55 protein-coding genes and 1 tRNA gene (1 of these 56 cut by a window edge) are annotated in these 56,704 nt (G+C 60.8%); 36 read left to right on the forward strand and 20 right to left on the reverse strand.

Going from position 1 to position 56,704, the window contains the following annotated elements; genetic code table 11:
• The 4 genes from BM438_RS01260 to BM438_RS01275 form a co-directional block, all read left to right on the forward strand.
• Positions 1–1,054, forward strand: the 3' portion of a protein-coding gene (locus BM438_RS01260) for a glycosyltransferase family 4 protein (RefSeq protein WP_093632546.1). 53 nt of this gene lie to the left of the window's left edge; only the last 1,054 of its 1,107 coding nucleotides appear in the window; the start codon falls outside the window, past its left edge; its stop codon occupies positions 1,052–1,054.
• A 27-nt stretch (positions 1,055–1,081) separates the two neighbouring features.
• Positions 1,082–2,158, forward strand: a complete 1,077-nt coding sequence (locus tag BM438_RS01265; RefSeq protein ID WP_093632547.1) for a glycosyltransferase — start codon at positions 1,082–1,084, stop codon at positions 2,156–2,158.
• Between the two features lie 178 nt (positions 2,159–2,336).
• The gene (locus tag BM438_RS01270; RefSeq protein ID WP_244179212.1) at positions 2,337–2,993 is read left to right on the forward strand and encodes a hypothetical protein; all 657 of its coding nucleotides are present in this window, start codon (positions 2,337–2,339) and stop codon (positions 2,991–2,993) included.
• A 245-nt stretch (positions 2,994–3,238) separates the two neighbouring features.
• Positions 3,239–4,237 (forward strand): glycosyltransferase family 2 protein, encoded by a 999-nt coding sequence (locus BM438_RS01275; protein WP_167378279.1) that lies wholly within the window; start codon positions 3,239–3,241, stop codon positions 4,235–4,237.
• A gap of 41 nt (positions 4,238–4,278) precedes the next feature.
• Here the strand turns inward: BM438_RS01275 and BM438_RS01280 are convergent, their stop codons facing one another.
• The 4 genes from BM438_RS01280 to BM438_RS01295 form a co-directional block, all read right to left on the reverse strand.
• A complete protein-coding gene (locus tag BM438_RS01280; protein WP_093632549.1) occupies positions 4,279–5,505 on the reverse strand; it encodes an alpha/beta hydrolase family protein in 1,227 nt (408 codons plus the stop codon).
• Between the two features lie 141 nt (positions 5,506–5,646).
• Complete coding sequence (locus tag BM438_RS01285; RefSeq protein WP_093632550.1) at positions 5,647–7,977, reverse strand: condensation domain-containing protein; 2,331 nt, start codon at positions 7,975–7,977, stop codon at positions 5,647–5,649.
• Between the two features lie 3 nt (positions 7,978–7,980).
• Entirely contained in the window at positions 7,981–17,868 is a 9,888-nt protein-coding gene (locus BM438_RS01290; RefSeq protein WP_244179213.1) for a non-ribosomal peptide synthetase/type I polyketide synthase, read from the reverse strand.
• 539 nt (positions 17,869–18,407) lie between these two features.
• Positions 18,408–19,118, reverse strand: coding sequence for a 4'-phosphopantetheinyl transferase family protein (locus BM438_RS01295; RefSeq protein ID WP_093632552.1), 711 nt, complete (start codon positions 19,116–19,118; stop codon positions 18,408–18,410).
• A 127-nt stretch (positions 19,119–19,245) separates the two neighbouring features.
• Here BM438_RS01295 and BM438_RS01300 point away from each other — a divergent pair, with 127 nt between their 5' ends.
• The 3 genes from BM438_RS01300 to BM438_RS46035 all read left to right on the forward strand — a co-directional run bounded on the left by BM438_RS01300 (position 19,246) and on the right by BM438_RS46035 (position 20,827).
• Positions 19,246–19,578: a hypothetical protein gene (locus BM438_RS01300; RefSeq protein ID WP_143131628.1), complete on the forward strand. Its 333-nt coding sequence runs from the start codon at positions 19,246–19,248 to the stop codon at positions 19,576–19,578.
• Positions 19,579–19,778: 200 nt separating this feature from the next.
• Positions 19,779–20,711, forward strand: a complete 933-nt coding sequence (locus tag BM438_RS01305; protein ID WP_093632554.1) for a glycosyltransferase family 2 protein — start codon at positions 19,779–19,781, stop codon at positions 20,709–20,711.
• Between the two features lie 8 nt (positions 20,712–20,719).
• Positions 20,720–20,827: a group II intron maturase-specific domain-containing protein gene (locus tag BM438_RS46035; RefSeq protein WP_266211586.1), complete on the forward strand. Its 108-nt coding sequence runs from the start codon at positions 20,720–20,722 to the stop codon at positions 20,825–20,827.
• A gap of 324 nt (positions 20,828–21,151) precedes the next feature.
• Here the strand turns inward: BM438_RS46035 and BM438_RS01315 are convergent, their stop codons facing one another.
• Both BM438_RS01315 and BM438_RS01320 read right to left on the reverse strand, forming a co-directional pair.
• Positions 21,152–21,886 (reverse strand): Crp/Fnr family transcriptional regulator, encoded by a 735-nt coding sequence (locus tag BM438_RS01315; protein WP_093632556.1) that lies wholly within the window; start codon positions 21,884–21,886, stop codon positions 21,152–21,154.
• Positions 21,887–22,628: 742 nt separating this feature from the next.
• Positions 22,629–22,919 (reverse strand): hypothetical protein, encoded by a 291-nt coding sequence (locus tag BM438_RS01320; RefSeq protein ID WP_143131629.1) that lies wholly within the window; start codon positions 22,917–22,919, stop codon positions 22,629–22,631.
• Positions 22,920–23,052: 133 nt separating this feature from the next.
• Between BM438_RS01320 and BM438_RS01325 the strand changes: the two genes are divergently transcribed.
• From BM438_RS01325 to lepB, 5 genes are all read left to right on the forward strand, one after another.
• Positions 23,053–23,586, forward strand: coding sequence for a GNAT family N-acetyltransferase (locus BM438_RS01325; protein ID WP_093632768.1), 534 nt, complete (start codon positions 23,053–23,055; stop codon positions 23,584–23,586).
• A gap of 304 nt (positions 23,587–23,890) precedes the next feature.
• Entirely contained in the window at positions 23,891–25,462 is a 1,572-nt protein-coding gene (locus BM438_RS01330; protein ID WP_093632558.1) for a mannose-1-phosphate guanylyltransferase/mannose-6-phosphate isomerase, read from the forward strand.
• A gap of 348 nt (positions 25,463–25,810) precedes the next feature.
• Positions 25,811–26,527, forward strand: coding sequence for a FadR/GntR family transcriptional regulator (locus tag BM438_RS01335; RefSeq protein ID WP_093632559.1), 717 nt, complete (start codon positions 25,811–25,813; stop codon positions 26,525–26,527).
• Between the two features lie 142 nt (positions 26,528–26,669).
• A complete protein-coding gene (locus tag BM438_RS01340) occupies positions 26,670–27,668 on the forward strand; it encodes a Gfo/Idh/MocA family protein (protein WP_093632560.1) in 999 nt (332 codons plus the stop codon).
• A 118-nt stretch (positions 27,669–27,786) separates the two neighbouring features.
• Complete coding sequence (gene lepB, locus BM438_RS01345) at positions 27,787–28,485, forward strand: signal peptidase I (RefSeq protein ID WP_093632561.1); 699 nt, start codon at positions 27,787–27,789, stop codon at positions 28,483–28,485.
• A gap of 22 nt (positions 28,486–28,507) precedes the next feature.
• Here the strand turns inward: lepB and BM438_RS01350 are convergent, their stop codons facing one another.
• The 7 genes from BM438_RS01350 to BM438_RS01380 all read right to left on the reverse strand — a co-directional run bounded on the left by BM438_RS01350 (position 28,508) and on the right by BM438_RS01380 (position 33,954).
• Complete coding sequence (locus BM438_RS01350; RefSeq protein ID WP_054034600.1) at positions 28,508–29,167, reverse strand: amino acid ABC transporter permease; 660 nt, start codon at positions 29,165–29,167, stop codon at positions 28,508–28,510.
• A gap of 107 nt (positions 29,168–29,274) precedes the next feature.
• A complete protein-coding gene (locus BM438_RS01355) occupies positions 29,275–30,069 on the reverse strand; it encodes a cystine ABC transporter substrate-binding protein (protein WP_093632562.1) in 795 nt (264 codons plus the stop codon).
• Between the two features lie 115 nt (positions 30,070–30,184).
• Positions 30,185–31,162 carry a quinone-dependent dihydroorotate dehydrogenase gene (locus BM438_RS01360; RefSeq protein ID WP_234486872.1) on the reverse strand — a complete coding sequence of 326 codons (978 nt, stop codon included), beginning with the start codon at positions 31,160–31,162 and terminating at the stop codon, positions 30,185–30,187.
• A gap of 160 nt (positions 31,163–31,322) precedes the next feature.
• A complete protein-coding gene (locus BM438_RS01365; protein ID WP_093632564.1) occupies positions 31,323–32,144 on the reverse strand; it encodes an arginyltransferase in 822 nt (273 codons plus the stop codon).
• A 119-nt stretch (positions 32,145–32,263) separates the two neighbouring features.
• On the reverse strand, positions 32,264–33,001 hold the full coding sequence (gene aat / locus BM438_RS01370) for a leucyl/phenylalanyl-tRNA--protein transferase (RefSeq protein ID WP_054034598.1): 738 nt from the start codon (positions 32,999–33,001) through the stop codon (positions 32,264–32,266).
• A 9-nt stretch (positions 33,002–33,010) separates the two neighbouring features.
• Positions 33,011–33,556 (reverse strand): NUDIX hydrolase, encoded by a 546-nt coding sequence (locus BM438_RS01375; protein WP_093632565.1) that lies wholly within the window; start codon positions 33,554–33,556, stop codon positions 33,011–33,013.
• Positions 33,557–33,877: 321 nt separating this feature from the next.
• Positions 33,878–33,954 (reverse strand) — tRNA-Met (locus BM438_RS01380).
• A 260-nt stretch (positions 33,955–34,214) separates the two neighbouring features.
• Between BM438_RS01380 and BM438_RS01385 the strand changes: the two genes are divergently transcribed.
• Both BM438_RS01385 and BM438_RS01390 read left to right on the forward strand, forming a co-directional pair.
• Entirely contained in the window at positions 34,215–34,712 is a 498-nt protein-coding gene (locus BM438_RS01385; protein WP_093632769.1) for a heme-degrading domain-containing protein, read from the forward strand.
• 10 nt (positions 34,713–34,722) lie between these two features.
• Positions 34,723–35,055: a DMT family transporter gene (locus BM438_RS01390; protein ID WP_372450030.1), complete on the forward strand. Its 333-nt coding sequence runs from the start codon at positions 34,723–34,725 to the stop codon at positions 35,053–35,055.
• 14 nt (positions 35,056–35,069) lie between these two features.
• Here BM438_RS01390 and BM438_RS01395 read toward each other — a convergent pair whose 3' ends face one another.
• Both BM438_RS01395 and BM438_RS01400 read right to left on the reverse strand, forming a co-directional pair.
• Positions 35,070–35,453: a hypothetical protein gene (locus BM438_RS01395; protein ID WP_093632770.1), complete on the reverse strand. Its 384-nt coding sequence runs from the start codon at positions 35,451–35,453 to the stop codon at positions 35,070–35,072.
• Between the two features lie 64 nt (positions 35,454–35,517).
• A complete protein-coding gene (locus BM438_RS01400; RefSeq protein WP_093632567.1) occupies positions 35,518–35,709 on the reverse strand; it encodes a hypothetical protein in 192 nt (63 codons plus the stop codon).
• A 266-nt stretch (positions 35,710–35,975) separates the two neighbouring features.
• On the opposite strand from BM438_RS01400, the gene BM438_RS01405 reads away from it, so the two are divergent.
• On the forward strand, positions 35,976–36,260 hold the full coding sequence (locus BM438_RS01405) for a DUF1488 family protein (protein WP_093632568.1): 285 nt from the start codon (positions 35,976–35,978) through the stop codon (positions 36,258–36,260).
• Between the two features lie 73 nt (positions 36,261–36,333).
• Here the strand turns inward: BM438_RS01405 and BM438_RS01410 are convergent, their stop codons facing one another.
• A complete protein-coding gene (locus tag BM438_RS01410) occupies positions 36,334–37,344 on the reverse strand; it encodes an NAD-dependent epimerase/dehydratase family protein (RefSeq protein ID WP_093632569.1) in 1,011 nt (336 codons plus the stop codon).
• A 135-nt stretch (positions 37,345–37,479) separates the two neighbouring features.
• On the opposite strand from BM438_RS01410, the gene BM438_RS01415 reads away from it, so the two are divergent.
• Together BM438_RS01415 and BM438_RS01420 are read left to right on the forward strand one after the other, a co-directional pair.
• A complete protein-coding gene (locus BM438_RS01415) occupies positions 37,480–38,391 on the forward strand; it encodes a TetR/AcrR family transcriptional regulator (RefSeq protein WP_093632570.1) in 912 nt (303 codons plus the stop codon).
• Positions 38,392–38,437: 46 nt separating this feature from the next.
• A complete protein-coding gene (locus tag BM438_RS01420) occupies positions 38,438–39,574 on the forward strand; it encodes an enoyl-CoA hydratase/isomerase family protein (protein WP_093632571.1) in 1,137 nt (378 codons plus the stop codon).
• Between the two features lie 19 nt (positions 39,575–39,593).
• On the opposite strand, the gene BM438_RS45295 is transcribed toward BM438_RS01420, so the two are convergent.
• On the reverse strand, positions 39,594–40,019 hold the full coding sequence (locus BM438_RS45295) for a hypothetical protein (RefSeq protein WP_093632572.1): 426 nt from the start codon (positions 40,017–40,019) through the stop codon (positions 39,594–39,596).
• Positions 40,020–40,526: 507 nt separating this feature from the next.
• On the opposite strand from BM438_RS45295, the gene ssuD reads away from it, so the two are divergent.
• The 4 genes from ssuD to BM438_RS01445 are packed head-to-tail and all read left to right on the forward strand — an operon-like array spanning position 40,527 to position 43,864.
• Complete coding sequence (ssuD, locus tag BM438_RS01430; RefSeq protein WP_093632771.1) at positions 40,527–41,687, forward strand: FMNH2-dependent alkanesulfonate monooxygenase; 1,161 nt, start codon at positions 40,527–40,529, stop codon at positions 41,685–41,687.
• A 56-nt stretch (positions 41,688–41,743) separates the two neighbouring features.
• Positions 41,744–42,601 carry an aliphatic sulfonate ABC transporter permease SsuC gene (gene ssuC / locus BM438_RS01435; RefSeq protein ID WP_054034591.1) on the forward strand — a complete coding sequence of 286 codons (858 nt, stop codon included), beginning with the start codon at positions 41,744–41,746 and terminating at the stop codon, positions 42,599–42,601.
• A complete protein-coding gene (locus tag BM438_RS01440) occupies positions 42,598–43,599 on the forward strand; it encodes an ATP-binding cassette domain-containing protein (protein ID WP_093632573.1) in 1,002 nt (333 codons plus the stop codon). The genes ssuC and BM438_RS01440 overlap by 4 nt, the downstream gene beginning before the upstream one ends.
• 49 nt (positions 43,600–43,648) lie before the next feature.
• Positions 43,649–43,864 carry a TOBE domain-containing protein gene (locus BM438_RS01445; protein ID WP_054034589.1) on the forward strand — a complete coding sequence of 72 codons (216 nt, stop codon included), beginning with the start codon at positions 43,649–43,651 and terminating at the stop codon, positions 43,862–43,864.
• A 47-nt stretch (positions 43,865–43,911) separates the two neighbouring features.
• On the opposite strand, the gene BM438_RS01450 is transcribed toward BM438_RS01445, so the two are convergent.
• Positions 43,912–44,193 carry a hypothetical protein gene (locus tag BM438_RS01450; protein WP_093632574.1) on the reverse strand — a complete coding sequence of 94 codons (282 nt, stop codon included), beginning with the start codon at positions 44,191–44,193 and terminating at the stop codon, positions 43,912–43,914.
• Between the two features lie 140 nt (positions 44,194–44,333).
• On the opposite strand from BM438_RS01450, the gene BM438_RS01455 reads away from it, so the two are divergent.
• The 3 genes from BM438_RS01455 to BM438_RS01465 all read left to right on the forward strand — a co-directional run bounded on the left by BM438_RS01455 (position 44,334) and on the right by BM438_RS01465 (position 45,339).
• Positions 44,334–44,531 (forward strand): hypothetical protein, encoded by a 198-nt coding sequence (locus BM438_RS01455; protein WP_093632575.1) that lies wholly within the window; start codon positions 44,334–44,336, stop codon positions 44,529–44,531.
• Between the two features lie 107 nt (positions 44,532–44,638).
• Positions 44,639–44,881, forward strand: coding sequence for a DUF6566 family protein (locus tag BM438_RS01460; RefSeq protein ID WP_093632576.1), 243 nt, complete (start codon positions 44,639–44,641; stop codon positions 44,879–44,881).
• A 77-nt stretch (positions 44,882–44,958) separates the two neighbouring features.
• Positions 44,959–45,339, forward strand: coding sequence for a glyoxalase superfamily protein (locus tag BM438_RS01465; RefSeq protein WP_093632577.1), 381 nt, complete (start codon positions 44,959–44,961; stop codon positions 45,337–45,339).
• Between the two features lie 135 nt (positions 45,340–45,474).
• Here BM438_RS01465 and BM438_RS01470 read toward each other — a convergent pair whose 3' ends face one another.
• A complete protein-coding gene (locus BM438_RS01470) occupies positions 45,475–45,744 on the reverse strand; it encodes a hypothetical protein (RefSeq protein WP_093632578.1) in 270 nt (89 codons plus the stop codon).
• A gap of 513 nt (positions 45,745–46,257) precedes the next feature.
• Here BM438_RS01470 and BM438_RS01475 point away from each other — a divergent pair.
• The 11 genes from BM438_RS01475 (at position 46,258) to BM438_RS01515 (ending at position 53,614) form a co-directional block, all read left to right on the forward strand.
• Positions 46,258–46,443 carry a type II toxin-antitoxin system HicA family toxin gene (locus BM438_RS01475; RefSeq protein ID WP_054034691.1) on the forward strand — a complete coding sequence of 62 codons (186 nt, stop codon included), beginning with the start codon at positions 46,258–46,260 and terminating at the stop codon, positions 46,441–46,443.
• 77 nt (positions 46,444–46,520) lie between these two features.
• Positions 46,521–46,940, forward strand: a complete 420-nt coding sequence (locus BM438_RS01480) for a type II toxin-antitoxin system HicB family antitoxin (protein ID WP_054034585.1) — start codon at positions 46,521–46,523, stop codon at positions 46,938–46,940.
• Between the two features lie 339 nt (positions 46,941–47,279).
• Entirely contained in the window at positions 47,280–48,644 is a 1,365-nt protein-coding gene (locus tag BM438_RS01485) for a tyrosine-type recombinase/integrase (protein WP_093632579.1), read from the forward strand.
• A gap of 144 nt (positions 48,645–48,788) precedes the next feature.
• Positions 48,789–49,439 carry a hypothetical protein gene (locus BM438_RS01490; protein WP_093632580.1) on the forward strand — a complete coding sequence of 217 codons (651 nt, stop codon included), beginning with the start codon at positions 48,789–48,791 and terminating at the stop codon, positions 49,437–49,439.
• Between the two features lie 113 nt (positions 49,440–49,552).
• Complete coding sequence (locus BM438_RS01495; protein WP_093632581.1) at positions 49,553–49,765, forward strand: DNA-binding protein; 213 nt, start codon at positions 49,553–49,555, stop codon at positions 49,763–49,765.
• Positions 49,765–50,103: a hypothetical protein gene (locus tag BM438_RS01500; RefSeq protein ID WP_093632582.1), complete on the forward strand. Its 339-nt coding sequence runs from the start codon at positions 49,765–49,767 to the stop codon at positions 50,101–50,103. The genes BM438_RS01495 and BM438_RS01500 overlap by 1 nt, the downstream gene beginning before the upstream one ends.
• Complete coding sequence (locus BM438_RS46040; RefSeq protein WP_244179214.1) at positions 50,097–51,011, forward strand: PriCT-2 domain-containing protein; 915 nt, start codon at positions 50,097–50,099, stop codon at positions 51,009–51,011. The genes BM438_RS01500 and BM438_RS46040 overlap by 7 nt, the downstream gene beginning before the upstream one ends.
• 57 nt (positions 51,012–51,068) lie before the next feature.
• The gene (locus BM438_RS46045; RefSeq protein WP_244179215.1) at positions 51,069–52,088 is read left to right on the forward strand and encodes an AAA family ATPase; all 1,020 of its coding nucleotides are present in this window, start codon (positions 51,069–51,071) and stop codon (positions 52,086–52,088) included.
• Between the two features lie 148 nt (positions 52,089–52,236).
• Entirely contained in the window at positions 52,237–52,638 is a 402-nt protein-coding gene (locus BM438_RS01510; protein WP_093632583.1) for a single-stranded DNA-binding protein, read from the forward strand.
• A 75-nt stretch (positions 52,639–52,713) separates the two neighbouring features.
• Positions 52,714–52,884 carry a hypothetical protein gene (locus BM438_RS45300; RefSeq protein WP_167378280.1) on the forward strand — a complete coding sequence of 57 codons (171 nt, stop codon included), beginning with the start codon at positions 52,714–52,716 and terminating at the stop codon, positions 52,882–52,884.
• A 76-nt stretch (positions 52,885–52,960) separates the two neighbouring features.
• A complete protein-coding gene (locus BM438_RS01515; protein WP_143131630.1) occupies positions 52,961–53,614 on the forward strand; it encodes a hypothetical protein in 654 nt (217 codons plus the stop codon).
• Between the two features lie 349 nt (positions 53,615–53,963).
• Here the strand turns inward: BM438_RS01515 and BM438_RS01520 are convergent, their stop codons facing one another.
• On the reverse strand, positions 53,964–54,887 hold the full coding sequence (locus tag BM438_RS01520) for a phage exclusion protein Lit family protein (RefSeq protein ID WP_093632585.1): 924 nt from the start codon (positions 54,885–54,887) through the stop codon (positions 53,964–53,966).
• 634 nt (positions 54,888–55,521) lie between these two features.
• Between BM438_RS01520 and BM438_RS46050 the strand changes: the two genes are divergently transcribed.
• On the forward strand, positions 55,522–56,694 hold the full coding sequence (locus tag BM438_RS46050; RefSeq protein ID WP_244179216.1) for a hypothetical protein: 1,173 nt from the start codon (positions 55,522–55,524) through the stop codon (positions 56,692–56,694).
• Positions 56,695–56,704 lie beyond the last annotated feature (10 nt).

Genomic DNA, 56,704 nt, shown 5'->3' on the forward strand with positions numbered 1-56,704 from the left:
AGCGCCGACGGGCGTGCACAGGGTTGCCGAGCAACTCGTCGCCGCAACTGATGCCTTGATTGCCGGGCAAGCCGGTAACGACGTTGATTATGCCGTCGTAGTCAGAGACAGCGTCGAGGTCCCGCCTTACCGCAATATTTCGTGCGTTCGCGAGAATCCCTGGGTTCGCAGGATACACAGAATCGCGTGGGAACAATGCTATTTTCCCTTGGCTCGCAGAAAGGACTTTATTCTCAACCTCTGCAATCTCGGCCCGCTGTTGCATCGCGATTCGGCGACGATGATCCACGACGCCCAAGTGTATTCTGCACCCGAATCCTATTCCCTGGGTTTTCGCTTGTGGTACAAGTTTCTCTTCTTTTTCATTGGCAAGCGGCACAAGATCATCTTTACCGTTTCGGAATTCTCCAAAAGAGAACTCGTACGCTATGGCGTTGCCAGTGCCGACAAGATCGTCGTCGTCTACAACGGTTGCGATCATGTTCTGCAGGTTCAACCCGACGAAGGGCAGCTTGCGGCATTGAGCCTCAAACCGCGGCGCTATGTGCTCGCGCTCGCGAACACCCAGAAGCACAAGAACATCGGCGTCCTGTTCAAGGCGTTCGCCGGTGCGGAACTGAATGGCGTCGAGCTCGTGCTATTCGGTGGCGCCACGCAAGCCGATTTCGAAAATCTCGGGCATGTCGTGCCTCCCAATGTGCGATTCGCAGGCCGGATTACCGATCCGGAGCTCGTGGGGCTGATGGCCAATGCCGGCGCGCTTGCCTTTCCTTCGCTAACGGAAGGGTTTGGTTTGCCGCCATTGGAGGCGATGGCACTGGGCTGTCCGGTGATAGCCGCGCCGTTTGGCGCGCTTCCGGAGGTTTGCGGCGAGGCCGCGCTCTATGCGGACCCTTTCAGTCCGGACGCGTGGCGTCTGAATATTCTAACGGCGCTCGACGACGAGGCAACGCGGCAATCGCTGATATCCGCCGGACGTCGGCAGGCTGGCGGCTTCACCTGGAAACGGGCGGCGCGCAACCTGTTCGAGACTGTGAAAGCTGTGACCCGCTAATCTGGAAAAAGATACAGGGGATACGCGATGTCTGTTGATGTTGATTTCTCGCTGGCACTCAATGATCGTACCGGGAAATTCTTTTTGGGAAACGATATTATTTCGTCGCTCGGCAGTCGAGTTGCCAGGGTCCGCTATGGGCGACTTCACGGATTTCCGCGCAGTGATTTCGTGCGCCGTGTCGCGGGTCGCCTGACTCACAACGAAACAATGGCGAGAGTATATTGGTCATGGCTGATTTCGCTTTTCCCGGTCATCCGCGACCCTCGTCCTACGCTGCATCTCGACCCAGTCAGCGTTGTGCGTCATCGGTTAGAGGCACGCGATATTGTGCTCTGCCATGATGTCGGTCCGATCACGCATCCCCAATACTTCGCACCGGGCGTGGATGAGTTGTATCTCCGGGCCTATGATCAGATCCAGCGAATCAAGCCCCACATGGTATTTGTCAGCAAGACGTCTCAGCGGGAATTTCACAGGCTGTACGGTAACGAATATGCCTCCTCCAATGTCATCTACATTCCGACGCGATTGGGCGCGAAGGAAGGTGAGGGGTGTCCGGTGGATGGCATTTCGCGCCCTTTCCTCCTGACGGTGGGGAGTATCGGTGACCGTAAGAATCAAGCCTGTTGTATCGAGGCATTCGCGGCAAGCGGGCTTGCGGAGAAAGGGTGGCAGTATGTCATTGTCGGTGGGGGCGAGCCTGGCGCCAGTACCGCTGTCGAACTCGCGAAGCAGACTCCGGGTGTCGTGTTGCCGGGTTACACGAGTGACGATGAGCTTCGTTGGCTCTACCGTAACGCATCCGGGTTCGTGCTCATGAGTCTTTTGGAAGGGTTCGGGATGCCAGTTATCGAGGCGATAGAGCACGACTTGCCGTGCCTCGTATCCAGTTCCAGCATATTGACGGAAATCGGGGGCAAAGCCATGCTGGACGCCGATCCGCTTGATCGGAAATCCATCGTGACTGGTATGAGGTCGCTAGCCGTAATGTCGGGCGAGGAGCGAAGCCGCCGAATTTCCCAGGCCCACACGCATCTCCGTAAATTTGCCCGTGAACCCATCCTGGCCAGCTGGAGAGAACTGATTGACAGGACTGGCTGAGTCACTCGCTCGTGCTGGCCACGGCGCGTGGCGTGTGTGAGCCTGAAACCGGTCCGGGCGGCAGGCGCAGTTCAGAACGCCATTGTCCGACACAGAGTGAACGTCGAAAGATTGCGTCGCAATGTGCGAGATTACAGGACAGGTGGGGCTGCGACGCGCGGAACCTGGACAGTTCGCAATGCCGCCATGCTTCGAGCGCTCGCTCGATAAGTTCGACAATCGGCAATCGGCCAGGGAGATGGCCAATATCGACGCCGGCCTCGATCTCTTTGACAATGGCTTGCGCAAACTGGCCGCGGCGGATCGCCATGTCTACTTTCTCGACGATCGCGCCTTGTTCAGGAGCCTGTGGGGCGAACGTGACGGCCAAGGTCGTCCGCTTTACAAGACATTGCATCTGTCGCCTGGCTGCGCCGTCACCAATACATCCGGCGACGATCCGCACAACGCTGTCGTTGCCGGCGGTCACTGCGGCGTGGTCTGGAATACCCTTTGGGCACAGCACCTTCACTTCCCTGAATGCCGCATTCGGATTGCATCTCAAACCGATCACGGATGCCGAGGTCATCGGCTTTCTGCAACCCAGCTTCGCTGCAAGCGCGCGATCGGCCCTGGCAATGCCGGCATCCTTATCGAAGTAGCGTGGCATGAGCGACGCCGAACATTCGCCAGGGCGGAGATCGGCAACACTCTACACCAGATGGATGACGTGGCTTGGCTTGTCGAATTACCTCCGCGACCGGATCCCTTGCATAAAAAAGATATTCGACATGGGTGGCAATGTCGGCAATCTTTTTTTATCGCGGGAAATCCCCCAGCTCTGCTGGGGGACTAACACGGTTTGACGTTTCCAGGAGTCGGCTTTTTCCCATGTTTTGTACCGCTTCTCACCCGGGCCACCGTCGGTCGATATTGGAGCCTTTTACCGATGGCGAACAGGCCCCTCTGAGGCGCCAGCCATCGAAAGCCACCGGCTCTGCCGGTGGATCGTTACTTTTGAGGACCGCGAACTGACACTTCGCACTCTCGAGCAAATCTTGGTGCGATGAGATCGTAAGTTATCCATCAGTGGGGGCATCGTTGCAAATCGCCATCGTCATTCCTTGCTACAACGCCTCTGCGTATGTCGACACTACGTTGCAAACTGTAACGTCACAGACGCATGACGAGGTTGAAATCCTGATCGTCGACGACGGCTCATCGGACGATACCGTCTCGAAGGCTCGGGAACACCTCAAGGGTTGCCGCCATCGGTGGACGATTCTCACGCAGCCCAACAAGGGGGTTAGTGCTGCCCGAAACCTGGGATGGCAATCGACGACAGCAGATTGGATTCAGTTTCTGGATGCCGACGATTTCCTGGCTCCTACAAAACTGCAGCTTCAGTCGATCGCCTGCCGGACTGCTGATCCGAGTGTCGCCTATGTGATGTCGCGATGGGAAGAGGTCGTCGTCGAACTCGATGCTGCGCGAAGGGTCCGCCTCGCCGAGTGCTCAGCGTTTTCTTCACAGCCAACCGAACTGGAAATTCTCGCCAAGGGACCTCTAATACATTTAGGTCAGAGCGTATTCAGAAGACGATGGATCGCGGATGTGGCCGGCTTCGACGAGAATCTCAAGGTAGATGAGGACCAGGACTTTCTACTAAAGCTCGCGAGAAAAGGCGCAAAGGTTTTGACGGTCGAGAGCGCAGACCCGCTCTTCGCGTGGAGGCAGCAACGACACCGCCGTCTTGGGCTCCGGGGAGCGCGCTACAACGCCATAGACCTCACAGAACAATATATGGAGAACTTCTTCAGGATCACTGAGGGACACCGGCATTCTTTAGACATGCTTTCAGAGGACGATCAGGAAATGCTCAAGCAACGCCTCTCGTCATACATGCGGCTGTTGTATCGATACGATATCGGGGCGTTCCGGACCCACCTCGCACAACTCGACCAGATGTTCGGACGCTTCCTGCCCTTAAGTCCATCCTATCTCAAGGCATTGTCGCGTTTCGTTGGTTTCGAACGAGCAGAGGATGTCGCCTCAATATACCGGCGTGGCAAAGCCATGGCCGGAGTCGGCGTCGAATAGATCAACTCTGGTCGACTAGACGCGCAAAAACGCGTTGTGATCTAAGGACAGCGGGATTGTGTGGAACCAGTGGCCGATGCCCGGTCTTGTGGCGGCGCCTGGTTCTCCATGAAGGGCCGTATTTCTGCGAACGGGGCTGGCTCCGTCAACAAAGGCTGATTCTCGCCTAGCAAAAAACGGGTGAAGAATGCAACAACGTAGCGATTGATCTCGGACCAGGTCTTCGCCCTGTTGATTGCAGTTTTGTCGAATGCGGCCTTCCATGAGGGCTTCGCGAGCTTGTCCGCGAAATCATCATGTACCGTACCCTTTACCGTGAAGGTCCAGTTGTTCGGGAGCGTGGCCTGGCGAATCTGGTGCGCAACTGACTCGACCGTCAGCACCGAGTTGATCCGCGTGGCGAAGTCACTATGCAGGAGTTCCTCGCAAGTCGGATAGGTCCAACCACTATAGAACATCATGTAAGGCACCTCGACATTGCCGCGTTCAGGGCGCCCATACAAGGAGCCGTCAAAATTCACGACGGCCTTGATGCGTCGATCGTCGCTACTCATCTGCGCTGCCGTCGCGCCTCCGAACGAGAACCCGACGGCACCGAGCTTCGCCATATCCACACGTTGTCCAAACACCGGAATATTCTGAAATGCGTCGATGATGGCAGAGCCCGATTTCGCCGCCAGTTCAGCCCGGAGGGCTGCGACGGGGCGATAAGCCTCGAAGCTTTCCATCGAATCGCCGGGTATCTCCGATGCCTGAGCTTCGCCCTCTCGTCCGGGAAGACGAGGGGCGTGCACGATGTCGTCCACCGTAGCGACGACGAAACCATGGCTCGCCAGGTTTGCGGGCGTAAATGTGCTCTGTTGGCGAACACTGAACCATGATGGAAAGTAAATGATGAGGGGATATTTAGCACGGGCCTCGGACAGCTTTCCATTTGGCGTGAACGGCGGCGAGGTAGGATGTCCGATTGCTGCGATCCACTGCAGAATTGACCGCCCAATGCCATCGCCGGGCGCCTGCGCGGGGTACCAGATATCGACCGGAAGCGAAGGGCCATCGCTCCCCGTTTTCACATCAATACTGGCGAAGCCGACGGCATAGGGCCCCTCCAACCGGGGCCTGTCTGTGTCGAGGAACATCACGGCACGGATCATTTCCTTCGGGTCGACAAGCCCTGCATACCAGCTGACGCCAATCACCGCCGCGGCCACGAGCGCGACAAGACTGGAAGCGGCAAGAGCCCAGGAAGAAGGTGCTCCAGAGATCATGCGGATGCCTCGTCGCTGTTAGGAGCCTAGGGAAAGGGACGTGTCCGTGTCGATTCCAGGGAAGTAACACGCTACGCAAACGCGACATAGTCCAACCGCCTTATCCAATCAGGTCCGAAATGTATGGTGTGCATCGCGGATCTAAGCCTCGGCACGGCTCAGGAATGTTGTCGGACCGTCCTGCTCGTCAGGGCTGGTTTCAACCCCGTTAGCTTCGATTCCGGCCAGACGCTCACGCAGTTGCTTGCCGATGACAGCGGCGCCGGCCGAGCGGAAAATCTGGTCATGCATGCCCGGAATCTCGGTGACAACCAGTTTGCCCGTTATCGCCTGATGCCATCCCAGGTCCCAGGCGAACAGGCGTCCGTTGAGCACCTGGCCGCTGCGGAAGATCTGGACGTCGCCGTCATAGGGAGCCGGACGGTACCGCGCCTGCTGAGCCAGCAGATATTCGATGTACCAGCGATTCTCGGAAACCATATGCTCGGAAGCATCGCCCCTGATCAGGCCGAGTTTGAGAGCAAGGTCTGCAATACCGAGCCAGCGAACGATCCGATACTGCTTGAGGAAGGAGACCATGGATGTCTCGCCCCGCATTGCCTTGCGGAAGTCGCGCGGGATGTTGTCCGCACGCACCTGCATCTTGCGCAACTGCCGGTCGTACCAAGGCATCAACTCGCGATAACCGGGGCACCAGGAATCGTTGAGGATGACGAGCTCCACCGTTTCGCCTTCGCGCCGTAGCTGATGTGCCGCCTCCAGCGCCATCGCGCCCAGCACGCAGTGCCCCATGAGGATATAGGGGCCTCTTGGCCGGGCCAGCCTGATCAGCCGCACGGCGTCCGCGGAGATATCCTGGAAAGCACGCTGCGGGAACTCGCGCGGGGCTCCTTCCGGCACCATAGAGATGTCGACGATCGGCCGATCGGAGCCGATTTGCTGAGCCAGTCCGAAGAGTACCGCCACGTTGTTGAGCGCGATGATGGGCGTTCCAGGCGCATCCTCGTTGAATCGCACGATATTGCGCGCTTTCGCCTCCAGCTCGGCCTGACTCATGAAACCACTAGCACCGACGCCTCCCGCCACGTTCGCCGTCGCTCTCCCGGCAGCAGGCGCCAGCGGCAGGTTCGCCTCGATTTCAACGGCTTCCAGCATTTCGCGCCACTTGGCCAGATGCCGGTCGATCGTCTCGACGTCGTAAAGGTCCGTGTCGCCTTCACAGGAGATGCGCCAGCCTTGCGGGCGCCGCACCATAAAGAAGTTGAGGTCGTAGAGTGCGCCTGCGTTGAAGGAAGGCGAGGTCGTCGCGGCGAAATCCTGCCGGCGAACCTCATCGCCCCCGCCGACGAAGCTTTGCTGCAGGGCGAAATTGACCGAGCATAGCGACGGGCGATCTACATCGGAGACCTCGCCCGCCATCTCCATCATCTCTTCGAACGGCAAGTGGAGATGTTCGATGGCGTCGCTGAGCTTTGCACCGCACTGCGCTGTGACAGAGGCAATGGTGCTGTTTCGAGGAACGTCGAGGCGAAGTATCACCGTGTTGATGAGCGGTCCGACCACCCCCTCGAGTTCCTGCTGATCCCGCACCGACATCTGGGTGCCCATGGCTACACGGATTTGGCCGGTTGCCGTTTGCAGCGCCATCGCGAGGCCGGCGGCCGCAACGCTGAACAGGGTGACGCCTTGGGCCTTGGCAGCCGCAATCAGGCGGTCGCTAAGCGCGCTGGGCAACAGAATGGAGCGAATGACGCCCTGGAAGCGTCGCTCCTGCGACCGGGGACGATCGCCGGGAACATCGAAGCGGCTGAAATCCTGAAGCTCCTGGCGCCAATGGGTGCGCGCGCGATCGAGCGCACCGCTGGCAAGGAACTCTTCCTTCCACAGCGCGTAGTCGCCATGGTGAAGGTCGACATCGGGGAATTCGGGATCATGGCCGGCATGCAATGCGGCGAGTCCTTCCACCAGTTCACGCACGAGGATTGCGAAGGACCAGCCGTCCATGACAAGCGAATGGAAGGTCAGTTGCAATTCACCCTGCGTGGTCGATCTGGGCAACCATACGGCCCGGAAGAAGGAGGGGGACGACAATTCGAAGGGCGTGCGAGCCTGCTCTCCACCGACACGCTCGGCCTCGGCTACGCCGGCCTTTTCCTCCAAACCGGTGAGGTCGACCACTTCGAGCCGAAAAGGAGCATGGCTCCAGACTTGCTGGCGTAGCCCCGCACCCGTCATCACGAAGCGGGTCCGCAATATCTCGTGTCGCGCGACCAGTTCGCCGAGCACCTGTTCGATGCTCGCGGCATCGAGCGGACCCGACAATTGCAGCCGGAAGGCGATGTTGAGGGCGGAGGCCTTTGGCGATGCCTTCTGCTCATGCCAGAACCGTACCTGGCAGGCGGTCGCCGGGAACAGGGCGTAGCCGGCTTCGATCTCGTGAGTCGGGGCGATATTCAAGGCTATCCCGTTCATCGCTCAGGCTCCTTCGGCAATTCTGCGTTTGAAGTTGAGGATCGATGGCCGGGCTACGGCAGGAGCCTCCATCAGTTCGTTCTCCTGCGTGCCGTCAAGGCTCACCGCCAATTCGGCGATCGTAACGTTCTTCATGAGTTGACGGGCATCCACACCCAGTCCGCGCTCGTTCATTCGTGCAACGATGCGGAACAGCTGGAGGCTGTCTGCGCCGAGGCTGAAGAACTGCTGGTCGATGCCGATATGCTGCAAGCCGAGCACTTCCCCCCAGATCGCCGCGATGGTGGCCTGAGTCGGCGTCACGGTTGCTGCTTCGGCCGGCACGGCCGGTAGTTCGATCGGCGTGGCCACTGATCCGGCCGGCATGGACGCCTGCGGAACCACCGTGAGAGCGGCGTGCGGCTGACGGACAGGTGTGGCCACCATGTCCGGTGTCGGCACGGGCAGGGCTTTACGGTCGAGCTTGCCATTGCTGGTCTGCGGCAGCGCGTCGAGCGTCATCCACAGGGTCGGCACCATGTAGGCCGGCAATTGCCCGGCAACATGCGCCGCGATCGCTCCCTGGTCGGTCTTGTCAAAGGCAGTCTCGACGATATAGCCCACGAGGCGAGGACTGTCGTTGACGGTATGCAAGGCGACGGCTGCCGCAGCAACGCCGGGCGCCTTACGCAAGGCTGCCTCGATATCCTCGATCTCGATGCGGAAGCCGCGCAGTTTGATCTGCTGGTCGCGACGGCCGAGGTGTAGCAGCGAGCCATCGGCAAGCCGCTTGGCAAGATCGCCGGTGCGGTAGAGGCGGCGCGGCGCAGCACCCTCGATGGCAACTGGCCTGAAAGCGGCATCGGTGAGATCGGGACGGTTGAAATAGCCCTTTGCCAGGCCTTCGCCGCCAATCCACAGTTCGCCGCTGACACCTTCGGGCGCCAGATGCAGGTCGTCGGTCAGCACATGCAGGTCCGTATTGGCGATGGGGGCGCCGATGACCACGGGCCCGTTCGCAACAACACGCAAGGCAGAAGACCAGATCGTTGTTTCCGTCGGGCCGTAGAGGTTCCACACCTGAGCGCCGGTCGCCAGCAGATCGTCGGCGAGATCGCGCGGCAACGGCTCACCGCCGCAAAGGATCTTGAAGCCCTTCGGTGCCTTGAAGCCGGCCTCGAGCAGCATGCGCCACAGCGATGGCGTGGCCTGGAGAACGGTGGCGGCCTCGTCCTTCAGCCGGGTCACCAACTCGTAGCCGGTGCGCACCTCTGCATGGCCTGCGATGAAGGTCTGCCCACCGACGATGAGCGGCAGGAACAACTCGAGGCCGGAAATATCGAAGGAGAACGTGGTGACCGCGACGACGCGGTCTCTCGCCGTAAAGCCCGGCGCTTGTGCCATCGACAACAGGAAGTTGCTCAGCGCGCGATGGCCGATCTCCACACCCTTGGGCTGGCCCGTCGAGCCCGAAGTGAAGATTACGTAGGCCGAATCTGCATCAGACACGACGGGCAAAGTCACGGCCTCGTCGCCGCTGTCCTCATCGTCGTCGTACTCCTCAAGGAGAGCCTCCAGTTCCAGCACGCGATGTTCACCCGGTTCCAGCACCGTCCGGCTTCCCGCATCGCTGAGGATGGCGGCGATGTCAGCACCATCGAGGATCTGGCGCAGGCGCGCAGGGGGCATCGTCATGTCGAGGGGCACATACGCGCAACCGGCGCGCCACACGCCAATCATGGCAGCCACGGTCATCGCAGTGCGGTCCATCGCGATGGCGACGCGTCCGCGCGGCGCTATACCCGCTGCCACGAGCCTGCGGGCGATCTGGCTGGCGCGTGCATCGAGCTCGCGATAGGCGAGGCTCTCCGCCTCATCCGACACGGCCGTCGTATCGGGGGTTTGGCGGGCCTGCGCGGCGATCATCGCCGGAACCGTCTGCGAGAGATCGTAGTCACGCTGGGACGCATTCAGCTCGTCGCGAAGGTGGTGAATCTCGGTTTCGCTCAACAGAGGCAGTGCCGCAACCGGCGTTGTGGCATCGTGGGCGATCGCCGCGAGCAAGGTTTCGTAGTAGCCGAGCCAACGCCCGACCGTCGACTCGTTATAGACGTCGGTGTTGAAGTCGCAATCCAGACGAAGACCCTGGGGCGATTCGATCACGTTCAGGAACAGATCGAAGTTGCTGTAGGCCTTCGCGTTCGGCGTAAAGTGCGTGGCCACGCCGGCCATGTCGAGCAGTTCGTCGACCTTCTCCAGATTGAACTGCAGATCAGTCAGCGGCAGTCGATTGAAATCACGCTTGATACCGAGATCGCGAACCAGCGCGCCATAGGTGTAGTTCTGCCGGTCTCCAGCGTCGAAGACGTGATCACGCACTGCCTTCATGTGCGCGGCGAATGGCTTGTTGCAGTCGAACCTGACGCGCAATGGCAGGAAATTGACGCAGTGCCCGACCAGAAGTGCCTCGCCGGCTTGAGACTGGCCAGCCATCGGTGCGGCGACGACGACATCGTCATTGCCGGATAGACGGCCAAACAACACCTGGAAGGCGCCCAACAGGGTGGCAAACAGCGAGCAGCCCTGCTTCGACGAAGCGGCTTTTACCTGCTTGAGAAGATTGGCACCCAGCTGGCGTGTCGTCGAGGCGCCGCGGAAGCTCTTGAACTCCGGGCGCGGGCGGTCGCCGGGCAAGTCGAGCTGCGGCGCGGGGTCGCGATGGAGGTTCAGCCAGAAGTCGCGCGTCTCCTTGTCGACACCGGCCTCATCCTGCGCCTTGGCGAAAGCGAGAAAACTCTGCACCTCGTCGAGCTCGGGCTCCTTGCCCGAAATCCCGGCCGCGTAGAGGGCCCCCAGGTCGCGCAGGATGATGTTGATCGACCATCCGTCGCAAACGATGTGATGCGCGGTGAAGACGAAGGCCCACTTCTGGGCTTCCAGACGCACCAGCGCGGCGCTCACCAGCGGAGCACGAGTGAGATCGAAGACCTCACGCGCTTCCGCATCGATGAAGGTCTGAAGTTCTCCGGTCGCATCGGGGTGGCCGGAAAGGTCGATCTTTTCCAGCGGAACGGTCGTCGCAGCATCCGCGAACATCTTGTCGCCGACGCGTGAGAAGCGAGCGCGCAACGCATCGTGGCGGGCAATCGTCGCCGCGAAGGCGCGTTCGAAAGCGGCCTCGTTCAGGTGGCCCGTGAGCTCGAGGGTGAAGGACTCATTGAACGCGAGCGATGCTTCATTGCCCAGTTGAGCCGACATCCAGATTTCTTTCTGAGGCTCGGTGAGCGGAGACTCCACGAGTGGCTGATGTCCGGCCGGCGATGTCAAAGCGAGGGCGTCCTTCGTGCCGCCGAGAATACCTACGCTTTGGAGTGCGGAAATACTTTCGACGAAGGCATCGCCGATCTTGCGGATGTCGTCATCCGAATGGCTGGTCGTCAGGAAGCATGGGAAGCCTTCCATGATGTGGACGCCGAGGTAGCGCATATAGGCATAGAACAGACTGCCCAGGCGGTCTTCGCCTGCAAAACTGATATAGAACCAGCTCGAGAAGGATTCCGCCCGCGTGGCGATGCCGACTTTCTCCAGGTGGGCATTGATGCGTTGGACGAGGCCGTTCATACGGGCGCCAAGCGATTCCTGCAGCGCCGGGCCGGCCTCCTTGAGGTGCAGGAGGACGGCTTTCATCGCGGCCAACACTACGGGATGGCGCACGAAAGTGCCGGCGAAGAAGGTCGGCGGGACTTCGGGAACCGAGGCGTCGCCGAATTGCCACTGGCCGCCGTCGAGCGCATCCATGAACTGGGCGGTGCCGGCGAGCACGCCGACGGGCAGGCCGCCGCCGACCACCTTGCCGTAGGTCGCCATGTCGCCCTTGATACCCCAATAGCCTTGCATGCCGGCCGGATGGACGCGAAAGCCCGTCACGACCTCGTCGACGATAAGGGCGGATTCGTTGGCCGCGGTGACTTCGCGCAATTGCTGCACGAATTCCTTCGGTCGCAGATTCGGATGGCGCGACTGCACAGGCTCGATCAGGACAGCGGCGATATCGTCGATATTGGCTTTGATCCACTCGAGGCTTTCGGACCTGGCGTAGGGCAGCACGACCATGTTGCCCACGGAGCTCTGCGGGATGCCGGGCGCGAGCGGGAAAGCACGCGGGACGCCCGCCTCGCTGCCGGGCTTGACGAGGACTTCGTCGAACTGGCCGTGGTAGTCGCCGTCGAAGCAGACGACCTTCTCCTTGCCTGTCACGGTGCGCGCGAGACGCATCGCTGCCATCACGGCTTCCGAACCGGTATTGCAGAAGGTGACGCGCTCATGCCCGGTCATTTCGGCAAACATTTGGGCGACCTCGCCCGCAAGCGGGGACTGCGGCCCGATGGCAAAGCCTTCCGCCATCTGCGCGTTGACTGCCTCCACCACGAAATCCGGCGTATGGCCAAACGCGGTCTGACCGTAGCCGTTGACTACATCGATATATTCATTGCCGTCGACATCCCAGATCTTCGAGCCCTTGGAGCGCTGGGCGACGATGGGATAGACAAGCTCCTTCCATTCCTCGCGGAAGCCGCTGGCGGTACGCGGATCGGCAAGCACAGAACGGTAGGATTGCGTACGAGATTTGGAGGTGGCAGTCCTCGCCGAGTAGCGAGCCGACAGATCGGCGATGAACGCCGTCTGGGCATCGGTGATCTGCGCCGAGCTCGTAGCGCCGGGCTTGTACGCGTTAAAGCGCGTCGGCCGGTTCTCCTCGAACTTGATCTCGGGGCCGGTGGGCTGCGCGGAAGCCGCGGCCAGTGCGGCCGACGCGGTCGACGCGAGCGCGGCGCTCGGAGCGGGGGCCTGGATTGCCGCTGCAGGCTGCTGGACCGCCAGCGGCGCGCCTTGCAGCACCTCGAGCTGACGCGACATCAGGGACTGCATCGCAGCGAGCTGGTCGCGGAATACCGATTGGATGTCACCCGTGGCCGGGGCAGCGGCCATGATGGGAGCGGCCTGTCCCGCGACGGCGACCGGCGCAGCCGCGATGGGAGCGGCTGATGCGGCAACGGCAACTGGCGAAGCCTCGGCCGCGGCAGGCGCGATTTGCGGTTCCGGATCAGGCGGCAACGCGCCATCGAGGAACTGCGCCAGGGCGGGCAGCGTCGGGTAGTCGCTCATGATCTGCCGGAAGCTGATCGTGACGTCGTAGCGGCGGCGAAGCTGCCGGGAGACTTGTCCCATGAACAGAGAGTCGTAACCGAGATCCCAGAAGGTCACGTCCGGATTGGACGTATCCGGCGCTTCGCCGGACATCTCGGCGAGAAGTGACGCCAGTTCGGCAATGAGACGCGGTTTGCGGTCGATTCGGACGGCTTGGGTCATGGCGGTCTGGGCAATGTGGGTTATGGCGTCGGACGAGACTGGAGCGGCAATCGCCGCCGTGGCCGTCGTCGGGTGGCTTGAAGAGGCAGTTGCAGGTGCGTCAATCCAATGCCGTTCCGGTTCGAACGGATAGGTCGGTAGCGAAACACGGTGGGCGGCTTCGGCCTGGACGGTTTTCCAGTTCGGCGTAACACCGTTCAGCCACAACCGCCCGGTCGCTTCGGCCAGGACGGAAAGTTCCCGGTCGCGCATTGCGAAATCAGGCAGGGAGGCAATCGCGCCCACATATCGGTCCTTGGGCAATCCCTGCATGGCAAACGTCGACAGCGTCCGGCCAGGGCCGATTTCGAGGAGTAGGGGCTTGTCCTGCGCTGTCACCGTGGCCAGCGCGTCACTGAAGCGCACCACGTTGCGGCAATGACTGGCCCAGTAACGTCCGGGCACCGGCTGATCCATCGCCGCCCACTCGCCGGTCACGGTGGACACGTACGGGATCTTCGGCCTGGCGAAAGAAAGGGTGTCCGCAAGCCTGGCAAGATCTTCAACGACGCCGGACATCATGCGCGAGTGGAAGGCATGCGAGGTATGCAGACGTCGATGCTCGATATCGCTTGCCTTCAGCGTGGCCTCGAAAGCCTCGATGGCAGCGAAGGGGCCCGCCACTACGCTGAGCGACGGCGCATTGACTGCGGCGAGGTCGACATCGTCGGGCAGGATGGGCACGAGATCGGCCTCCGACAGACGCACGACCAGCATCGCGCCCGGTTCGGCCGACTGCATGAGCGCGCCACGCCGGGCGATCAGGTACAGCGCATCCTCGAAAGCGATCGCCTCGGCCACGCAGGCTGCGACCAGTTCGCCGACGCTGTGGCCGATCATCGCCGTCGGCTTGATGCCGCGTGAGATCCACAGTTGCGCCAGCGCATATTCGACCAGGAACAGGGCCGGCTGCGCGTAGATCGTCGAACGGATGGGGTGCGGCGTGTCGTCGCCTTCCGGGGCATCGCTGAACAGCAGGGTCCGGATATCGAGTCCGACATGCGGAGCCAGCGCTTCGGCGCCCTTATCGATCCACTGGCGATACACCGGCTCGGTGCGATAGAGCGCTTCGCCCATGCCCGGATACTGGGCGCCCTGGCCGGGAAACATAAAGACCACCGCGGGCGCGGCCTGAGGGGCCTGGGCTTCGATGGCCCCCTTTTGGAGCTTCGCCTGAGCCTGATCGAGACTCTCGGCGATGACCACGGCGCGGTGGGTGAAGGAGCGGCGGCCCGTTTGCAGCGTCGCGGCCACGTCGGCGAGCGAAAGACCGGAATGGGCTGCCAGATGGCTGGCGAGATAGGCCTTGGTGCGTTCGAGCGCTGCCGCGCTCCTCGCCGAGAGCGGCAATATCTGCAGTCCCTCTTGCGGCGCTTCTTGCGACTCACAGGCGGCGTTGGCGCGGCAGGGCGCTTCCTCCAACACCACATGGACGTTCGTACCGCCGACGCCGAAGGAACTCACGCCAGCGCGACGCGGTGCCGGGCCATCGGCCCAGGGACTCGCAGCCGCGTTGAAAAAGAAGGGGCTGTTAGCCGAGTCGATGGCCGGATTGGGCGAACGGAAATGCAGCAGCGGCGGCAAGACACGGTCGCGCAAGGCGAGCGCCGCCGCGATGAAACCCGTCACGCCGGCAGCCGCATCAAGGTGTCCGACATTGGCCTTCGCCGAGCCGAGGGCACAGAATTGACCGCCCTCGACGCCGCCCAGGCGGAATGCCTGCACCAGGCCTGCGAATTCAATGGGGTCTCCAAGCGGCGTCGCCGTACCATGGGCTTCGACATAGCCAATGGAGGCGGGATCGATGCCGGCCTCGGCGTGCGCGATGGCAATGGCGCGAGCCTGCGCATCGACGCTGGGAGCGGTGAAGCCGACCTTGTCGGAACCGTCGTTGTTGATGCCAACACCACGGATCACGGCATAGATCGGATCCTCGTCGGCGATGGCGTCCTCAAGACGTTTCAGCAAGACAACACCGGCGCCGCTACCGAACACCGTGCCGCTGGCCCCGGCATCAAACGGGCGGCAAACCCCATCGGGCGCACCCATTCCGCCTTCCTCATAGAAGTAGCCGCGCTTCTGCGGGAAGGTGACCGACACACCGCCGGCCAGCGCCATGTCACAGCGTCCCGATCGCAGGTTCTCTACGGCCAGGCCAATCGCGGTCATCGAGGTAGAGCATGCCGTCTGTACCGATATGGCCGGCCCCGTGAGGCCGAGCTTGTAGGCGGTGCGGGTAGCGACGAAATCACCGGCCCCCACCAGCTTTTGATACTCGCCGATCTGAAACTGGCTCGTGAACTCGTCGATGACGCCACGATCGGACAGGACATGCTTGAGGAAGTAGGTATTCATCGAGGTGCCGGCGAATACCCCGACGGCGCCGGCGATCGTCGCCGGATCATATCCGGCGTCTTCGAACGCCTCCCAGGCGATCTGGAGGAAAAGGCGCTGCTGCGGGTCGGTCAGTGCCGCTTCGCGCGCTAGCATCCCAAAAAAACCGGCATCAAAGCGGTCGACGTCAGAGAGTATCGGCTTCGCCTTGACATAACGTTCTTCGCGGCGAGCGTTCTCGTCGAAGCTGTCTTCCAGTTCCGTCACGTCGAAATGCGTAATGCAGTCGCGCCCCGCGAGGATGTTGGCCCAAAGCTCGGAGACATTGCGCGCACCTGGAAACCGTCCGGACATGCCGATGACTGCAACGGCCCCGCCTTGCGTGTCCCGGCGCAGCCGGATTGCCTCATCCTTCACCACCCCGAGCGTGGCACGCAGATGCGTGGCCAGCGCCTCGACATTAGGATGGCGAAACAGATCTACCAGCGCAACCTTGGCCGCCACGTCGCGCATGATGATGGCGTGCGCCTTCATCAGATCCAGCGAGCGCAGTCCAAGGTCAAAGAAATTCGAGCGGCGATCGACGGGGTTGCCGAGGAGCCCCTCGAACACAGCCGCCAGCTTTGCGGCGATGTTGTCGTCTATCGGCTCGGGTGCGGCCGGTGCCGCGGCAGGTGTATCGAGCCCCGCAAGCAGGGCTTTGCGGTCGACCTTGCCATTCGGTGTCAGAGGGAAGGCCGGTAGGATTCGCAACTCCGCCGGCATCATGTAGTCGGGCAAAGCAGCCTTGAGATAAGCGCGTATTCCGTCCAGCAAGACAGCGGCGGTCGTCACATCGGCCTTTACGAAGCCGGCGATGGACTTTCCCCTGCGGCTCTCGAACGCTACCGCGACCGCATCGGCTGCGCCGGGAGCCGCACGCAGGGCATGTTCGATTTCATCGAGTTCGATGCGTTTGCCGGCGATCTTGATTTGCCGATCGTTGCGACCCAGGAAATCAATGGCTCCGTCCGGGCGACGGCGGACCAGGTCACCGGTGCGGTAGAGCTTGGCGCCGGGGGTGAAGACGTCGTCGACGAACTTCTCCGCCGTCAGTTCGGGACGGTTGAGGTAGCCGAGCGCAACGCCTTCACCGCCCACGACGAGCTCACCCACTTCTCCCTCGCCGACTGGAACAAACTTGTCGTCCAGAATGTAGACGAGCGTGCCCGCGATGGCGTCGCCGATGGGAATGGCGTCGCCATTTGCCAGGGCCTCGCCGCCGCGCGGAATGCGGTAGCAGCAGGAAAAGGTCGTGTTCTCGGTCGGACCATAGCCGTTGACGATCTGCAGCCCGGGATGGGCCTCCATGACTTTGCGTACGTGGACGGGCGACAGCACATCCCCGCCAGTCAGCACCTCCTTGAGCGGAAGAAAGGCTTCCAGCCGATAGTCGGCGAGCGCGTTGAAGAGGCCGGCCGTGAACCAGGCGCTCGTCACGCCGAGTCGCGCAATCTCGGAGGCGACGGTGTCAAGCGAGGGTTGAACCTCGTTGATGATAGCGGCACAGCCACCGTTCAGTAGCGGCCCCCAGATCTCCAGCGTACTTGCATCGAACGCGAGCGGTGCGAGGTTGAGGAACCGCGTCTGCGACGACAGGTCAGCGAAGTTCTGGCCATGCACCAGGCGCAGAATCGCGCGGTGCGGCACGATCACGCCCTTGGGTTTGCCGGTCGAGCCGGAGGTGTACATGATGTAGGCAGGGTCGTTGCCACCGGAAGCCTGGAGCGCAGCGGGATCGGCAGCCTCCGACGATGCCACGAGATCCGCCAGATCGACCAACGCCCCATTCAGGTCGCCAACGCTGGCGAGAGCAGCCTCTTCTGCGACGATGAGCTTGGGCAAGCAATCGGCAACGATGAAATCGAGCTGCGCCCGGGGATAGGCCGGATCCAGCGGCACATAGACGGCTCCCAGACGCAGGATCGCCAGAATCAAAGCCAGCGTGTCCCGACTGCGCGGAACCATGATGGCGCAGCGGTCGCCTCGCTCCAGTCCCATACGGTACAGGACGGTAGCAAGACGGGCCGAACGTTCGCCGAGCGCGGCATAACTTTCTTCACCCGTCGCGTCGATCGCAGCAAGATGATTGCCAAACGCCGCACATCCGGCATCGAAGCGCTCTGCCACACCAGGTACATGATCCGGCCCGCTCGGCAAGTCGCCTAAATATCCATCTCTGTGTGACATTTGCCGATCTCCAATAATTTAGGTGAAGGCCTTGTACTGAGCTACGCCTGGCGTTAAGCGCGCAGCGAGCGTACTTAGCGGCGGCCAGTCACAGGAGGCGCAAGCAGCACGAGGCCATCCGTGCCAGATCCGCGTCTCAAAACGCGAAATTTGCTGTAAGTGGAAGTTAATCTTCCGCGGCTTGCCTATCCGTACGCCGTCGCACACACGGACGATGCAACAACACATCGCCCCGAAGAGTTCGCGCGCCCAGAGCGTGTCGGGCACTTTCGCTTAAACCTGGAATGTGGCGGGAAGACAGACCGCACGCGATATTCGCGTCACGTTTCGGAAGAAGAATGGAGCTAAGCCGCTCGATATGGCGCAAGTAGATGCGTCGTGGCGCGCTGTGGCGTATACGGCTCTAACTATGCGCGCCAGTGCAGGTTATTGAGGCGCCTTCGCAGGGCGGGCCGTTTCTCTGACGCAGATGCCGTCCGTCAATTCATTTCGACAATCGACCAGTCCGTGCGTCGGGCCGCTACCGCTCCTGCGCAAGTCGGACTGGATGACAGGGTGCAAATGCGCCAATGCGTCGCTTCCTCCGCCTCGCCGCCGACGAAGCGAGGCATCGTGTCGCCACGGATGGAAAGATCGAACTCGAAATGGGCCGGTGGCAGGATAAAGCCGGTGCCGAGAGCTTTCAAGCAGGCCTCTTTGCGCGCCCAGCTTTCAAAGAAGACATTTTGCCGTTCTGTATCGGGCAACGCGGTGAACTCCGCGCGCTCCCGGGTGGAGAATACGTCGAGCGGCATACTCTCCTCGATTGGGCGGAGTTGTTCTACGTCGATGCCGACCTCGAAACCGCTCGAGATTGCGAGAGCTGCTGCGTTCTCGCTGTGACTGAGGTTGAAGCAGATCCTCCACCCAGGAGGCTGGCTCGTGCAGAAAGGTTTGCCATCCGAACCATAAGCTAGGGCGACCTCCCGCGGTGATAGCCCGAGATAGCGGCTGAGGAGCCGCCTGAGTTCGCCGCGTCCTGCCACGAAGCGACGGCGATGCCGTTCGAAGCGGAATTTGTCGGCGCGCTCGCGCTCTTGCGCCGATAGCATTTCCCAGTACTGGTCAACATCACCACTGCAGACATCGAGATCCCACTGCCAGACATGCACTTCTTGCGCAGAGGGCGGTGTAAGGAGAGAAGAGGACATTGAGAGCCTGGATTCGACTGGCGCTGGGGCTTCCTGATTCTACAGGATCAACATCAGCGGGCGGCGTGCCCCCTGATGTTGATCAGTCTTCAACCGCGACCCGTCGATCGCAATTTACGCGGGATTGTTGGGCAACCCACGGAACGTTGCGGGGAGACCGTTTTACGATTCGTCACAGCGTATCGCGCCGCCAGTTGCCGCGATGGCGCTGCACGGCTTGCGTCGCTCGAACGAGCGCAAGTACGTTGCGACAACGAACTCGAATCATGGCTTGCCGGTCGCGCCGAATCTGCTGGCGCGCAACTTCATCGCGATAGACGGGCTACATCACCTACGTGGCGGCGACCGAACGCTGGCTTTCCCTAAGAGCACTTCATTCTTGACGTACCTGGTCGTCGCCATCGACCTGTTCAGCAGGCAGATGATGAGCTGGTCGATGCACTCGCACACGAGGGCTTAATCCGACATTGAACTATGTCAGCACCATGTTGTTCGAGAAGAACGGGGTCGAAACTCAGTATTGGAAAGCGATTTGACAGTATTTATTTTGTAATTCGTAAAATATTGGAATGGCAAGTGTAATTAATCTGCCTGCCAGGTGAAACCGGATATTTTTTATTTGTGTGAGGATTTTTTCGAAATTTAGATTCGAGGTGTGGGATGGGGCGTGATTGTGATGATGTCTATGGTGTTAGTGTGATAATTCCGCACTACAATAGCCCTGATTTGCTTTGGGTGGCTATAGAATCAATATCTAGCCAGACAGTTGTTCCGCGAGAAATTATTGTTATAGATGATGCATCGGGGTTGCAGTTCGAGTTGCCGAGTCATTGTGGAGATGAGATTTCATTGCGTTTGATTCGCGAGCCCGTGAATCGTGGGGCGGCGTGGTGTCGAAACAGAGGCATTGAGGAAGCTACCGGTGATCTGATTGCTTTTGTAGACGCGGATGACCGATGGCTTCCGAACAAGCTTGAACGATGCATCGCGGCGTTCGGCCCCAAGCCTCCTGAGAATGAAGCGAAGGTGTTGTTCAGTAACGTGATGCTAACCGACGGAAACCGGCGCACGGTGGGCAACCGGTCTCCATATCATGGTCAATCGATGCTTGATTTCATTTTATTGGAGGGAGGGTATATTCAAACTTCTTCTATCATGATGTGGCGTCATCAATATCCGTTAATTAGCTTCGATGCATCTTTGCGTCGTCATCAAGATTGGGATTTTGCCATTAACGCTGAAATGGCTGGCTGCGTATTCATATATTTGCACGATCCTCTGGTGGAGTATTCTTTGAGTGGGGGTGCGAATAGAATATCGGGAGCGACTAATTGTGAGCCAAGTCTGGCGTTTTTTGAAAAATATAATAAATTTATGTCAAATGGGCATGTTTCTTCATTGGTGTTTAATGTTCTGATTTACAAGAACCTGAGTATTGTCTTAAGGCTTAATATCGTCGGAAGAATAATATTGAGGGAGATAAGAATTCCGAGCAAGGGGTGGATGTTGTCGTTTGTGCGTTTGGTTATCGGAAGGGGTGGTGTGAATTTAATAAAACAGGTGAGGCGGAAAATTCAGATTCCGAGGTCGTGACCGCTGCCGTGAGGCGCGGCGACGCGATCGCAACGCTGAATCCGGTGCTACGGGGCTGGACCGCGTACTTCCGGCTAACGGAGGTCAAAGGGGTGTTGCAGGATTTGGACGGGTGAATACGACGCAAACTGCGCTGCCTGCGATGGCGGCAACGGACGCGCCCGGCTACCCGAAACAGGACGCTACAGGTTCGCGGGCTGGACTCGCTGCGGTCGTGGAAATCGGCCAACAATGGCCGAGATCCCTGGTGGAACGCTAGCGCGAACCCTATGAACGCGGCCAGTAGGCAGTCACACGTTCATTCCTGCAACGGGTACTCGCCTGATGGCTGCGTCCGGGGACAGGGGCGTCCCCCTGCGAAGCAAGGATATTGAAGTCAATATTCGACAGGCATGATGTCGGCTTCGCTGCGGCGCCTGACGAAAGACGAACTTTACCGCCTAGCTCGCCGTCTCGGCTTGTTGCAGGCGCGGCAGCAGCCGGTCGAACTCGCGCTTCACGAGCCCATAACATTCGCATGCGCGCGATTCCAGCGCCTTGCGGTCGAGCACTTTGATATGGCCGCGGCTGTGATGAATCAGGCCTTCGTCATGCAGCTTGCCCGCTGCTTCGGTGATGCCCTCACGGCGTACGCCAAGCATATCCGCGATCAATTGCTGCGTGACGGTCAACTCGTTTGAGGCGACGCGATCGATCTCGATCAGCAGCCAGCGGCACAACTGCTTGTTCAGCGAATGATGGCGATTGCACGCGGCTGTCTGTGCCACCTGGGTCAACAGCGCATGCATGTAGAGCATCATCAGACGGCGCACCAGGTCGGAGCGTGTGAAATGCAGGCGGAGCGCTTGCGCTGTCATACGGTAAGCGAAACCGGCACTTTGCACCTGCACGCGGTTAGGCATGGTTTCGCCACCCGTCAATACCGGAACGCCTGTCATACCTTCTCGTCCAACCGCAGCAATTTCGACCGAGCTACCGTCTTCCATTGTCGACAACATCGAGATGATCGCGGTGGTCGGAAAATAGACGTGATGGATACGTTGCCCGGAGTCGCACAGGAGTTGCTCAGTGCGCAGATGAACGAGTTCGAGATGAGGGGCCATTGCTTGCCACTCGTAGGAGGGCAGTGCGCCAAGCAAATGATTGCCGTGCAGATCGGATTGAAGTGTGAGCATGATTGGTCCTCGCGCGGAGCCGCGTGAGGCAGCCCCCTGATTTTCTACCCGTCGCTGCGTCCGTGTCGTGCTGCCGCCTGGCGAGCGGCTATGGATACGCAGTGCGGGCCCCGTATGGCCTTTGTGCGCCGACGTTGTTTTGGGTTGTGTACGCTGGCGCTCGTGTTGCGCTTCTCATTTAGCGAGGATTGTGCCAGTGAGGTCGGAATCGAGCACTGGTGCGGCGCAGCGAAGCAAACAATGACGTGTCGCGCTGCAAAATATGCGTTTTTGTTTCAGTTCTGCACCAGGCCCCCGCCTGCCCGGTTCCTCGCCGGAGGTATTTTCCTGGCCCAAGTCATTGATCGGATTGGGATAGCACGTGTCAGACAGGTGGCGGCGCGGCGCGAATCAACGCCTGGACGCTAGCTGGACGGGCATCAAGCCCGGTCGTCCAGGATGGTTCAGAAATGATTCAGATGTGTTCCACGGGTTGAGTGGGCTGACGCACGGAAGCGATTTTTGGCGAGCTATTCGATGTCGACGCAACCTTTTCGGGGTGGCCGGAAAGAAACGTATAGAGCGAGGTTTTATGCGCGTTCCGGGCCAGTTGGGCGGTCCAGCGGATAGCGTCAGCGGTGGAAAAACGGTGCGTCAGTATTGATTCCGCCCACCTCGCGTTCGGGTGCGGCTTCTGTATCGTCCGCTTTAAACGGCGCCCGTGGGATCGTTCCCGGACACATAACGCGCGTTGCTTCGGCGATTAGTTGCCAGCCGCCAGCCGCCAGCCGCCAGCGGTCACTCCGAGCGTCGCCGTGAGGCGGGTGTGGTGGCGTTCAATAGGGCCTTGATTCTGCAGACGGAACGCTTGCGACCAGGTCCGTGCGTTGGCTGGATCGCGAAGTGTCGCAATTGTGACGCCATGCGTGCGCGGGCCGAAGCAGCATGCGTAGGTCAAGTAGAAGAACTGTCTGAGACAGTCGGTGGCGCTGATGCACTGTTTACTGCGCGGCGTGAGGCCGATCGTGCGGGTTGCCGATGCAACCTTGATCAACTCTGTTGCTCTGGCATACGAGCTCACGTTGCGCTCGCGACGGTGCGCTTGCGCACCGAGTTTGACAGGTTGGCCGGCGTACCTTGCGTGCATGGCAACGGCCAGCTTCTGTCGAATCGCTGGGGAAATCGTGATCAACTGGAAAACGCTCGAATTCGAACAGTGCACGGTACGTGAGTTGTATCTGATCATGCGTGCACGTAGCGCGGTATTCGTTATCGAACAGTCACATTTGTGTCTCGATGCCGATGGGCGCGACGAATACGCACTCCATATTTTTGCGGCCGAAGATATATCTCGCCCGATGCCCATCATTGCATACGCACGGGTCCGGCCTGGCGATACAGAGTACCCGCAGGTGGTGCTTGATAAGGTGCTGACAAGTCCGGCGAGGCGCGGCGACGGCACGGCTGAGGTGTTGATCGAGCGAGTTCTACGGGCGACGGCGGAGCGCTGGCCGGGAACCGTTGTACGAGTGAATGCACCAGTCAGCCTGTGTGCCTTCTACGAACAGTTCGGCTTTCGCAAGGTAGAAGGGCCGTTCCTCGACTACGGAGTGCTATCCGTCGGTTTGACATGCAGGGCGCGTAGCGATCGTGCGCCGCTGGCCTGCGGGCGGCGCCAGCGTGGCATATTGCCGGACGTTTGTACGTTCGAGAAACTGTAACTTCGCTGGGTTGGCTCGCATCCGGCGTGCCGTCTGGATACCACCCGTTCACGGCCTGTTCAGTCAGTTAGGAATATTGATTAATTTCAATGTCTGAGCGTAATCCATGGATGAGTGAAAATTGCGTCAAAAATCCTTCAGGGCGTTCCCGTCGATGAACGCTTAGCACGCCAGCGTGGCAGTGTTGGGGTGCGAACAGATATAGGCCGCTGATGCATGCTCCAATCAACATGTAATGCTTGCTGTGCCGGGTTCAATCCTCGTTGCGAGGGGCCCGGAGTCTTCTGCATTGGGAGAGATTTGAATGAACGATTTTGCATTGCCGGTCACGCAGCAGGCGCTGGCACACGAGGCGCTGGCGTACTGCACCGTCCAGCCGGTGATTCTCGCGGGTGGCTCGGGCACGCGGCTATGGCCGCTGTCGCGCGAGCAAAGCCCCAAACAACTGATCAGCCTGTTCGGTGACGAGTCGCTGCTCGAATCGACAGTGCATCGGCTAGACCGTCTGTTTGCGCGGGAGCCCAACACGCACGCTGCACCGCGTTTCGAGCGGGCGGCGCCCATTGTCGTGTGCGGCGCCGAACTGCGCCTCGCGACCGTCGAACGGCTCGAGCGGTGCGACGGTGGGCCTCGCCTCCTGCTTGAACCTTCGCCGCGTAATACCGCGCCCGCGCTGACGCTCGCCGCGCTCGCCGCGCAAGCCGATATGCCGGACGGCCCGGACCCCGTGCTCATCGTGATGCCGGCCGACCACATGATTGCTGATAACGCCGCGTTCGTCGCTGCTCTCGCGCAGGCTGTGTTTCATGCCGCGCAGGGCGCGATTGTGACACTCGGCGTGCCGCCCGAGCGGCCGGAAACGGGCTACGGCTACATCCGCACCGGCGTGCCGGTCGGGCGGCAGGGGGCGCGTGCGATCGATGGCTTCGTCGAGAAACCGGATCGAGAACTGGCCGAGCGATATGTCGCCAGCGGCGAGTACTGGTGGAACAGCGGCATTTTCATTGTGCGTGCTTCGGTGTGGCTAGCTGCGATCGCGCGTTGCTGTCCCTTGATCGCCTCGACATGTGCGGAGTCGTTTGCGCGGGCGTCGCTTGACGGCGCCGGCGCACTTCATCTTGATCGCGCTGCTTTCGATGCATGTCCCTCCGATTCGATCGATTACGCAGTGATGGAGCATCTTGGTTCTGACATGCGGCTGACCGGTGTAGTCGTGCCCCTGGTCGCCGGCTGGTCCGATGTCGGTGCATGGGATGCGGTCTGGCAGTTGTCCGAGAAGGACTCCGATGGCAACGTCGGCCGCGGCCGGGTGGTGTTCGAAGGCTCGACCGACAGCTTCGCGCATTCGGACGGCCGACTGGTCGCATGCGTTGGCGTGACAGGCGTCGTGGTGGTTGAAACGGCCGATGCGGTGCTGGTCGCCGCGAAGGAACGCGTGCAGGAGGTGCGCGCAATTGTCGGCCGTCTGAAAGCGGAGCATGGTGCGGAAGTCCATGAGCACCGCAAGGTCCAGCGGCCCTGGGGCTTTTATGATTCGATCGACCGCGGCGAACGCTTTCAGGTGAAGCGCATTGTGGTGCAACCGGGTGGCCGGCTCTCATTGCAGATGCACTTTCATCGCGCCGAGCACTGGGTGGTGGTGCGCGGCACGGCGCGTGTCACGCGCGGCGAGGAATCCTTTCTGCTGTCGGAGAATCAATCGACCTATATTCCGCTCGGCGTCACGCACCGGCTCGAGAATCCGGGCAAGACGCCGCTGGAAATCATCGAGGTGCAATCAGGCGGCTATCTCGGCGAGGACGACATCGTGCGTTTCGATGATCAGTATGGCCGCGGCCAGGAGACCGGCAAAGCAGGCCCGGGCATTTCCAGCTAGTAACCCACAGAAGTCGGCTGGCGCGCCGGTTGGCCGCCGGCCCATTCCCCACCTCGTGTTGCGGATCAGACAAATCGATTCACTACGTGCGTCTTCGCACTATGCAAATTTTGCAACGCAGGCACGCTTGATACGCAAGCTTTTGGCCCGTCAAAACATGCGGCGTTACATGAACGAAACAATTCTTCAGAGGGATAACCCTCTCAGGACGTTTCCCAACTGGCGCAACCGTTTCGAAGCTAGCAACGTATCGTAAAAGAACAATTACACCTACATAAAACGACACATGAGGGCTGCTTGATCAACAGGCTACGCGGGGGCAAACACCGCTTCGGGGAGAGTATCAAAATGGAACAGGCAAACAAGGATCGATCGCTGGTCAGCAAGGTCATGGATGGACTCGTGACCGGCATCGTGGAAGAGAAGTATGGCGCCATCCTGCCACCGCAGGATGTGCTGTCCAAGGAGTTCGACGTCAGCCGCACCGTCATGCGCGAGGCGCTGTCGATGCTGCTCGCGCGCGACATGCTGGACGTGCGGCCTAAGATCGGCACGCGCATCCGGCCGATGAGCGATTGGCGAATGATCGACGAGGACGTCGTGAACTGGCGTTTTCGCGCGAAGCCCGATCCGCTGTTTCTGCGCGACGTGATCGAGTTCCGCATCCTGATCGAACCGCGCGCCTCGGCGCAGGCGGCCGCGCGGGGTAGTGCGGCCGACATCGCGGCGATTCGCGAGGCCTTCGACGCGTTCCGCGCGATCCGGCCGGGCGAATCCGGCTATCAGGCCGCCGACGAGCTGTTCCATGCGCGCATCGTGGTGGCGAGCGGCAATCAGTTCTTCAAGCAGATGGCGGCCATCATTCGCGGCGCGCTGTCGACCGTCAACCCGATCGTCAATCAGAAGGACGGGATGTGGGAGAAGGCCGTGAGCACGCATCAGCGCGTGGTCGAAGCGATCGAACGGCGCGATCCGAAGGAAGCCGAAATCGCCTCGCTGGCGATGATCGACTACACTGCGGAAGAAATCGGCAGCAGCTTTACGTCGGAACCCCCGGTGCGCTGAGCACGGCCGCTACGGCGGCGACGGAGGTGCTTTCCTGCGAGGGGACCTTGCATAACGAACGGCGCGACAGCATGCCCGCGCATGCGCGCGTGGCTTGCGTCACAATAGCGCCTGTTCTGAACTGCACGGACTCGAAGGAACGATGACAATTGCAACGCAGGAAACCCCCGCGGGTGGCACGATTCGTTGGGGGATCGTCGGGACGGGCCGCATTGCCCGTCGCTTTGCTCAAGGGCTCACTCATGTGCCGCAGGCGTCGCTGAGCGCGCTGTGGTCACGCCGCGCCGAACCGGCCATGGCCTTCGCCGCGGAATTCGGCGGCGACGTGTGCGCGAGTTTCGACGCGCTGCTCGCGAGCGGTATCGACGCGCTTTATATCGCCACCGTCCAGGACAGTCACGCCGATTACGCGATCGCCGCGCTTAAAGCCGGTCTGCACGTACTGTGCGAAAAACCCGCCACCATCAACAAGCCGCAACTCGAGCGTGTGCTCGAGGTCGCGCGCGCCGAGCAACGGCTTTTCATGGAAGCCATGAAGCCGCCGTTTTATCCGCTCTACAGAAAGTTGCGCGCGCATCTGGATGCCGAACCGATCGGCGAGGTGGGTCTCGTGCGCGCCGGCTGTTCGGTGCCGGGCGTGCCGGACGATCATCCGTCGCTGTCGTTCGAGCATGCGGGCGGTGCGCTGCTCGATATCGGCGTCTACGAGATGTTTCTCGCGGTCGACTGGCTCGGTGCCCCGCGTGAGGTGCAGACGCTCGGGCGGCTCGGCTCGACCGGCGTCGATATGTTCGCGAGCCTGAACAGCCAGCATGAACGCGGTATCTCCCAGTTGTTCTGCGGACTCGATCTGCACGGCAAGGGCGACGCGTTGCTGATGGCCACGAGCGGCCATGTCACGATTCATGAACCCTGGTGGAATCCGTCGCGTGCGACGATCCGCTACGGCGACGGTCGTGTGGTCGAGCTCGACGAGCCGTTCGAAGGCGGCGGTCTGAACTACGAGACCGCGCATTTCTGCGAACTGATTCGGGCGGGGCAGATTGAGAGCCCGCTGATGCCGCACAGCAAGTCGCTGCAGATGATCGAAATGGCCGATGCGGCGCGCGCCGCGTTGGGGCTCAAGTTCGCCGGGGAGTGAGAGTCCGTCGCTGCGTTGCGTTCCGCGGCGGTGGTACGATTTGCGCGGGCACGTGGACTCGACAAAAAAGGGCCGCGTACCCTCAGCTTTCGATCACCTTCCACTGGAGCCGCCTGCGATGCGCATGCTTGGAAAACTGTGGCGCGACAACAAGAGCCTCGTCGCCTTTCTGTTCCTGATGGTGCTGTTCCGCAGCGCCGTGGCCGACTGGAACGTCGTGCCGAGCGGCTCGATGTTGCCGACGATTCGCGAAGGCGACCGGATTTTCGTCGACAAGATGGCCTACGATCTGCGCGTGCCGCTCACCCACATCACGATCGCGCATCTGCACGATCCGCAGCGCGGCGACATCGTCACGATCGATTCTTCGGCTGCGCATGAGTTGATCGTCAAGCGTCTGATCGGCTTGCCCGGCGACAGCGTCGCGATGCGCGACAACGTGTTGTACGTGAACGGTGTGCGGGCTGATTATCAGCCGCTCAAACTCAAGCCGCTGCCGGGCGATGGGACATCTCCCGGCGACTATCTGACTGAACGCTTCGACGGCGTGACGCACACGGTGCGGCTCGCGCCTGACGCGCCGAGTCCGCGCAATTCGTTCGGCCCGGTGGTCGTGCCGCAAGGCGAGTATCTGATGCTCGGCGACAATCGCGACAACAGTGCCGACTCGCGTTACTTCGGCTTCTTTCCGCGCAAGGAACTGATGGGCCGCACGCGTCATGTCGCGTATTCGCTCGACCCGGACCACTTCTACAAACCGCGCCTGGAGCGCTTTGGCGCGCCGCTGGATGCGGCGTCGCTAGCCGCGAGCCGATAGGCCGCGCGGCGGCATCGTACGTTCAGTGACGTGACGGCAGCGCCAGGCGTTTTTCGTACCAGTGCTGCACCCATTCGAGCACCTGGCACAGCACCCAGTAGACCGCGGCTGCCGCGAGGTACAGCGGCAGCGGCTGATAGGTCGATGCGATGATTTCCTGCGCGCTGCGCAGCAACTCGGTCACAGTAATCACCGACACCAGCGACGTATCCTTGATCAGGCTGATCAAGCTGTTCGACAGACTCGGCACGGCGATGCGCAGGGCCTGCGGCGCGATCACGTAGCGCAGCGTCTGGCGTCGCGAGAGCCCGAGGCTATAGGCGGCCAGCCACTGGCCGTTGGGAATGCCTAGAATCGCGCCGCGCATACTCTCCGACAGATACGCCGCCACGTTCGCCGACAATGCGATCACACCCGCGGGCGTGGGGTCGAGCGAAATACCGAGACTCGGCAAGCCGTAATAGATCACGAAGATCTGCACCAGCAGCGGCGTGCCGCGGAACACGCTCACATAGACGCGCGCGATCCAGTTCAGCGCGCGGTTGTGGCTGACGCCCATCACCGCGAGCACGGCGCCGGCAATCAGGCCGAAGATCATCGACAGAACCGCGAACTTGACCGTCAGGACGGCGCCCTGTGCGAGCACAGGAAGCGATTGGACGAGCAGGGAAGTGGTGGACATGAGCGGTGGGTAAGGTTGGCGCGCAGAGTGCGCATGGGCGCACATGATAGACAAAAGCGAAGGGCGGCATCGTCGACGATGCCGCCCTTCGTTTCATCCAGCGTGCGTTACTTGATCGGCTTGCTGACGTCGATGCCGAACCATTTGTCCGAAATCTTCGAGAACGTGCCGTCGGCTTCGAGCTGGGTCATCGCGTCGTCGATCGCCTTGGCGAACTTCGGATTGCCCTTCCTGAACGGAATGCCCGACGGGTTGCCCGCGCCGACCGTTGCGCCCGTGCGCAGCGGCAGTTGCGAGTTCTTCATCAGATACGCGAGCATCAGGCGGTCGTTCAGCGCCGCATCCAGACGGCCGGAGGCCAGATCGCGCAGGTATTCGGGTGCGCCCGGATACGTCTTCACGTCGATGCCCGGCACCGACTTCGCCATGTCCATGTAGTTCGTGCCCAGACCGACGCCGAGCTTCTTGCCCTTCAGATCGTCGAGCGATTTGAACTGGCGCGTGTCGTCTTTACGCTGGATCAGTTGTGCGGCCGAATACGTGTACGCCGGTGAGAAGTCGAGTGCCTGCTTGCGTGCGTCCGTAATGCCGACCTGGTTGACGATCACGTCGAACTTGTTTGCCTGCAGACCGGCGATGATGCCGCTCCACTCGGTCGTGACGAATTCCGGCTTCACGCCAAGCTTGGCGGCAACGGCCTTGGCGATGTCGACGTCATAGCCGACCAGTTCGCCCGACGGCGCTTTCGAATTGAACGGCGGGAAGGTGCCTTCCAGGCCGATGCGCAGCGTGCCGCGCTGTTTAACCTGGTCAAGCAGGTCGTCCGCATGCGCGGTGACCGCAGTAAACGACGCGCCGATCAGGCCGGCGACGAGCATCTTTTTCAGCAAGCCAAATTTCATCGAGTTCCTTTTTGTTCGTCCGGCGTTTTAACAGACGAAAGCATAACAAAGCAGACTATCGAAACCTAAATACCGTTTGTTTATGTCTATATTACGGAGGCGGGCCGGGGGCGGCTTAGCGCAGCGCCTGCGCGCATTCGGCCACCAGCGCGGGTCCGCGATAGATGAAGCCGGTATAGAGCTGCACCAGCGAAGCGCCCGCCGCGAGCTTGGCGCGCGCATCTTCGCCCGAGAAAATCCCGCCCACGCCGATGATCGGCACCGTTTCGCCGACTTCGGCGCGCAGCTTGCGGATCACTTCGTTCGACGCGTCGAACACGGGCTTGCCCGACAGGCCGCCGGCTTCGTCGCCGTATTGCATGCCGGTGACGGCGGTGCGCGACAACGTGGTGTTGGTGGCGATCACGCCCTCGAACTTGTGGCGCAACAGCGTATCGGCGATCGATTTGATCTGTTCGTCGTCGAGGTCCGGCGCGATCTTCAGGGCGAGCGGCACCAACTTGCCGTGCATGTCGGCGAGACGCTGCTGCTTGTCCTTGAGCGCGGCGAGCAGCGCGTCGAGTTCGCCCGCGCCTTGCAGCTGGCGCAGATTCTTCGTATTCGGCGACGAGATGTTGACCGTCACGTAGCTCGCGAACGGGTACACGCGTTCGAGGCAGTACAGATAGTCTTCGGCGGCGCGCTCGATCGGCGTGTCGGCGTTCTTGCCGATGTTCAGCCCGAGAATGCCGCGATAGCGCGCGGCCTGCACGTTCTTGACGAACTGGTCGACACCCGCGTTGTTGAAGCCCATCCGGTTGATCACGGCATTCGCTTCGGGCAGGCGGAACATGCGTGGGCGCGGATTACCCGGCTGGGCGCGCGGCGTGACCGTGCCCACTTCGATGAAGCCGAAGCCGAGCGCCGCCAGACCGTCGATGCACGCGCCGTCCTTGTCGAGACCCGCGGCAAGCCCGACCGGGTTCTTGAACGTCAGCCCCATTACGGTGCGTGGCGAATCCGGCACGCGTGGCGCGAGCGCGCTTGCGAGGCCGGTGCGGCCCGCGGCGCCGAGCGCACGCAAAGTCAGGTGGTGAGCGTCTTCCGCGTCCATGCGAAAGAGTTGGGCGCGTACGAGCGGGTAGAGGGAACTGAACACGGGACGAAGCCGGGCGGCCGGAAAATGGGAACCCGCCATTTTACCGGCTTTAGGGCGTTAATGAGACTAACTGGCAGGGACCGTTGCGGCCAGGTATGGCCACGCTAAGGTCAAATTAAGGCCGCAGCGGCCCGCGCCTGCCCTGAATCGCCAGATCGACTGGCGGCAGATCGATGCTGGTTGGATCAAGCACCTTCCAGACACCATCGATCAAACCTTCGAGCGGCCGGAAATTCGCCTTGTAGGCCATCTTCGGACTCTCGCGAATCCAGTAGCCGAGGTAGACGTAGGGCAGCTTGAGGCTCCGCGCCTGCTCGATCTGCCAATAGATGTTGTAGGTGCCGAAGCTGGTGTGCGGCAGACCCGGCTCGAAGAACGTGTACACCGACGAGAGCCCGTCGCCGAGGATGTCGATCATGCTGATCATGCGCAGAATGCCCGGCGCCGACGGATGGTCCGGCAGCGGCTCGCGGAATTCCACTAGCCTCGAGTTGATCCGGCTCTGCAGCAGGAACTGTTCGTACTGGTCGCGGCTGTCGCGGTCCATGCCGCCGCCGGCATGCCGTGCCGACTGATAGCGCATATAGAGCGCGTAGTGTTCTTCGTCGTAGTGCAGCGGGGCGACCGTTGCGATCAGTTCGCCGTGCTTCTTCCAGACCCGGCGTTGCGTGCGGTTCGCCTCGAAATGATCGACTGGCACGCGCACCGGCACGCAGGCACGGCAGCCATCGCAATACGGGCGGTAAGTGAACACGCCCGAACGACGGAAGCCGGCTTTGACGAGGTCGGTATAGACGTCGGAGTTGATCAGGTGACTGGGTGTGGCGACTTGCGAACGCGCGATGCGTCCATCCAGATAACTGCAGGGATAGGGCGCCGTTGCATAAAATTGCAGCGCTGAAAGGGGAGAAAGAGGCAGCTCGTTGGGATGAGTCACGTTGGCAGCTCTCGTCGAAGCGTCTCTGGTATTGCAAACCCGGCGCCTTGCGGTTTGAAACCCGCGGCTCGTGACCCGCGGCTCGGTAGGCGACGGATCCGGATTCGGCCTGATTCTTCCTACGCCGCCGGCGCGACGACATCGCGCAAGACGGTCTTGTCGAAACGCCAGGGAATCGGCGGTGCGTCGACAGACGCGCGAACATGCGCGATGAACGCTTTGCGCGCTATCTCGCGACCGCCCAGCGACGCCAGATGCGACGTGTTCTGCTGGCAGTCTATCATTTCTATTTCGTGACAGCGCAAGTGTCCGACAAGCGCGGCCAGCGCCATTTTCGACGCATCGGTAACCTCGGCGAACATCGATTCGCCGAAGAACATCCGGCCGAACGACACCCCGTATAAACCGCCTACGCGCTTGCCTTCGAACCAGGTCTCGATGCTGTGCGCATCGCCTACCCGGTGCAGAGACGAATACGCTTCGACCACGTCCGCGGTGATCCACGTGCCGCGCTGGCCGCGCCGCGGCGCCTGCGCACAGGCGCGCATCACGGCGGCAAAATCATGGTCGACACGGATTTCCCACGCGTCCTCGCGCAGCACGCGCTTGAGCGTTTTACGCAGCGACGGCGAGAGTTTGAACTCGGCAGGGCGCAGGATCATGCGCGGATCGGGACTCCACCACAAGACCGGCTGACCGTCCGAATACCATGGGAAGATGCCGCGCCGATAGGCGTCGATCAGCCGCGACGGCAGCAGGTCGCCACTGGCGGCGAGCAGGCCGGGTGCGCCGCTTGCCGCGCCGAGCGCGCGCTCGACGGAGGGAAACGGATCGTCAGGTCCGAGCCAGGGAACCATGCGCGCCGCTCAACCTTCGCGCAGCGAGCGGAAGATGTCGCCCGTGTGCAGGCCGTAACTACCGGCCGCACGGTCGGCGAAAAAGAAGCGCAAGGTCTGGCCGACGGTGGGGAAGGCGATCTCGTCCCACGGAATCTCGTGTTCCTCGAAGAGTTTCACTTCGAGGCTTTCCTCGCCGGCTTCGATGTCGAGGTCGAGCAGGCGCGCCATATAGAACAGATGCACCTGATGCACGTGCGGCACGTTCAGCAGCGAGAACAGGCTCTGCACCTCGACGCGCGCGCCGGCTTCTTCCAGCGTTTCGCGCGAAGCCGCTTCGGCGGTGGTCTCACCCATTTCCATGAAGCCTGCCGGCAGCGTCCAGTAGCCGTAGCGCGGTTCGATCGCGCGACGGCACAGCAGCACTTTGTCGTCCCAGACCGGGACGGTGCCGACCACGTTGCGCGGATTCTGATAATGCACCGTGCCGCAACTTCCACACACGAAGCGCTCGCGGTTGTCACCCGGCGGAATGCTCAGGCTGACGCCGTGGCCGCAGACAGAACAGAATTTCATAGGAAGGGGACGAGAAAGGGTGATGGGAGTTTATCACTGGGGCGAGCTTTGTCAGCAGCGGGCCATGGCGGTGTGGGCCAGTCGGTGCGGAGTGGAGAGATTTCGCTGATCAGGCGCGAGTAGACGCGACGGTATTGCGAATACCGCAGAGGAAAAATGCGGATATGTTTGGAGTCCGGATCAACGAGTGCAAAGCACGAGCGGGCGTGTGAGCGCGCGCAATCTCGAAGCGGAAAGCAGGAGGCAGAAAACAAAAAAGGCCTGCCGGTTGGGCAAGCCTTTGAAGTTTTTTCGACGTCTTCGAACCAATTTAGTGCTACTTGGTTGCGGGGGTAGGATTTGAACCTACGACCTTCGGGTTATGAGCCCGACGAGCTGCCAGACTGCTCCACCCCGCGTCCGTCGAAGAAAAGATTATAGAACAAAGCGGAGACCAACGCAATAGCTAGTTAAGGAGCGACTTCAATACGCATCGCTGGGGTGTGGACCTTAAAGCGGAACGCCGAAGCGCAGCAGCCTCCAAAGTCGCGGCATGAATTGCCGGCGTCGTGTGCCGGAAGGCCCGCGTAGCACGCTGCGCTAGAATCCAGGTTCTCTTCGCGCGCCGGGATGCATGTGCAACGGCCTGCGCTTCACTTCTTACCTTGTTCAGAACTCCATGGATATCGCTCACGATCTACAGGTGATTGCCGCTCAGGAACAAGCGCTGGTGTTCCCGCAATTCGATACCGACCGCGCATGGCAGATCGGCGCCTATCTGCACGAAGTCGCGAAAGCACGCGGCATTGCAGCGGCTATCGACCTGCGCACATTCGGTCAACCGCTGTTCTTCAGCTTGCTCGAGGGCGCGACGCCGGACAACGTCGACTGGGCGCGTCGCAAGGGCAACACGGTTGCGCATTTCCGCCGCAGCTCGTACGCGATCGGTTTGAAGATGCAACAGGCGGGCAGCACGCTCGCCGACAAGCACGGCTTGCCGGTCACGGAATATGCGTCCCATGGCGGCGCGTTTCCATTGACGGTGGCGGGCGCCGGTGTGATCGGCTCGATCACGGTGTCCGGGTTGCCGCAACGCGCAGATCATGAGCTGGTGGTGGAAGCGCTGTGCGCGCACCTCGGCCACGACTACAGCAAGCTCGCGCTTGCAAAGGCCTGAGGCGATGCGGATGCCTCCTTATGCATTGCTCGCTATTGCGATCGTTGCCGAAGTCATCGCGACTTCCGCGATGCGGGCCTCGGAAGGTTTTTCGCGGCTGCTGCCCGCAGCGGTCGTGGTGGTGGGCTACGGCATCGCGTTCTATTGCCTCTCGCTCACGCTGAAGACTATTCCGGTGGGCATCGTCTACGCCGTGTGGTCAGGCGCCGGCATCGTGCTGATCACGCTGGTCGCGGTCGTGATGTACCGGCAAGTGCCGGACGTGCCGGCCATCATCGGACTCGGGCTGATCATTGCCGGGGTCGCCGTGCTCAATATGTTCTCGAAGATGCAGGCGCACTGAGCGCCCACTGAGCGTTACTTGCAGCGCACGATCATCGAACGGTTTTTCACGTTGGCCGAGACGACGTTCGTGACGCTGCCGCCCGCGGTGCCGCCTTCGTCGTTGTCTTTCGACACGATGTCGTAGCCGGTTGCGCCACATGCCTTGCCGGCCTGCACGTAGCAGGAAGCCCAACTGGACGCGGCGTCGGCGCCGCTGCAGTTCACCGCAAAGCCGGTCTGGCCGTTCGGCAGATTGATCAGCGAGGTGGTGTTCGACGATGCGCAGCCGGTGAGACCCGCGCCGAGCATCACAGCGGCGGGCAGCGCGGCAGACAGGGAAGCCCTGCGCACGAGAGCAAGCGCGGCGCTGCTGGGTCGGAAGCGGCCGGAGCGGCGCAGTTGCGTCATGAAATGCATCGTGATGTTTCCTTTCAAATAGGTATCGAGACTCGCCACGCACACCGGCGGTGTGCCCACAAGGTTAAGGCGTTTCGATCGTGATGCCTGCCGCGCGGACCATTTGGCGGCTTTCCGAGCCGCTTTCGGTCGCTGCGTCTTCCCAGATGCTAATGGCTTTAGGAATGTCGATGCCGTGGCTTTCGGCGTAAGCAAACCAGGTGTTTGCCGCATCCGGCTCAGGCAGTTCGTGGTTCTGCAGAAAATATTTTCCCATACTGTGCTCGTTGACCTCGAAATGGCGTCATTGCGTCAGCACGGATCGTGCCGGTGAACCAGTTCGACAGGGGTAGTCGGCACAAGTGCAATCCGGTGTGTCGATTTGCATGCGAAGCTTACGGACATTGGGCGCGCGATGTTGATCGGGCGGGCGCTGGAGGGTGGACCGCGGTCCAGTCGCGCGAGTACCATATCGGGCATATCCGGGGGCGGCCGGTACTCCCCGGTGTCCATTTCCTGCCGGATCCTTCTGATGAGGCGACCATGGAAATTCGGTTTCCCGCGGACGCGCCCGCTTACCGCGACTCCAATCTGACGGTGGTCTTTCGCGCGCTCGTGGACGGCGAACCGGTGCCGTGCGCGATCTCCGTCGAGGCGCTCGAAGACCACTTCGGCGCGTACTCCGAGGATCTCGACGGCTGGATGCGCGCGTTCGACGCCGGGCGTCCGCGTATCGAGGCGGTTGCGCGCGAACATCTGCAGATCAGCAATGGCACGCCTGTCCTGCTCAAGAGCGGCCACTTTCCGCCCGGCAACATGGCGGGCTGATCCTGTTCGTTCGCACACGCACGAATCACGCGCTTCACATCCGCTCGCTTGCGAAAGCCGTCCACATCGGCAATCAGGCGGTTTTCGCGGCGTCCCGTTGCGTGTCCATATTCGCCGATGCCGCTGCGCGCGCGGCGTCGAACGCTTGCCGGATACCGTCTTTGTACGAGGTCTTGGCGATCGGGCCGATCAACTGTGTCAGTGCCGAGTCGTCGAGCACAACCGGCTCGGTCATCAGGTAGTTCATCTCCACCAGTTCTCGCATGATCGGATTGAAGAGGCCGAACACGCGCAGCAGCGTCTTGCCGGCCACCATCAGTTTCGGCTCGCGGCCCGCTAGCGCATAGGCCTGTCTCGCCACTTCGCGCTGCGTGATCGTGCCCGTGCCGGCCAGATGCCACCAGCGGCCGTACGCTTCCGGCGTACGTGTGAGTTTCTCGACCACCGGGCCGATATCCGGCAGGTAGATGAATTCGTGCGGCACATCGACCGGCCCGATTACCTGCGCGCGCTTGCCGTGCGCCGCGCCCTCGAATATGCCGTTGATCAGGCTGCGTTCGATGCAGTGGCCGTAGAAATCCGGCAGGCGCAGCACCAGGGTCGACAAACTGGTCGACCCGCTCGCGCGTCCGTGTGCCGCCAGCACCAGTTTTTCCTGCTCGAGCCGCATCTTGCCTTTGAACGTATGGGGCTCACGCGGATGATCTTCGTTAATCGGATTGCTGCGCGCGCGGCCGTACGGATACACAGTGCCGATCAAAATGAAGCGTTCGACGCCTGCCGCCGTCACGCCGTCGAGGGTTTTTTGCATGAGCGGCGGATGGGAGGCGAACTGATCGTAGGGCACGCCCACCAGGTAGATCACCGTCTGCAAACCGGCCGCAGCGGCGCTGATCGAAGCCGGGTCGTCCGGATTCCACGTGACGATTTCCGCATGCGGGTCGTGGCCGAAGGCCGCCTCGAGCGGCGCGCGCGAGCGGCCGACTACCCGATAATCCCGGCCCGCCGCGCTCAGCGCCGCCCCGGTGATTTGACCGGCGGCGCCGGCAGCACCGAATAAACCCACTTTCCCTGTAGCTTGCATGAACGACTCCTGAAGACGGCGCCGCATCGCGCCTGGATGAGCTTGTCTGACCGACGAGAATTTAATAAACACTGTTCAGTAAACGGTGTTCAGTTTAATTTGACTTTTCAGTTTGTCAAGCCGAAAATGCCCGGCATGGGAATCGTCGAACGAAAAAGCCGTCAGAAACAGGCGCTGCGCGAACGCATCCTCGATGCAGCGCGGCGCATCGTGATGCGCGAAGGCTTCGCCGCGCTGTCAATGCGCAAGATTGCCGATGCCATCGAGTATTCACCCGCCACGCTGTACCTTCACTTCGCGAGCCGCGATGAAATTGCGCAGGCCTTGTGTGCTGAAGGTTATGCGCAATTGCTGGCTACCTTCGTGCCGCTCGCGCAGATCGCCGATCCGGCTGAACGCCTGAAGGCGCTCGGGCGTGCGTATGTGGCATTCGGTGTTGCGCATCCGGAAACCTACCGGCTGATCTTCATGGAAGACCCGAGCTACACGGGCGCGGCGCTGGGCGGGGCGGCTGGTGCGGCTCGCAAGGGTGTGGATGGGGCGCTGGCAGCGGTCGTGGATGCAGGCGCTGGTGCCGCGAACGAAACGGCGGAGGCTACGGTCGCTGGGACAGCCGCAGCAGGAACAACCGCCTCGGGAAAAGTGAACCTCGCGCCCGCGAAACCCGACGACGATCCCGGCGACGCCGCGTTACACATCATGCTCCGCGCGCTCGAAGAGTTGAAAGCAGCAGGGCGCTTGTCTGCATCGATGGACGTGGCCGTGTGGGCGGAGGCGTTCTGGGCGACCCTGCATGGCATCGTCGCGCTCAACCTCACATGCCCCGTGTTTCCGAGCGCGCCGCTGGATACGGTGGTGGGCGTCGCGCTTGATACCTGGCTAGGTACGCAACCCGCCGGGCAACCGCAAGGCGCCGCAAAATCCACGCGTGCCGGCAAGAAAAAGTCCGCTGAAGCGCCAGCGCAATCGCACTCCGAAGCGCACGCAGAATCGCCCGCTGAGACGGGGGTCAAACCCGCCACCAAGCCCAAAGCCGCGAGCGCGTGATAACGTTCAGTTCCGGTTCATTTCGCGCCATCGCGCCAAGCTCTCCATGTCTATTTCCGCCTCGCCCGCCGTCAGCGACGAAGTCGCGACTTACGTAGCCAACGGCATCGGCTTCATCGAACTGGAAAGGCCGAAGGCGCTCAACGCGCTGTCTACCGGCATGATTCTCGCGATGCACGCGGCGCTCGAGCAATGGCGCGAAAATCCCGACGTGCTTGCCGTGGTGGTGCGCAGCCAGCATCCGCGCGCGTTCTGCGCGGGCGGCGATGTGCGCTTTCTGTACGAGTCGGCGCAGCGCGGCGAGCATGATGCGCGCGATACGTTTTTCACTGAGGAATACCGGCTCAATCACGCGATTTTCACGTACCCGAAGCCGTATATCGCCTTGACGAACGGTGTCGTGATGGGCGGCGGCATGGGCATTTCGCAGGGCGCGCATCGTACCGGCGGCCTGCGGGTGGTGACAAACTCGACGAAGATGGCGATGCCGGAGACCCGCATTGGCCTCTTTCCCGATGTCGGCGCGAGCTGGTTTCTGGCGCGCACGCCGGGCGCGCTCGGCCGATATCTGGCGGTCACAGGGGAGACGATCGGCGCAGCAGACGCCCTCTACGCAGGTCTCGCCGACGCCTATATCGACGACGCGGCATTGCCCGCGCTAGTGGATACATTGCGCAGCGAGCCGTTTGAACGAGGTGCAGACGTGGTGGCGTGTATCGAGCGTGAGGCCGCCAGGCATCAGGTCGTACCGGAACCCGACGCTTCACCGCTCGCGAGCACGCGCGCGTTGATCGATCGGCATTTCGCGTTACCCGACATGACGCGGATTCTCGCGTCGCTGGAGCAGGAACGGGAGCATGGCGGCGATTCTGCCGATTGGGCTGAGCAGACGATTGCCGTGTTACGCGAACGTTCGCCGTTGTCGATGGCCGTGTCGCTGGAGGTGGTGACGCGCGCGGAGGGTTCGATGGCCGACGTACTGCGCGGCGATCTCGATCTGACGCGCACGTGCTTCGCGCAGGGCGACACGATTGAAGGGATTCGCGCACGCATCATCGATAAAGACAACGCTCCGCGCTGGCGTTTTGCGCGCATCGAAGACGTGAGCGCCGCCGATGTGGCGAAGATGTTCGAAAGCCCGTGGCCGGCAAACGAACACCCGTTGCACGATCTGCGCGGTTAAACAGACACCAGGAAGACGCTCAGTCTTCGTCTTCGCTCGCCATGAATGCGCGCATGAACACCAGCGCGCCCCAGCCCCACATCGCGTTCGCCGCGAAACCCACCGCGAGGCGCGGCAGCATGTTGCCGCTCGGCCAGATGCCGCGCAACGGATCGACCACAAACACGCTCGCCGCCGTCAACGCAAGTCCGCCGAACACGAAGGCGGGCACCCACGGCGCGTGGCGCCCCGGTGCGACGCGCAACAGCCACGCCATCAGCACAGCCCAGAATGCGCTCCAGATCGCATTCGCAATAAACTCAGGCAGCCCGAGCGGCAAAAACGGCGCGGTTGAAAAACCGGTTGGGTCGATCAGACCGGCTGCGTGCAGCAGCGCCAGCGTCGATTCATGAAAAAACAGGGAAGCCAGAAAACCGGCGACGAACGGCAGGATGAGTTTTTGCATGCATTGCACCGCGAGAGATCAGGCGGCGTGGTTCACGCGGCCTGCACCGGATTATTGGAAACGTGGCGCCATTATATATAGGGGTACCCCGCTTCCAGCGTAGGTAAGGCGCAACATCCGTATGCTTTAGCGTCGGGCTAATCACGAAAGTGGAAAACCTAAGCTAAAAAAAATCGTTCAAAAGCCGCGCCTCGATCCATAGACTGTTTCTCCATGCAGACGGCGTTTGCCGCCGTCGCCCATTTAATCGAGCGCATCACGCGCACGTCTGGTCGAGGGAAGCCGTCGCGATGTCCTGCCTGATGCCGATCTTCAGCCGCTCCATGGCACACACGCGCTTGCGGATGCGCTGTCGGAACTAGTCCGCTTTTCGCCGCAGTTTTTCCGTTCCTTTTTTGCGCCTGCGTCTCCGGCTTTTGTGCCGGAGGGATGCGCGCGGCCGGCGTACGCGCGTTCACTCGACGCACCGTTTTCATTCAATCCAGTTCGAACAAGCAGGAGCAGCAAATGAATGTGTTCTGGTTCATTCCGACTCACGGCGACAGCCGCTATCTCGGTACGTCCCAAGGCGCACGCGCAGCGGATTACGACTACTTCCAGCAGATCGCCGTCGCCGCCGACACGCTCGGCTACGAGGGCGTGCTGCTGCCGACCGGCCGTTCGTGTGAAGACGCATGGGTCGTCGCGTCGAGCCTGATCGCCGCGACCAAACGTCTGAAGTTTCTGGTGGCGATCCGTCCGGGCATCTCATCGCCGGGTCTGGCGGCGCGCATGGCGGCGACTTTCGACCGCCTGTCGAATGGGCGTCTCCTGATCAACGTCGTGACGGGCGGCGATTCGGCTGAACTGGAAGGCGACGGCGTGTTCGTCGATCACGACACGCGCTATGAAATCACCGACGAATTCCTGCATATCTGGCGCAAGCTGCTGACGGCCGCGCATACCAACGATTCGATCGATTTCAACGGCAAGCATCTGACCTCGAAGGGTGGCAAGGCGTTGTATCCGCCGGTGCAGAACCCGCATCCGCCGCTGTGGTTCGGCGGTTCGTCGGCGGCTGCTCACGACATCGCGGGCGATCACATCGACACGTATCTGACGTGGGGCGAGCCGCCCGCGGCCGTCGCGAAGAAGATCGCCGACATTCGCGCTCGCGCCGAAGCGCGTGGCCGCAAGATCAAGTTCGGCATTCGGTTTCACGTCATCGTGCGCGAGACCGAAGAAGAAGCGTGGGCTGCCGCCGACAAGCTGATCAGCAAGCTCGATGACGAAACCATTTCCCGTGCGCAGGCTTCGTTCTCGAAGATGGATTCCGAAGGACAGCGCCGCATGGCCGCGTTGCACGGCGGGAAGCGCGGCAGCCGCGCGGAACTCGAGGTGTATCCGCATCTGTGGGCGGGTGTCGGTCTCGTGCGCGGTGGTGCGGGGACGGCGCTGGTCGGCAATCCCGAGCAGGTGGCCGCGCTGATGAACGAGTACGCGGCGCTCGGTGTCGACACGTTCATCCTGTCCGGCTATCCGCATCTCGAAGAGTCGTATCGGTTCGCTGAACTGGTGTTCCCGCTGCTGCCGGGTCATCAAAGCAAGGTCGCCGGCGGTCCGCTGTCGGGACCGTTCGGCGAGATCGTCGGCAACAACTATCTGCCGAACGCGGCAAGTTCGAGCTGAGCGCTTGCGCCCGGTTCGGCAATGACGCCCATCGATAAGCAACGAGGACAATCATCATGGCGCAATCCACTGTGAGTGCGGAACGAGGCACACAGGCAGGCTCGGGCGCGGCTTTCGGCGCGGGCCTCGTCGGCGCATTGCGGCGCATCGGCGCGCCTCTCGCGCCGTGGCTCGTGCCGCTGGCGATTCTGCTGGCGTGGGAATTCGCCGCGCGCAGCGGCATTCTTTCGACGCGTGTGCTGCCCGAGCCGCTCGCGGTCGTGAAGGCCGCATGGTCGCTGATCCAGTCCGGCGAAATGTGGGCGGACGTGAAGGTCAGCACGTGGCGCGCGGTGTCGGGCTTTACGATCGGCGGCGGCATTGGACTCGTGCTCGGCCTCGCGACGGGTCTCTTCAAACCCGCTGAAATCGCGCTCGATTCGACGGTGCAGATGGTCCGCAACATTCCCGCGCTGGCGATGATCCCGCTGGTGATCCTGTGGTTCGGTATCGAAGAAGAGGCGAAGGTGTTTCTCGTCGCGCTGGGGGTGTTTTTTCCGGTCTACGTGAACACGTTTCACGGCATCCGTTCGGTGGATGCCAACCTGATCGAGATGGCGCGCAGCTACGGCGTGAAGGGCTTCGCGCTGTACCGGCATGTGATTTTGCCGGGGGCGTTGCCCTCGATTCTGGTCGGCGTGCGGTTTGCGTTCGGGCTGATGTGGGTCACGCTGATCGTCGCTGAAACCATTTCCGCGCAGTCGGGCATCGGCTACATGACGATGAACGCCCGCGAATTTCTGCAAACCGATGTGGTGGTGGTGGGCATCCTGCTGTACGCGGCGCTCGGCAAACTTGCCGACGTGCTGGCCAAGACTCTCGAGCGTGTGTCGCTGCGTTGGCATCCTGCCTATCAACGAGGAGCGAAAACATGAGCGCAACGACATTGTCGGCTTCGTTCGGCGGCATCGCGGGCAGCGATCTCGAAGCCGAACTGGCGCAACCGCGTACTGTCGATCACAACGCGGACGAGGCTGCCGGCTTCGACCGTGCGGACCCGGCGCACGATCGCCAGCGCGCTGATGCCGTGCCTGCGGCGACCGGTGCATCGGCGCGCAACGACGCCAGCCGCTCTGGCGATTTTTCGGTCGAATTGCGCGGCGTCGGCAAGCAGTACGGCGAGCGCACGGTGCTGTCCGATTTTGATTTGTCGATCGAGCGCGGCAGTTTCGTGGCGATCGTCGGCCGCAGCGGCTGCGGGAAATCGACTTTGTTGCGCCTGGTGGCGGGTTTGGAGAAGGCGACGACGGGCGTGCTCGAAAAGCGCGCCGAAGACGGCCAGCCGCTCGACACGCGCATCATGTTCCAGGACGCGCGGCTTCTGCCCTGGAAGAGCGTGCTACAAAACGTGATGCTCGGCCTCGGCCGCAGCGCTCGTGAAGATGCGCGCGCCGTGCTCGACGAAGTCGGCTTGCTGGAACGCGCCAACGACTGGCCCGCGCAGCTCTCCGGCGGCCAGCGTCAGCGTGTGGCGCTCGCGCGTGCGCTGGTGCATCGGCCGCAATTGCTGCTGCTGGACGAACCGCTCGGCGCGCTCGACGCGTTGACGCGCATCGAAATGCACGCGCTGATCGAACGCCTGTGGCGCGAACATCAATTTACCGCGCTGCTGGTGACGCACGACGTGCACGAAGCTGTCGCGCTCGGCGATCGGATTCTGCTGATCGAAGAAGGACGCATCGCGCTCGATCAGCCGGTGCCGCTGGCGCGCCCACGGGCGCGTGCGTCGGCCGGTTTTGCCGCGCTGGAAGAACATGTGTTGCAACGCGTACTGAAGACGGCGCCGAACGACGACGCGCTGTCCCATCGCGCTTACGACGCACGTGACGAGGGCCGCCTCACGCGGCCGACAGACGTCCGCTGGGCCGTCTGACATCCCTTTTGACTGACTGTTTTCAATCGCTTTTCTGGAGTCACTCGATATGACCATTTCCGCAATCAACGTACGCAATCAGTTCAAAGGCAAGGTCAAGGAAATCATCCGCGGGTCGGTGGTGTCCGAGGTCGATGTGGAGACGCCGTTCGGTATCGTCACCTCGGTGATCACCACGCGTTCGGTCGACGAACTCGACCTGAAGGTCGGCTCGGAAGTGGTCGCGCTGGTGAAGTCGACGGAGGTGTCGATCGCGCGCCTGTAAGCGCGACTGCACTGGTCGCGCAGCTCGTACCGTCATGCGCGCCGACGCTATTTTGCGTTGGCGCCGCTGGCGGGCGGCTCGTGCATCATCTTGTCGTTGGTCGCCTGGCGCGGACGCTTGATGGGCATATTGTCCGGATTGCTCGAACCGCCTGAATCGGGGGCCGCCTCGGGCGGCTTGACCATCGAGGCGCCGCCGTTCTGCGACGCCGCTGGTGTTTTTGGCGCCGGGTTCGGCGTTTGTGCGAACGCCGCCGTGCCGACTGCGCCAAACATCGCGAGCGCGACGCCCGCCGTCAGCGCCGCCATTCTGTTTCTGTTTCGCTCCATCTCGTCCTCCTTTCCGATACCGCTTGCCGGTTTGCTGACGCGACACATCTGTACGGCACGCAACCCGTATGCCTCGACGCGCCCCTGCGTGCATCCGCGAAACTTGCTAGGATGAATTGAGCACCACGACGGAGACGGCCATGTCGAAGTCATTAAGTCCGGAAGCGGTTGAAGCGTTGCGGCGCCTGAATGCTGTCGGCGTCGGACAGCCCATGCCGAAGTTTGAGCAATCCGTCACGGCGGAGTTGCTGACAAACGGGCTCGCTGCAGAAGCAAGCGGCGGCGAAGTCGAAATCACCTGTAGCGGCCGGCAGTACCTTTCTGGCGATTGCGACTGATCGTCAGGCGAGGGTGGGCCGGTGCATGCTCCGAGCCGTAACGACGGCCCGGTGGAAAAGTATGGCCGCCAACATTCAAGGGCACGCAAGACACCAAGGAGGCGATCATGGAGCCGAAGGGCCTCGACATGGGCGACTACCAGGAGCGCTATCAGGACTACGAGATTGAAGTCGCGGTTGAACAGGTGCTCACCGGCGTCAAAGCGCATTTCCGGGTGTTGCGCAACGATGCGGTGGTCGTTGACTGGCGGCTTGTGCACATCGACACGCTGTGGTCCACCGAGCATGCCGCGGCTCTCGCGGGCTTCAAGGCGGCGCGCGAAACGATCGATGCCGGGTTCGCCTCATAGCCACAAGCGCCACAAGCACGTGGGCCGGCAAGCGCATTCGATTAAGCTGACGATCTTTCGCCTTGCTGGAGACCGCTGTGCACCTGTCGCCTGCCATTCCGATCATCCGCATCTTTTCTGAAGAGAAAGCCAGAGAGTTTTACGTGGACTTTCTCGGCTTCACCGTCGACTGGGAACACCGCTTCGAGGCCAATTTTCCGCTCTACATGCAGGTGCGCCGCTCCGACCTGATTTTGCATCTGAGCGAGCATCACGGCGACGCGACGCCGGGCTCGACGATTTTCGTGCGGGTGCAGGACATCGATGCGTTGCATGCCGAACTTCAGCGCAAAGATTACAAGTACGGGAAACCGGGTATTGAGGAGGTGCCGTGGGGCAAAGAGCTGGAGACGATTGATCCGTTTGGTAACCGGATTCGTTTTTCTGAAGCGCCGAGAGAGGAGGTGCGCGAGGCGTGATGACGAAAGGGGCGTGCCTTGATGCCGCGGGAGCGGCTGCCCCGTAAACGGAACTGGGCGCCGACATGCATTGCTGCATGCGCGGCGCCCAGTTCGGCGGCCGTCTTGTGAACGGCAACCTTCAACGGCGACCGATTAGTGGCCGAAGAAAACCGATTGCGGGCCCGATTCAGCCGGTGCACGCGTACCCGATTGCGACGACACGGTGTTCACGCCACCGTATGCATTCGAATCGGCATTAGCGCGTTCAGCTGCAACGGTTTGCGCGTTCTGACCTTGTTGCGAAGCCGGTGCGCCGACCGACGGACGGTAGAACGGTGCCGGGCCGTAGCCGCTAGCGAATGCGGGAGCAGCGATCGAGGCAGAAACAGCAACCAACAGGGCGGCGATGAGCTTGGTCTTCATGGTGTGACTCCGATAAGTTTCGATTTCATTCAGGAAGGCGTCGCAGGAGCCGGTGAGGTGTGTCTGCAACGTCGATGGGAGGCAGTGTATACCCCTACTATTGAAAATTTGTGCCGATAATCTGAAATTACTATTCTCGGTATTGAAATAATCGAGCGGAGGGTTGTGCGACAGGCATCAGCCGTGGTCCGACCCCGTCTGTCAAGCGTTTTCGGCTGGCAAAGGCCCGGTTGGGAGGGCGGGTTATTGGTGGTGTTTACTAGCCAACCGCGCTTGTATTCGACGCTTGGGATGCCTGCCGCCCGGCCATTAAATGCGCTGATTCGTATCACGCCGCTGCATCATGGTCGCAGCGCACGCCGATACCGCTTGCAGTTATTGCTCAAGCCCGATGTTCCCTTTCGTGCCCTGCTTACGTCCCAAAAAGATACAACTTAGATGTTGTGTTTTTTAGTTTTTTGATACAACATTTGTGTTGTATTCTTCCTCGTCTTGCTCAACAAGAGGAGGAACATGAAGTACAGCGAGTTTAGGAAGTGGCTGAAGAAACAAGGTGCGACTTTTGAAAAGCACAGGAGCGGCTCAAGTCACTACCGGGTCACGCTCAACGGCAAGACAACCATCTTCCCGGATCACGGCGCCAAGGAAATGGGCACCCATCTCGTCGCGGCGATCAAGAGGCAGCTTGGTATTAAATGAGCAGGAGAGGCGGACGGCCTCTCCCGATAATCGCAGGCTTTGTGTTTTTCTTGAAGCAGTCCCACTGGAGAACCGTAATGTTGTCGTACCCCATCGAGCTGACGCCGGATTCTAATGGCACGCTCCTCGTCACGTTTCCGGACGTGCCCGAAGCGATCACCGTTGGAGAGAACGAAGATGATGCAGACGTGCAGGCCCTCGACGCACTGGAGGCCGCACTTGAGATCTACTTTTCGGAAAAGCGGTTCATTCCTTTGCCGTCGAAGGCAAAGCGTGGTCAGCGAGTCGTAACGCTTCCTGCTCTCGTGACCTCGAAGGTCCTGCTTGCAAACGAAATGCTGCAACAGAACGTGCGTAAGGCGGAGTTGGCGCGTCGATTGAAGGTCAACCAGGTGCAGGTCGATCGTCTTTTGAATTTCCGCCATTCATCGAAGATCGAGATGGTCGAGTCTGCATTCGCCGTTCTTGGCAGGCGCCTGGAAGTGCGGTTGGTTTGATCCGCTTCTCTTTCCCAATTGAAACCCTCGCGGCGTGGCAAAGCGCGAGGTAAAACAAAAACGGCGTTGTGATTTCTCACAACGCCGTTTGGTCAAACTTTTTACTGCTTGAATTCTTTGGGGTGGCTGATGGGGCTCGAACCCACGACAACAGGAATCACAATCCTGCGCAAGAGGCGTTTACCGATGTTGATCAAGATTGATCAGACAATTTAAATTCAATAAAGTCAATGACTTATTGAAACAAGCACATTTCTTCAGATTGACCGAGATTGAGTGTTTACCTCATAATTTGCCTACATGGTGCCTACACGGATGCGGCCCTTATCGAGGCAAACGATGAACAAGACGAATTTCACAGCGGACCGGGTAGCATCGTTTCAGTGTGAGTCCGAAAAAAAACAGAGCATTTATTGGGATGCGAAAACGCCGGGTTTTGGCCTGCGCGTGACGGCAGCGGGTGCGCGGGCATACGTCTATGAGTCGCGCCTGTTTGGCAAGACGGTACGCCTGACTATTGGTGACGCTCGCGCGTGGACGCTGGGGAAGGCCCGTACCGAGGCCGCGAGGCTCAAGACGGTGATTGATGACGGCAAAGACCCGCGCGAGGTCAAGGCCGGGGAGCGCGCCGCCCATGAAGCCAGAAAGGCCGAGGCGCGGCGAAAAGATGTCACGTTGGGCGATGCATGGTTGGTATATCTCGAAGAACGCCGCCCAAGATGGAGCGAGCTTCACTACCGCGACCATGTAGACCTTTCCAGTGTTGGCGGACAGCCGAAGAAGCGCGGCAAGGGTTTGACCGAACCGGGGCCGCTTGCGCCGCTGATGCCGCTGAAACCGTCCGACCTGAGCGCGGACCGGATAAGCGCCTGGCTCAAAGCCGAAGCCGCGAAGCGTCCGGCGCGTGCCCGCCTCGCCTTCAATCTGCTACGCATTTTCGCGGGCTGGTGCGAATCGAAGCCCGAATATCGCGGCTTGGTGGATGCTCAGGCGGTCTCGACTCGCATCGCAAAAGACACCTTACCCAAGCGGCATGCTAAAGCCGATGTCCTGCAACGCGAACAACTCGCCGCGTGGTTCAAGGCCGTCTGGCAAATCGAAAACCCTGCCATGACAACCTATCTCATCGCGCTTTTGATTACTGGCGCGCGTCGTGAGGAAATGGCGGCACTCAAATGGGACGACGTGGATTTTAAGTGGCGCAGTCTGAGCATTGCCGACAAGGTCGAGGACACGGGCCGGATGATTCCGTTGACGCCTTTCCTTGCTTCGCTACTGGCCGAACTGAAACGCCTGAACGATACGCCGCCGAACATTCGGCAGCTTCGCCGCTTGCAACAACGTGGCGAATACTGGCGTCCGTCGCCGTGGGTATTTTCGAGCAAGACGTCCGCAGACGGACGACTGGCAGCCCCGAACCGGGCGCTGCATCGTGTCTGTCAACTCGTCGGAATCCCTCCCGTGACGCCGCACGGCCTGCGCCGCTCGTTCGGCACGCTCGCCGAATGGGTCGAAGTGCCGGTCGGGATCGTGGCGCAAATCATGGGTCACGCGCCTTCCGCCCTCGCCGAGAAGCATTACCGCCGCCGCCCGCTCGACCTGCTGCGCATGTGGCATGACCGAATCGAAGCGTGGTTGCTGGAGCAGGCGGGCATCGAGTTCGATGCGAGCGCCGCGCAAGCGGGGCTTCATGCCGTCAAGTAGCGCGCCCATGCGCCGGACGCGCAATGCGCTCGCGAGCCCGCTAAACTCTCTTTGCCCCTGCCCGCTCGACGGAGCGCAAAGCCGGACACCTTCACCAGCCGGGGGGGCATCCTAATTGAAGGCGGCGCAAGAAGGGCGCGAGCAATGGAAAAAGAACCGCACTGGATAGGCCACCGCACGGCTGACCGCCGTCAAACGGAGAATGGCTATTTGTACCGCGACCCGGACAATCAAAGCCTTGCCATCTTGATTGGATCTGATTTTCACAGGGGCACCCAGATTTTCGACGGCGCGAACCTTTGGGAGTTAGACCGGTTTGTCGAAAGCTTAGAGGCTAACGCCGACCCGGCGGCGGAGAAATTCCGCGAAGCGCTCAACGCCGTTCGGGAACTCTACAAGAACGGGGACCTGGTTGGGGAAATCGGTAACAGTAAGGATTGGAAATCATTGCGTGCCCATGCCGAAATCATCAATGCTGGGATGCGGGCGCAAACGCTATTGGACGCCGCGCCATCCGTGGGCAGCACGGCAAACAATGGAAAGGTTCACTCATTGATGCGGCGTACGAACGCTCTTGATGCCGTTATCAGGATGGCAAAAGCGAGCGCAGCGGAGCCGGACGACTATCAGTCAGTGTGGGCCGCGTTGGTCCAATTGGCCCAACGGAAGGAGCGTCCTGCGCCTCTGACGGGTTATGCGGAAGGCGAAGGTGTGTTGTATCAAGACGGCGAAAACCCTTGCAAATCGTTTACGAAGGCTGCGCTGCGGAAAAGGATGAATCCGCGCGCCCGCTAACGCCCGCCAACGCCCGCTAATGCCCGCATCTATCGGGGAAAGAAAAGACTCGTCAAAAAATCGGTATCACCTTAACTCAACGCCGCTAATCGCGGCGGGACGGTGATACGAAGATGACGACCGACCAACTCGCGGCGATTTCGAAGAATCGCCCACGTCTCTCGACCGAAGAACTTGCGGTGCTGCTGGCGCTGCGCCCGCAATCCATCCGCAAGCGCTACTGCCAGACCGGCGCTTACTTCTGCCTGCGCCCGGTCAAGCTGCCGAACGGCCGCTTGATGTGGCCCGCCGATTCCCTTGAGCAATTGGTGGAAGAGGCAGGCTAATGAAAAAGAAAAACGCCCAACCGACCAAAGGCCAATCGAGCGCGAAACGTCAACGCGACTTTACCGGAACCGATAACCCGCGTCATCTGCGCGCGGTTGCGGCGTTGCAACTCCGCCCGATGCCGCGCGAGGAACTAGACAGTATTGCGGTATGTAGTAACGGCCCCGACCTGATAGCGACGCTGTGCGCGAAGGGCCTGAATGTACTTTGCCCCAAAGTCCCTTACATTGACCCCGACGGCACCGAAGTGCTGCGCGGTGTGTACCACCTTTCCAACGCCGACTGCCGCAAGATTGTTCGCTGGCTGCGCAACCGCGCAGAGGGCGGCGCATGTTAAACGGTCACGATGAAAGCGAGCGCGCCCGCTCTGCACTTTTCACTCTCGACGCCGGTTGCGCCCGTGAACAGTGGGTGCGCGCTGCGATGGCCGCCAAAGCGGCGGGGCTGCCGGAAAACGACTTTCTGGCGTGGTCTGCGACCGGCGGCAACTATGGCGGCGAGCATGACGCCCGCTCTTTGTGGCGCAGCATCAACCTGAACGGCGGTGTCGGCCCTGGCACCTTGTTCAAGATGGCCCGTGACGTCGGCTGGAATGATGCACAACCACGCGCCAACGGCGCGCAAGGCGCTCGCGTGTCGAGCCCGATGCAGAGCGAACAGGCGAAAGCGAAAACCGTCTCGAACCCGATCTTTGATGTTGCTGCCGCGTTCGCAAGCTATCAGCCCGCGAGCGCCCAACATCCCTATATCGCGGCGAAGCGCGGCAACCCTGACGGATTGCGCGTCGTCCCGGCCGATGCCCCCCTGACGATCCAGGGTAAGCCCGTGGCGGGCTGGCTGGTCGTGCCGGTCCGCTCGCTGGACGGCGCATTGCAGACCATTCAATACATTCCCGCGCCGGGCAGCGGGAAGAAGCTAAATGCCCCGGGTGCATCGTTCGGTAATGGCTTGCTTGTGGTAGGCGAGATCGTGCTGGACGGGACGCTTTACGTTGTCGAAGGCATCGGTCAGGCGTGGGCGTGCTCTAAAGCCGACTATCAGGCCGCTGCCGTGGTGGCTTTCGGCTGCGGACGCGTTCGCACGGTGGCGATACTGCTGCGCGAGTGCTACCCAGCGGCACGCATCGTGATTGTCCCGGACAGGGGCAAGGAAGCGGACGCTGAAGCTATCGCCCGCGATATCGGCGGCACGTGGGTGGCGATGCCCGCCGATGCGCCCGGCAACTACGACGCGAACGACTACTAAGCGGAGCACGGCGTTGAGGCGCTGGCCGACCTGTTGCGCGCGGTGAAGGTGCCGCCGATGCGTTACCGGCTGCAATCTGCTGATGACCTGATGAACGCGCCGCCGCTGCGTTGGCTTGTGCGCGACGTGGTGCCCGCCGATTCGCTTGTGGCCTTGTTCGGTCCGTCCGGTTCCGGCAAGTCGTTTCTCGCGCTCGACCTTTGTGCCGTCATCGCGGGCGGCGGTGAGTGGTTCGGTCATCGCGTTACGGCCGCGCCGGTTGTGTATGTCGCGCTCGAAGGCGAGGTGGGTTTGAGCAAGCGTGCGAAGGCATGGAGCGCGCGCAACCGCCGCACGCTGCCGGATGACCTGCGCTTCATTATGCAGCCGTTTAACGTTAGCAATCTGTCCGACGTGGATGACCTCGCTCGTGCGGTGCTGGCTGGCGGCGGCGCGGACCTCCTTGTTCTCGATACGTTGAATCGCGCCGCACCCGGCGCCGATGAGAATAGCAGCCGCGACATGAGCCAAGTCATTAACAACCTCGGGACGCTGAAAGACCGGATCGGCTGTACGGTTCTCGTTGTTCATCATACGGGGAAGGACACGTCCAAAGGCTTGCGCGGACACTCGTCGCTGTTTGCAGCGCTCGACGCCGCGATTGAAGTACGTCGCGATGGTGACCGCCGCGAATGGTCGGATGCCAAGGTTAAGGAAGGCCCTGACGGGGAACGGCATCGCTTCGCGCTGCTGCGCGTGGACCTTGGCGAGGATGAAGACGGCGAATCGGTTACGTCCTGCGTCATCGCACCCGACGAAAGCACCGTCGCCGTCGCGCGCCCCATGCCGAGTGGCAAGACGCAACGCCTCGTGTATGCGGTCATGGACATGCTATTGAGCGAATCCAGGCACTTCGACAAGGCGGGCGCACCTTCGGGCCGTCCTTGCGTCGAGCTTGAGGCCGTCGTGCCGGTAATCGCCGAGCGCCTGTTATGTCGCCCCGACCAACGGGAATACCAGGTGCGTCGGGCGCTTACGTCGATGACCGGTAACGGGGAGATTTACCAGGCGCGGGGTGGGTGGTTATGGATGAACTGACGACCCGCACAAGCCGCACAAATCGTTCATTTGTGCGGCTTGTGCGCACAACACACACAACACCCTTTAAGGGTGTGTGTTTTGTGCGTGCCTCTCTGTGTGAGGTTTTTTCCGGAACGGCGCGCAGCTCGCAACGGGGAGTATGCGAATGATTGATGGGTTAATTGCGGGCAAGTTGTACGGCAAGCCGACGGAGCGCGTGGGCGCCAGCGGCAAGTCGTTCGTTACGGCAAAGGTGCGTGCCGCCGCAGGCGATGGCGAATCACTGTTCGTCAACGTCATCGCGTTCGACGCCGTTGCGAAAGCCGCATTGCTGGCACTCAACGACGTCGATTCCGTGGCGCTGGCCGGCGCGCTCACGCCGAAGGTATGGGTCGATAAGAACGGTGATGCAAAACCGGCGCTCGATATGGTTGCGCACGGCGCGCTGACGGCGTATCACGTGCAGCGCAGACAAAAGGCGATTCAACCCAACGATGCTGCGACGACGAGCGGCGCGAAACGCGCGATGTGCGGCGGCGACCTTTCCCACATGCAAGACGATTTGTAGGAGCGCGAGCCAGAAAGCCCGTGTAATGTAGCAATCGTAGATGTTTTGTTCGATAAATGAAGAGGATGCCTAATTATGGACACTGTAATGGTACCGAAATCATTGCTTGCAAAGTTCAGTTGGGATGGGCGCAAGCAGGAGTATTTCGCTTTGATTCCGAAGGACCGCCTGGACGGAACCGTAAGCTATACCCGCTTCCGCGTCGAATTCCCGCCCGAAGGTGGCTTCCTACTTATCCTGCAGTAACTACCATCCGTTTGAAAAGGATTGAGCTATGAAACCGCAAAACCAAACTCAGGCCGAACGCCTTGCAGAACTCGAATTGCTCGCCAACGAGACGGGGCTGCTTGACGAACTCAAAATGCGGCAGCGCGTGGAAATCGACAAGCGCCGCATGGAACTGGCCGCAAAACTTGATGCACTGCCCAATCCGGAGCGCGAACTTGCCACCCTCGCGAAAGAAGCTGCTCGCGTGCACGCTGCTCGTGAAAAGGCTGCGGCTGAAGATCGCGAAGCGGACCGTCTCGATAAAGAGACAACTGGACGTCTAGTGATGGCAACCATGATGAAGGCAGGCGAACGGCAGCATATCTTGACCGAACTCGAGCGCGCTGCACCGCCCGAGCTCGAAGATGCATTGGACGATTTGAGCCTTGCGGATAATTTGCTGCGCAGCGCCTTTCGGGTCGATGAAGTTGCGGGCCGGAACTGGTTGGGCCAGCGCGTCAAGAAGGTGACTTCGAATCTTGATGGCATCAGCTCCGCGCGCAAACAGATCGCAGATGCGCAACAGTCGATTCGTGAACTGGCGCGTGATGGCCGGACGCCGAGTGTTGCAATGGTGTCGCGCTGTGCGGAAATTGTGGAAGCAGCGCTGCAACTCGCCTTCGAATTTATTCCTGTGAAACTGTGGGACCTGCGTCGTTCGAAGCCGCTTTCCGATATCGTGGCCGAAGTTACAGGCTACGCAGAATAGTCGCAGCTTGGCGGCGCATGCCGGCGACAAACCGTCGCCGGCATGCGCTGCCTCGTCCGAAATAGGAGGCATATTTCTGGGGCGAGTGCATCAACATGTTGTACTCGTAAAATGCAACCACATGCGGTGCTACAGAGCTGACTTCGGAGTCGGTCCATCTCATCTGGAAGTATTTTGAACGATGCAGCCCAACCCTTTCGGCACTCCGCCATATGTCCAAGCGACCGGCGTGAAGCTCACGTTCGGCGCGCGTCCCTTATCAAGCTAGTGAGACATTCGCGGACGGCAATGAAGACTCGCACGAGCGCTTTCTTCGATTAACAATCAACCGCGCGCGGTTCGATATGTATCAGTCAAACATCGCAATTAACGATTCCACCAATCTACGCGGACTGTTGGTAACTATATCAAGGGTCCGATGCTGACGACGTAGCGCACCAACAAGCAGACATGCTGCGTAGATCCAGTATGTCGCGTCCTCTGGCAACGTCACAGTTCCAGTAATTGCTCTGATGCGCGCGGCAAGAGGTGGATATTCGAATGGAACGCCACCGTGCGTGGCGATCGGCGTAATTTCGTGGAGCATCAAACTGCCCAGCGCCATTGCAGCGGCACGCTTGTTGAGTACCTGAGAGTAGCTGTGTCCATGCGCCTGTGCGTAGGCGGCGAGCTTATTCGTCATGAAGTCGCGGGCCCAAGTATCACAAAGCAACTCTTCTTCCGCTGGATCGGCTGGCCGTTGACTATCCCGGTCGAGCATCACGTGTCGGAATTCGTGAAATAGCACGAAGGCAGTCGCAAGCAAAGTCAGGTCATAAGCCGATGCTGTCTCGATCGAGGCGCTCGAACGGTTTAGGCCAGGCTGTGGAACATCCTGCGGCCAAACGCTCGGGTCGGTATCGTTTGATTCAATGATCTCCCTAGCGGCCACGAGTCTTGTCTTGTAATGCATCTCAATCTGACCACGCTCTTCGTCGTCACCCAACGCATCCTCAAGGCGCTTCGACGTGCCAAGCGCGATGGCGATCGCTGGGCTGTACGTTGCAATAGATTCCCACGCCGAAAAACCGATAATCCATAGTACGTCGAGCGCTTTATGTTGAAAAAGAATGCGACGCTTGTTCGCATTGAAGGTAAAGCCGCGCGTATCGCCCGCAATTTCGACGGAAGGCGAGTAAGTCTTCCAAAGCCGACGGAACTCTGGAGTACGTTCAGGAACGGCTGCTTCAAGAAGTAACTGCACGGCTTGTGATGGGGTAATTATTTGGTTCATTTTTTGTCAGAAAGTGCGGTTTGTGAACGACGAGAAAAACATATTTTTCGAACTTGGTCGCTGACCAAGCACCCCTAGAGGGCCTCGGACCTCCGACGGGCAAGTGCCGGTGAACGTGGGGGAGCGTCATTTTTTTCGGCAGCAGAATCAAGCGAGGGGGTATCCGCGAAACGACGAAAAATTTGAACAGGGTCGCGCCGAATATAACCAATAGGAGAATCCGAACGTAGCGTCAATTCCGTCGTCAATCAATCCAGACGGCTCTGCTAGGCCGTTCTGCGACGATCGCGACCGGCCGAGTGTCGACTCATAGGCGGGAGTGCCCCTGCCATGTAGCCGTCATTCACAACCGCCGAAGTGGACATCCGGGTAATCATCGACGGCAACACTGTCGACGGCTCGCGCATCGAGCTACGCGAAATCGTCGGGCTGCAAGGTGACCTGTCGAGTGCAGAGGCAGCGACCTGATACGTTCGCCCAAAAAAGACCCACTGGAAAACGGCGAGCGGTGTAGGGACCTCTGTCCGCGTCGAGGCTTTCCTGCGGACACATCCAATTCTAGGTCCCACCACGATCAGAGGCGACGAAACACGTGGCGTATAGTAATGCAGCGATCGTCCGGCACGCTCACACCATGACCAAGAAGAATATGCTTCCGACTGAACTTACTCCTGTTCGAGACGCGGCCCGTCGAACTTTGGGCGAAGTTCGCCCAGGACAAATTACCGATTTTCGCGCTCTTTATGGTGGCCGCCGATCCAACGCCGGACGCGCCTTACCTGAATATTATCTAGTCTATTTTCTTCTCGTGGAATTGCTCGACTTTCAGAACCTTGGGCAGGGTGACAAGGTGGCGTGGTCGGTGCCGGTTGAATACAAGGGGCATACATACCTAATCGAGCATCGCAAAATGGGATTGGGCGTCTTCGCAGATGACGTTGAAAGCAAAGAAGATGCGATCCGCGAGATCGTTATTCGAATTAAAAAGGCGATAAAGAACGCTCAGCCTTATTTCGAATGGCTAGCAGATCAGGCTCTCGCGCGTTCCGCCGTGAACGTGACGAACAACAGTAGCGAACTGTTTGATCGCTACGAATTTTTAGCCGGGAGCTTCAAGGCAAAGGCAACCGAGGCACAGACGCGTACCCGTGAACGTATTGCAATCAAAGAGAGCAAGGAGCGTTATGTCGGTCCGATCTTCGTCAGCACCCAGTTGCGGCGAGAGGCCAGATGGCTGGCGCTTGCTGCCATTGATGCATTCTACAGTTGGACTGAGCACGTCTTCATCCATATCGCAATCCTGCTTGGCCGCGCTACGACCGCTGACGAAATCACCGTTTTGGCTCAGGCGGAATGGTCGGCGAAATACAGAGCGGTCTTTGATTTGCGCGATAAGGAAGCTAAGCAGTATTTTGATCAGCTAAGCGAAATCCGCTTCGAACTACGAAATTTCACCGCGCATGGTGCATTTGGAAAACGGGGCGAAGCTTATCGATTTCATTCAGGCGCAGGCGCGGTCCCCGTGTTTTTGCCTCATAAGGCGGGGAGCCGAAAATACCGACTAGGGGCTGGAATCGCTTTTCGAGAAGAGGACGCGCTCCTCCTCATCGATTCATTTATTGCCTATCTTTGGTCAGATGGGCGTGAACCTGCGCGAGCGTATCTGCACGATACCGAATTGCCGATCGTCCTGACGTACGCCGCCAATGGCACCTACGCCGCCGCGATGACCTCAGTCGAGGACATGAATGCATTCATAGAGCATGAACAAGCGGCTTGGGATCGCGCGGCAGACATGGATTTTTAGGTGTTCGCGC

Origin of the sequence: Paraburkholderia aspalathi (genome assembly GCF_900116445.1) — a bacterium.
Classification (GTDB): Bacteria; Pseudomonadota; Gammaproteobacteria; order Burkholderiales; family Burkholderiaceae; genus Paraburkholderia; species Paraburkholderia aspalathi.

Coding starts and splice junctions, on each gene's coding strand:
- BM438_RS01285 (WP_093632550.1), bottom strand. CDS start 7,977: ATGAACGGGATAGCCTTGAATATCGCCCCGACTCACGAGATCGAAGCC.
- BM438_RS01305 (WP_093632554.1), top strand. CDS start 19,779: ATGGGGCGTGATTGTGATGATGTCTATGGTGTTAGTGTGATAATTCCG.
- BM438_RS01510 (WP_093632583.1), top strand. CDS start 52,237: ATGATTGATGGGTTAATTGCGGGCAAGTTGTACGGCAAGCCGACGGAG.
- ssuC (WP_054034591.1), top strand. CDS start 41,744: ATGGCGCAATCCACTGTGAGTGCGGAACGAGGCACACAGGCAGGCTCG.
- BM438_RS01265 (WP_093632547.1), top strand. CDS start 1,082: ATGTCTGTTGATGTTGATTTCTCGCTGGCACTCAATGATCGTACCGGG.
- BM438_RS01330 (WP_093632558.1), top strand. CDS start 23,891: ATGAACGATTTTGCATTGCCGGTCACGCAGCAGGCGCTGGCACACGAG.
- BM438_RS01395 (WP_093632770.1), bottom strand. CDS start 35,453: ATGCATTTCATGACGCAACTGCGCCGCTCCGGCCGCTTCCGACCCAGC.
- BM438_RS01415 (WP_093632570.1), top strand. CDS start 37,480: ATGGGAATCGTCGAACGAAAAAGCCGTCAGAAACAGGCGCTGCGCGAA.
- BM438_RS01490 (WP_093632580.1), top strand. CDS start 48,789: ATGGAAAAAGAACCGCACTGGATAGGCCACCGCACGGCTGACCGCCGT.
- BM438_RS01390 (WP_372450030.1), top strand. CDS start 34,723: ATGCCTCCTTATGCATTGCTCGCTATTGCGATCGTTGCCGAAGTCATC.
- ssuD (WP_093632771.1), top strand. CDS start 40,527: ATGAATGTGTTCTGGTTCATTCCGACTCACGGCGACAGCCGCTATCTC.
- BM438_RS01360 (WP_234486872.1), bottom strand. CDS start 31,162: ATGGACGCGGAAGACGCTCACCACCTGACTTTGCGTGCGCTCGGCGCC.
- BM438_RS45295 (WP_093632572.1), bottom strand. CDS start 40,019: ATGCAAAAACTCATCCTGCCGTTCGTCGCCGGTTTTCTGGCTTCCCTG.
- BM438_RS01455 (WP_093632575.1), top strand. CDS start 44,334: ATGTCGAAGTCATTAAGTCCGGAAGCGGTTGAAGCGTTGCGGCGCCTG.
- BM438_RS01445 (WP_054034589.1), top strand. CDS start 43,649: ATGACCATTTCCGCAATCAACGTACGCAATCAGTTCAAAGGCAAGGTC.
- BM438_RS01400 (WP_093632567.1), bottom strand. CDS start 35,709: ATGGGAAAATATTTTCTGCAGAACCACGAACTGCCTGAGCCGGATGCG.
- BM438_RS01335 (WP_093632559.1), top strand. CDS start 25,811: ATGGAACAGGCAAACAAGGATCGATCGCTGGTCAGCAAGGTCATGGAT.
- BM438_RS01475 (WP_054034691.1), top strand. CDS start 46,258: ATGAAGTACAGCGAGTTTAGGAAGTGGCTGAAGAAACAAGGTGCGACT.
- aat (WP_054034598.1), bottom strand. CDS start 33,001: ATGGTTCCCTGGCTCGGACCTGACGATCCGTTTCCCTCCGTCGAGCGC.
- BM438_RS01405 (WP_093632568.1), top strand. CDS start 35,976: ATGGAAATTCGGTTTCCCGCGGACGCGCCCGCTTACCGCGACTCCAAT.
- BM438_RS46040 (WP_244179214.1), top strand. CDS start 50,097: ATGTTAAACGGTCACGATGAAAGCGAGCGCGCCCGCTCTGCACTTTTC.
- BM438_RS01280 (WP_093632549.1), bottom strand. CDS start 5,505: ATGATCTCTGGAGCACCTTCTTCCTGGGCTCTTGCCGCTTCCAGTCTT.
- BM438_RS01480 (WP_054034585.1), top strand. CDS start 46,521: ATGTTGTCGTACCCCATCGAGCTGACGCCGGATTCTAATGGCACGCTC.
- BM438_RS01350 (WP_054034600.1), bottom strand. CDS start 29,167: ATGTCCACCACTTCCCTGCTCGTCCAATCGCTTCCTGTGCTCGCACAG.
- BM438_RS46050 (WP_244179216.1), top strand. CDS start 55,522: ATGACCAAGAAGAATATGCTTCCGACTGAACTTACTCCTGTTCGAGAC.
- lepB (WP_093632561.1), top strand. CDS start 27,787: ATGCGCATGCTTGGAAAACTGTGGCGCGACAACAAGAGCCTCGTCGCC.
- BM438_RS01340 (WP_093632560.1), top strand. CDS start 26,670: ATGACAATTGCAACGCAGGAAACCCCCGCGGGTGGCACGATTCGTTGG.
- BM438_RS46045 (WP_244179215.1), top strand. CDS start 51,069: ATGCGTTACCGGCTGCAATCTGCTGATGACCTGATGAACGCGCCGCCG.
- BM438_RS01315 (WP_093632556.1), bottom strand. CDS start 21,886: ATGCTCACACTTCAATCCGATCTGCACGGCAATCATTTGCTTGGCGCA.
- BM438_RS01450 (WP_093632574.1), bottom strand. CDS start 44,193: ATGGAGCGAAACAGAAACAGAATGGCGGCGCTGACGGCGGGCGTCGCG.
- BM438_RS01495 (WP_093632581.1), top strand. CDS start 49,553: ATGACGACCGACCAACTCGCGGCGATTTCGAAGAATCGCCCACGTCTC.
- BM438_RS01375 (WP_093632565.1), bottom strand. CDS start 33,556: ATGAAATTCTGTTCTGTCTGCGGCCACGGCGTCAGCCTGAGCATTCCG.
- BM438_RS01385 (WP_093632769.1), top strand. CDS start 34,215: ATGGATATCGCTCACGATCTACAGGTGATTGCCGCTCAGGAACAAGCG.
- BM438_RS45300 (WP_167378280.1), top strand. CDS start 52,714: ATGGACACTGTAATGGTACCGAAATCATTGCTTGCAAAGTTCAGTTGG.
- BM438_RS01485 (WP_093632579.1), top strand. CDS start 47,280: ATGAACAAGACGAATTTCACAGCGGACCGGGTAGCATCGTTTCAGTGT.
- BM438_RS01270 (WP_244179212.1), top strand. CDS start 2,337: ATGCCGCCATGCTTCGAGCGCTCGCTCGATAAGTTCGACAATCGGCAA.
- BM438_RS01520 (WP_093632585.1), bottom strand. CDS start 54,887: ATGAACCAAATAATTACCCCATCACAAGCCGTGCAGTTACTTCTTGAA.
- BM438_RS01470 (WP_093632578.1), bottom strand. CDS start 45,744: ATGAAGACCAAGCTCATCGCCGCCCTGTTGGTTGCTGTTTCTGCCTCG.
- BM438_RS01295 (WP_093632552.1), bottom strand. CDS start 19,118: ATGTCCTCTTCTCTCCTTACACCGCCCTCTGCGCAAGAAGTGCATGTC.
- BM438_RS01420 (WP_093632571.1), top strand. CDS start 38,438: ATGTCTATTTCCGCCTCGCCCGCCGTCAGCGACGAAGTCGCGACTTAC.
- BM438_RS01500 (WP_093632582.1), top strand. CDS start 49,765: ATGAAAAAGAAAAACGCCCAACCGACCAAAGGCCAATCGAGCGCGAAA.
- BM438_RS01355 (WP_093632562.1), bottom strand. CDS start 30,069: ATGAAATTTGGCTTGCTGAAAAAGATGCTCGTCGCCGGCCTGATCGGC.
- BM438_RS01460 (WP_093632576.1), top strand. CDS start 44,639: ATGGAGCCGAAGGGCCTCGACATGGGCGACTACCAGGAGCGCTATCAG.
- BM438_RS01410 (WP_093632569.1), bottom strand. CDS start 37,344: ATGCAAGCTACAGGGAAAGTGGGTTTATTCGGTGCTGCCGGCGCCGCC.
- BM438_RS01440 (WP_093632573.1), top strand. CDS start 42,598: ATGAGCGCAACGACATTGTCGGCTTCGTTCGGCGGCATCGCGGGCAGC.